Raw genomic sequence first — 54,222 nt, forward strand, 5'->3', positions numbered from 1 at the left:
ACGGGCGGGCAGGTGCACCCTCGCCAGAGGCTCGCCGGTGAAGTCCTGCGACGCCAGGATCACCAGATCCGCCGCGCCACGGTCACGGTCGTGGACGTAGACCAGGTTGTAGCCGTCGTCCTCCGCGGCCGCACGGGCTGACGGCACGAACACGGTCTCCCCCGCGCTCGCGTCGCGGCCGAATTCGTGGGCTTCGGTGACGCCGGTCAGGAGGTCATGCTTCAGCAAGGCGCTGCTGAAACCCTCGTCGGGGCGGTCCGGTTCCGTGGCGCTCGGGGTGGCGTACAGCTCGGCCGCCGCCGAATAGCCGTAGCGGTAAGGCTTTCCGCCGAACCGGCCGTTGAGGCGCGGGAAGTCCTGCGGACGGTCGTGCAGCAGCGAGCGGGTGGCCCGGCCGGCCGCGAGATCCACTGTCCAGCGTTCGAGCACGGGCTTCGAGGCGCCGACGTCGGCGAAGTCGATCGGCCGGGGATGCACGACCACGTCCACCACCACGGTTCCGTTGTCCTCGAAGGCGTTCAGGGTGTGACCGACCATGACGGGCGCGGTCTCGAACCACCGCACCGTCCCGCCCGCCCTCGGCAGCAGCCCCAGCCGTGACGGCAGTTCCCGGTTCCAGAGGAACGGCACGCCCGTCGCCAGGCGCTCGGGCACGAAGACCATCGGGGACTCGTAGAACACCACGTAGTGCTCGGTGAGCGCGAAGTCGTGCATGTACGGCAACGTGGGCGCCTTGATGTCGGTGACGCTCCGGTTGCGCCCGTCGGGGCCGATCACGATGTGCTGCACGAAATCCGCGCCGTACCGGAAGGCCAGCGAGTGCAGTTCGCCGGTCGCGTGGTCGTACTTGCTGTGCGCGTTGGCGGAGAAACCCTGTTCAGTCGCACCGAGGGCGGCCGGCCCGACGGTGTCGAGTTCGTCGGTCAGCTCGTACGGCGCCAGACCTCCTTCGATGAGCGCGTAGAGGCGGCCGCCGTGCTCCGCGACCTGCACGTTCGGCGCGAAGTCCAGGCGCTCGTCGGCGACCTGCCCGCGCCGCGGTTCCCCGAGCCGGTCGGCCACGGAGGCCGACCGGACCCAGCGGTTGCGGTACCACTCGGCGCGGCCGTCGCGCAGGCGCACGCCGTGGACCATGCCCTCCCCGAGGGTCCAGGTGTGCGCCGACGCGTCTTCGAGGCCGAGCGGGTTCGGACCGATACGCAGGTAGCGGCCGTCGAGGTCGTCCGGGATCTTCCCGGTGACGGGCAGGTCGAAGGCGGTGATCTCTTCGGTGACCGGGGCGAAGTTGCCCAGGACATAGCGATTCATCGTCGGGTTCCTTGCTGCGAGACGTCTTGAACATTTGTATAATACATTTGTATAAGACACTTGTCACAGCCCGGCGCTAGGATCGCCGTATGGGACAACGAGAGGACCTCCTCGACGGGGCCAAGCGCTGCCTGATCGAACGCGGCTACGCGCATACCACCGCGCGGGACATCACCGCGGCCTCGGGAGCGAACCTCGGCTCCATCGGGTACCACTTCGGTTCCAAAGAGGCCCTCATGAACGAGGCCATGATCGAGCTGTCCACCGAAGTGGTCGAGCGCCTGCGCGAGCCGGAGGACGCTTCGCTCACCACCACTTGGCAGGGCCTTGTCGATTCCTTCGGCGAGCAGCGCGACCTGTGGACCGCCGTCCTGGAGAGCGCCACCCAGGCCATCCGCTTCCCGGAACTGCGCGAACGGCTCGCCGACGCCCAGGACGAGGCCCGCAAGGTCCTCGGCGAGCGGCTGTCCGCCACCGACGCCGACGCGGCGGGCGCCGTCCAGTTCGCCCTCATCGCGGGCGTGATGATGCAGCACCTCGTCGCCCCGGACCGGGCCCCCAGCGCGGAAACGATCGTCCGCGGCCTGGAGGCCCTCGCCGGCGGCAAGGCCTGACTCAGCTCTTCCGCTCCTCGAACAGGTTCAGCACCTGCTCGGGGATGTTCTCGCCGAAGATGCTTTCGAGCAGGAAGTCCTCCTCGATCGGCGTTTCGCAGCGCGCGAACATGGCGCGTTCGTACTCCGCGAGAGCGGCCTCGACGTCGCCGGGACGCGCGGCGAGCGCCTTGCCGAGTTCGGCGCCGTCGAGCATCGCCAGGTTGGCGCCTTCCCCGTTCGCCAGCGCGAGATGCGCGGCGTCGCCGAGCAAGGTCACCCCGGGCACGCGTTCCCAGCGCAGCCCGAACGGCAGGGTGAAAGCGGGGCGGTGGATCGGCGCGATGTCGCTTTCGGTGATGAGCGCGGTGAGCTCCGGCGACCAGTCTCCGAACTCCGCCGCGATCCCCGCCTTGGCGGCTTCGGCGTCGGAGAAGTCGATGGCGTCGAACCACTCCAACGGCTTGCCGAGCTCCACGTAGGCGTGCAAGGTGTCGCCGCTTTCGCGATGCGCGTTGATGCCGATGCCCTCCGTGGTCCCGTTCCCGAACATCGACCCGCCGCCGACCGTCTTCGCCACGGCGGCGTGCCGGGTGTCCGCGTCGTACAGGTAGGTCTCGATGATCGACGTGCCGGAGTACTCGGGAACGGCGTCGGTGAGCAGCGGCCGGATCCGCGACCAGGCCCCGTCGGCACCTACCAGGAGATCCGTGACGACGGTGGTGCCGTCGTCGAAGGTCACCTCGTGGCGGCCGTCGCCGAGCGTCCGGGCGCCGGCGGCCTTGCGTCCCCAGCGCACGGTGCCTTCGGGGAGCGAGTCGAGCAGCATGCGCCGCAGATCCCCGCGCTGCGCCTCGGGGCGGCCACCCGTGCCGTCGTCGCCCCGTTCGAACAGGACGGTCCCGTCCCTGTCGAGCACCCGCAGCGCCTGACGGCCCTCCAGGACGATGCCGCGGAACTCGTCCATCAGCCCGGCGGCTTCGAGCGCGAGCTGGCCGTTGTAGTCGTGGATGTCGAGCATCCCGCCCTGCAGGCGCGACGTCGGGGAGGCTTCGGCTTCGTAGACCTCGGAAGGGATGCCGTGGACGTGCAGGACCCTGGCCAGGGTGAGCCCGCCGAGACCGGCGCCGATGATCGTGACAGGTGTGTTCATGGTGACCCCTCGGTCGGTTCTGGAATGACATTCCAGAGCGTGTCGCGGGCCGCTGGCAGACGCCGCATACGACACTGGCACCGGCCTGGCAGGCGCTGTCAGCCGAAGAACGCGACGGCGTCTCCTCTCCAGCCGGGATCACCCGTCCTCGCGAACGCGACCCACGCTCCGTGCACCCGGGCCGCCAGCCCGTCCGGGACGGGATCGGGGCCGAGCAGACCGGTGTCCCCGTGCAGCCACGGCTCGTCGGCGACGTCGAAGACGAACGGCAACTCGACGGTGTGGGCAGCGCCGAGCCGTCCGTTCGACGCCGTCGAGCGATAGCCGAACGAGTATCGGTGGGTGTGCCCCTCCGAGATCCGCGCGTGCGCCCGCGCCAGCCGCTCGGTGCCGTCGCCGAACAACGTTTGTCCGAGATCCTTTTCGCCGTAAAGGTTTCCTTCCTCGGTGTTGGTACCGATGAGCAGCGCGACGTCTCCGTCGAGCGGACCGTCCGCGGGCTGAACCGGCAGGACGAGGCTGAACGGGCTCAGCCCGGCCAAGGGGTCCGCGGCGGTTTCGGTCCGCAGATCGAGCCCGGCCAGCACGGGCAGGATCGCCAGGAACCGCTCGTCCGGGATCTCTCCGAACGCCCGCGCGGTGGGCTCGGCTCCCAGCGCCGATGCGGCGGCCGCGGTGACCCTGGCTGCTTGCTCCGGGGTGAAGGCGCCGGTTCCGCTGCCGCTCTGGACGATCGCCCGGCGGAACAGTCCCTTGGCCTCCGGTGTCGCGAGCAGTGCGCCGGTGAGCGTCGCCCCCGCGGACTGCCCGAACACCGTGACGTTGCCCGGATCTCCGCCGAACACCGCGACCGTGTCCCGCACCCAGCGGAGCGCGGCGAGCACGTCGAGCAGGCCCCGGTTGGGCGGAACGCCTTCCAGATCGAGGAAACCGGGGACGCCGAGGCGGTAGTTCACCGTCACCAGGACGACGCCGTCGCGCGCGAACGCCCTCCCGTCGTAGAGCGCGGCGCGGGCGGAGCCGGTGACGAAACCGCCGCCGTGCACGAAGACCATGACCGGACGCCGTCCGTCGTCCGCCGCCGGTGTCCGGACGTCGACGGTGAGGTACTCGTCGCCGCGCACCCAGCCGGGTCCGAAGTACGGCGTCATGTCGAGCTTGCCGAAGTCGCGCACCGGCTGGGGTGCCGTCGGCCCTGGCCGCGTCCCGTCCCGGACGCCGGACCAGCCCGGATGCGGCGCCGGCGGGAGGAAACGGCCGGGGCCGATCGGCGCCGCCGCGTACGGGATGGCGCGATAGAGCTCACCGAAGGAATCACGGCTGCCGCGTACGACACCGGCCGGGGTTTCTGCTCGCACGTACACGAAAACTCCTCAGGAGAGCGGCGAGAACGCGGCCCAGCGCGCGATCGCGAACTTCGATCCTCGGCGCTCGACCCGCACGGCGCCCTGGGCACCGAAATGCGCCGGGAAGAGGAGCGCGTGACCGTCGGCGGCCTGACCGAGCAGCTTGTGCCGGGTGGCCCGTGATCCCGCCGGATCTTCGCAATAGGGCGAATTGGTGTCCGGTTCCACGATCTGCAGCGCGGTGTGCACGAGATCGCCCACGAACAACGCCCGCTCGCCGCCTGATTCCAGGGTGAGCACGGACGAACCCGGCGTGTGACCGGGCGCGGGATCCAGCCGCAGATTCCGGTCGATCCGGTACGTGCCGTCCCACAGACGGGTCAGCCCCGCCTCGTGGACCGGCACGACGCTGTCCTCGAAGACGTTCTGATTTCCGCGTCCCAGCACGGAATCGTGTGCTTCGGCCGGGTTCCAGAAGTCGAAATCGGGCCGGGGCATCAGATAGGTGGCGTTCGGGAAGGTCGGCACCCAGGTGCGGCCGTCGAGCCGGGTGTTCCAGCCGACGTGGTCGATGTGCAGATGGGTGTTCACCACGACGTCGACGTCCTCGGGCCGCACCCCGGCGGCCGCGAGGTTGTCGAGGTACGCGGTGTCGAGGCGGTTCCACACCGCCGCGTACGGCCGGTCCTTGTGGTTGCCGACGCCGGTGTCGACGAGGATCGTGCGGCCTTCGCTGCGGATCAGCCAGGATTGGAGCGCCGCGTGGCACTCGTTCGTCTCGGGGTTCCAGAAATCGGGCGCCAGCCAGCCGCGGTGTTCGTCCCACGCGCCGTCGGGGCTGTCCGGCAGGAACTCGGCCGGGGTCATGCCGAGCGAACCGTAGAACTCCTTGACGCGGGTGACCGTGACGTCTCCGATGGTGATCTCGTCCATGTCCCCGAGCCTGGAGACCCGGCCGGACGCGGACCACGCCCCGCTGGTCCTCCCACTGGGAGGGTGTGGCTGACGGGGACCGTGCCCCGGATACTCGGGCCCATGGACGGACCTGGCCCGCTCGGCGACTTCCTGCAGGCACGACGGGCGCGGCTGCGGCCGGAAGACGTCGGCCTGCGCGACTTCGGGTCGCGCCGCCGGGTGGCCGGCCTGCGGCGCGAGGAACTGGCCCAGCTCGCGGGGGTCAGCGTCTCCTACTACGCACGGCTGGAACAGGGCATGTCCCGCGGCGCCTCGGCCGAGGTGCTGGACGCCATCGCCCGCGCCCTCCGGCTCGACGACCACGAACGCGGACACCTCGACCGGCTCGCCGGCGCCGCCCGCCGCACCCCGCGGGCGCGCCGCCCGAGGCCCGAGAAGCTCCACGACGAGACGCGGGACCTCCTGAGCACCGTCGACGCTCCCGCGCTGGTGCTCGGCCGCCGCTCCGACGTCCTGGCGTGGAACGCGCTCGGCCACGCCCTGCTCGGCGGGCATCTCGACTTCCACGCACCGGAAGACCCGGCACGACGGCCGAACACGAGCCGGATACTGTTCCTGGACCCGCACTGCCAGGAGCTGTACGCCGACCGGAAGCGGAAGATCCGCGCCGTGGTCGGCAGCCTGCGGATCGCCGTCGGCCGGTATCCCGACGACCCGCTGCTCGCGGAACTGATCGGCGAGCTGACGATGAAGAGCCCCGAATTCGTCGCGCTGTGGAGCGACCATCGCGTGCGGCCCTGTGACGCCGAGTCCTACGAACTGCGCCATCCGGTCGTCGGTTCGGTCCGGGTGACCCAGCAGACGTTGTCGATCGCCCGTGCGCCGGACCAGTCGCTGATCGTGTGCACGACCCGGGCGGGCTCGTCGGACGAGCAGGCCCTCGCGCTGCTCCGCCGGGCCGCGGATATGTCATGATGCTGACATGACGGTCGGACCACTGGACCAATCGGCGGGATACCTGTTGAAGCGGGCGGCGACGGCGCTCCGGACGGCGATGGAGACCGCGTTGCGCCCCCTGGATCTCACCGTGCCGCAGTACTCCTGCCTCGAAGTGCTCTCGCAGCGACCGGGGCTGTCCAACGCGGAACTGGCCAGGGCCGTGTTCGTCACCCGGCAGTCGATGAACCTGGTCCTGCGCGGTTTGGAGGACCGCGGTCTGGTCACCCGCCCGACGACGGCGCCGCAAGGCCGGGCCCTGCCCAGCACGCTCACCCCCGCCGGACGCGCTCAGCTCCGCGCCGCGAGCGGCGTCGTGCGCGACGTCCAGGACCGCATGCTCGCCCCGTTTTCGGAAGCCGGCAGGCAACGGCTGGTGCACGACCTCGCCGTCTGCGCCGACGCGCTCACGCCCGAGGAATGAGTCAGGACCTCGTGCTCACCAATGTCTCCGGCTTGAACGCGTACACGTCGGCGCCTTGGACCAGCACGTGCCATTCGCCGCAGACCTTGTCGGTCCTGGCCTCCTGACCCTGCGGCCACCACTGGGCGGCGAGTGTGGCCGCCTGCGTCGCGGCCGGCCCCGGTACGCAAAGGGCGGGCAGTGTCCCGCCGGTGAACTTCAGGATCCGCTCCGAACCCGTCGTCCGGATGACCTCCGTGACCGACGCCGCTCCGTCCGGTACCCACTCCGGCAGCCGGGCGTCCTCGTTTCGCTTGCCCTCCGCGCCGGTCGCGTAGCCGACCGTCTTGACGTGTCCGTTCGCCTTCTCGGTCAAACCTTCCTTGAGCCCGCAGCCGGACAGGGCGACCGTGGCCGTCGCGGCGGCGAGTACCGCCGCAGTGATCTTCGTGTTCATACGATCGAGTCAACCTCGCGGAAACACTCCCGGGATCGGACTTTCGGCCCGGCCGCGCCGCCATCCGGCCGATCTCCACGACGGATAACCGCCGGTGATCGGCCGAGCCGGGCACCACAGTGGTCGTCGTGACAACGACAACAGACGCTCTGTCCGTGCTCAAAGGCATGTACGCGGCGGAGGCCGAGTACTTCGCCATGGAGCGGTTCTTCGTCGCCATGAGCGACACCTGGGCCGTCTTCGACATGGTGGACACCAGAGCTTCCTGAGCGAGACCGATCCGCTGGTGGTCCTGACCCACGTGCACGTCCGGGCCAGGTCGACCGGCCGCGAGCTGGATTTCCCGATCCTGCAGACGATCACCGTCGGGGACGGGCGCATCACCGAGGTGCGGCCGTTCTACTGGGACACCGCGGCGATCGCCGCGGCCTGCACGAACTACCATTCCGCTGATGACCGCCTACCACGATCTTGAGCTGTTCGAGGAAGCCGCTTCCCTGCCGGAGCGGCAGCAGAAGATCCTGCTGACCATCCGCGAATGGGTGGTGGAGTACGGCTACTCGCCGAGCACTCGCGAGATCGGTGAAGCGGTCGGGCTGCGCTCGACGTCCTCGGTGTCGAAGCATCTGGCGGCCTTGGAGGAGAAGGGTTTCCTCCGCCGCAGCAGCTCGATCTCGCGCCCCATCGACGTGCGCGCCTTCCTGCACGGCACCGCGTCGAAGGAGTCCACAGAGGACTCCGTGCCGGTCCCCGTCGTCGGTGACATCGCCGCGGGAACACCGATCTCCGCCGTCGAGCACGTCGACGACGTGATGACCCTTCCGCGTGAACTCACCGGTCGGGGCAACGTCTTCGGCCTGCGGGTGCGCGGTGACTCGATGATCGACGCGGCGATCTGCGACGGCGACATCGTCGTGGTGAAGCAGCAGCAGGAGGCGCACTCCGGCCAGATCGTCGCCGCGATGATCGACGAGGAGGCCACGGTCAAGGTGTACCGCCGCCGCGACGGCCACGTGTACCTCGAACCGCGCAACCCCGCCTACGAGGTCATAGACGGGGACCGCGCGAGCGTGCTCGGCGTCGTGGTTTCGGTCCTGCGCAGCGTCTGACGCTTTTTGTCGGTGGGCCGGAGTAGCTTCGGCGCCCATGTACGAAATCGACTTCGTCGAGTTCCCGTCGAGTTCGGCGGCAGGCTCGAGCGCGTTCTTCGAAAAGGCCTTCGGGTGGACGGCGACGTCGTACGGCCCGACGTACACCGACGTCCAGAGCGGCGGCGCGGTCTCGTTCGGCTTCCAGCAGGACACCGGGGAGCAGACGGCCGCGCCGCTGGTGACGATCCGCACCGGCGACCTCGTACGGGCGAGGGCTTCCGTCGAGGCCGCGGGCGGAGTCGTCACGGTCGAGCCGTTCTCGTTCCCCGGCGGGCGCCGGTTCCACTTCCGCGAGCCCGGCGGCGCCGAACTCGCGGTGTGGTCCCCGGACTCCTGACATCAGGCCGCGAAACCCAGCACCAGTGAAGCGGCGACAGGCGCCATGTACATCAGCGGGAACGCGACGTGCGACGCCCAGTGCGCGCGGAGCACGGTGATCACGGCACCGGTGAAGTAGAGCACCAGGCCGATCCCGGCCGCGACGCCGAGCGCGGGCACCCACAGTCCGGCGATCAGGCCGAGGGCGCCCGCCGCCTTGGCGACCCCGAGCGGAGTCCACCAGGCGCGGGGAACGCCGTAGTCCGCCAGCGGCTGCACGACCCACTTGGCGCGAAAGAAGATCGAGGCGGCCGAGAACGCGGCCATGAACGCTCCGACGACGGTGACGATCACATAGGCGGTGGTCATTTCGGTTTCTCCTTGGCTTCTCGGTGGTTCGCCGGGTTGACCCCGGCCACCGGCCCGACGTGACAGCACGCCGGGTGAAGCACGTCACAATCCACCTGCCGCAGTTTTAGAGCAAGCGCTCTGTTACCCTCGCCGCATGCCCCGCCCCCGCGTGCACGACCTGGACAGGCTGCTCGACGCGGCCGAGCGCCTCGTCGTCGAAGTCGGCGCCCGGGGCGTCACCGTCCGGTCCCTCGCGGCCGCCGCGGGAGTGTCCAACGGGACGATCTACCACGCTTTCGGCTCGCTCGGCGCACTGCTGGCCCGTGTCTGGCTCCGCGCGGCGAGCGCCTTTCTCGACCTCCAGACCGAGCTGGCCGCGCAGGCGAAAGACCCGGCCGAGGCGGTCGCGGCGGCGGCCGACGCGCCGGCGGAATTCGCCTGCCGCCGACCGGAAGCGGCTCGCCTGCTCATCACCGTCAAGAAGGAGCATCTGCTCGGCCCGCAGGTCCCCGAGGACCTCGCAGGCGATCTCCTCGCGCTCGACAAACGCCTGGTCAAGCTCCTTGTCACGCTCGCCGAACGGCTCTGGAACAGGCGGGACGCTCAGGCCGTCGAAGTGCTGACGACCTGCGTCGTCGACCTGCCGACGGCCCTGTTCCGCCGCGCGTTCACCGCGGGCGAGCCGATCTCCGAAGACTCCCGGGCCCGGCTGTCCGCCGCGGTCCACGCCATACTCCTGCTCCCACCCTCACGGAAGGACTGACATGCCCACTCTGCGCCACGACGCCCCGGTGTTCCTGCTGGACCTCGGGGACGATGAGAACCGGTTCTCGCCGTCCTGGCTGGAAACCGTCCATTCCCAGCTGGACACCGTCGTCGCCTATCCGGATCCGGCGGTGCTGGTCACCGTCGGATCCGGGAAGTTCTACTCCAACGGCCTCGACCTCGAGTGGCTCACCGGCAACCCCGCCAAGGCCGCGCAGTACGTCGCCGACGTCCACGAACTGCTGGCCCGTGTGCTCACCCTCGGCGTGCACACGGTCGCCGCGATCAACGGGCACGCCTTCGGCGCCGGGGCGATGCTGGCGATGGCGCACGACTTCCGGGTGATGCGTGCCGACCGCGGGTTCTTCTGCTTCCCCGAGGCGGATATCAACATCCCGTTCACGCCGGGGATGGCGGCACTGATCCAGGGCAAGCTCACCCCCGCCGCCGCGATCGCGTCGATGACCACCGGACGCCGGTTCGGCGGCACCGACGCGCGGGACCTCGGGCTCGTGGACGCCGTCGCCGAGAAGCCCGCGCTGCTGGAGTACGCGGCCGATCTCGTCCGCCCGCTGGCGGGGAAGGACCGCGGCACGCTGTCCGCGATCAAGACGACGATGTTCACCCCCGCCGTCACCGCGCTTCGCGCCAAGTAGCCGTCGTGCGCACCGACGACGCGGAATTCGATCGTCTGGTCGAGCCGCTGCGCCGCGAGCTGCACGCCCACTGCTATCGCCTGCTCGGCTCGGCCCACGACGCCGACGACGCCCTGCAGGACGCGCTTCTGCGGGCCTGGCGGGGGATGGACCGGTTCGAGGGCAGGAGCTCGATGCGCACCTGGCTCTACAGCATCGCCACCCGCACCTGCCTCGACATCGCGGCGGCACGCGGGAAACGGGCGCTGCCGATGGACCTCGGCCCGTCGAGCGAACGGGTCGTGCTCGAACACGCCCCGCTGACCGAGGTGGCGTGGCTCGGCCCGTACCCCGACGGTCCGGAGACCCGGTACGAGCGGCGCGAGGCGATCGAGCTGGCGTTCGTCGCCGCGCTGCAGCATCTGCCGGGCAACCAGCGGGCCGCGCTGGTGCTCTTCGACGTCCTCGGTTTCTCCGCCGCCGAAATCGCGTCCACAATGGACACTTCGGTCGCGGCGGTGAACAGCGCGCTGCAACGCGCACGGGCGATCGTGGCCGAAAAGGTCGCGCCGCCCGGCGCGCGGCGGACACTCGACGACACCCGGACGCGCGAGATCGCCGCGGGCTTCGCCTCCGCGCTGGAGCGTGGTGACGCCGACGCGCTCGTCGGGTTGCTGGCCGAGGACGTCACCTGGTCCATGCCGCCGCTCGCGCAGTGGTACAGCGGTATCGAGGCGGTCTCCGGTTTCGCCGCCGAGGTCCCGCTCGGCCGGTGCCCGAGCTGGCGCACCGAGGTCGTCACCGCCAACGGGCAGCCCGCCGTCGCCTGCTATCTCGGCGAATCGGCGGACGCCACCCACCACGCCTGGTCGATCACCGTGCTGTCCCTTCGTGACGATCGGATCCGCGACATCACCTCGTTCCTCGACGCGGACCTGTTCGCGAGGTTCGGCCTTCCCCCGGCGAAGCCCTGAGCATGCGCAAGAAGGTGTTGATCGCGCTGGTGGTGGCCGTCACCCTCGTCGGTGTGGTCTTCGGTGGCGCGTTCGCCTTCCAGCGCAAGCTGATCTACCTCCCCGCGGCAGGTCCGCCGCCCGGTGCGGCCGCGGTCCTGCCCGGCGGCAGGGACGTCACGCTCACCACCTCGGACGGGCTGAGCCTGGCGAGCTGGTACTTCCCGGTCGCCGACGCGAAGGCGGCCGTACTGGTCGCGCCGGGCAACGCCGGGAACCGGTCGTTCCGCGCGCCGCTGGCCCGTGCGCTGACCGCGCGCGGGCTCTCGGTGCTGCTCCTGGACTATCGCGGGTACGGCGGCAATCCCGGCGGACCGTCCGAGGAAGGGCTCGCGCTGGACGTCCGCGCCGCACAGGACTTCCTGGTCCGAGAGGCCGGAACGCCGCTGATCTACTTCGGCGAGAGTCTCGGCTCGGCGGTCGCCGCCGAACTGGCCGTCGAACGTCCGCCGTCCGCGCTCGTGTTGCGCTCACCGTTCGTCGACCTCGCGTCGGTCGGACAACGGCACTACCCGTTCCTGCCGGTCCGCTGGCTGCTGCGGGACGAGTTCCCGACGAAGGACGCCGTCGCGCGCGTGAAGGCGCCGGTGACCGTCGTGTTCGGCTCCGCCGACTCGATCGTCCCTGCCCAGCAGAGCCGTGAGGTGGCACAGGCCGCCGGGGCCAGGGCGATCGAAGTCCCCGGCGCGGATCACAACGATCCGGCGTTCTCCGACGGGCCGGAGCTGATCGACGCCATCGCGGGCGCGATCCGCTGACGGGCTCAGGCCCGCTGTGCACGCCCACGCAGCGACAACGAGTGGCCTGGATTGAGTTTGCGGCCGAGCCGGTCGGCCTTCGGCCACCGGACTTCCGTCGCCCAGCCCGCTTTCTCGAACAGCCAGATCAACCGTGCGGAGATGTCGAGCTGGCCGCGGCGGACGCCGTGCCGGGCGCCGGTGGGGTCGGCGTGGTGGGAGTTGTGCCAGGACTCGCCCATCGAGGCGATGGCGAGCGGCCAGAAGTTCGCGGATTTGTCGCGGGCGGCGAACGGGCGGTCGCCGATCAGATGGCACAGCGAGTTCACCGACCAGGTGACGTGGTGCAGCAGCGCCACCCGGACGAGGCTCGCCCAGAAGAACGCGGTGATCGCGCCCCACCACGACAAGGTGATCACGCCGCCGAGGACGGCGGGTGCGAGCAACGTCACGACGGTGAGCAGCGGGAACAGGCGGTCGATGCGGGCGATGTCGCGATCGGTGAGCAGATCCGGGGCGAACCGCCGCGCGTTGGTCTTCTCACGTTCGAACAGCCAGCCCATATGGGCGTGCCAGAAGCCGCGGGCCAGCGCGGCCGGGGTGGTGCCGAACCGCCACGGGGAATGCGGGTCGCCCTCGCGGTCGGCGAAGGCGTGATGCCGCCGGTGGTCGGCCACCCAGCCGATGACCGGGCCCTGCATGGCCATACTGCCCGCGACCGCCAACGCGATCCGCAGGCCGCGGTTGGCCTTGAAGGCGCCATGGGTGAAGTAGCGGTGGAATCCGATGGTCACACCGAGGCCGGTGAGGAAGTAGAACCCGGCGGCGAGGCCGAGGTCCACCCAGCCGAGGCCCCAGCCCCACGCGAAGGGGACGGAGGCGGCCAGTGCCAGCAGGGGCACCACCGCGAACAGCTTGACGAGAAGATTTTCGGTGCGGGACTGCTCCCCCGACAGGAGGGGTTGCGGCGACTGCCGCTCTTCACTGTCCGGAGGTCTGAGAGCTGAGGTCATGTCGTCGTTTCTTGTCGATGGCCGAGGCATGTGCCGGCTGCTGAAGCCTGAGGCACGACGCGGCGCACGAGAGGCATGCCCGCGACGAATTCTGCGCGAGCGTGCTGGGACAACACGACACCCAAAACGTTGGACTTATCAGCTCAACGAATGACGTCGGCCGATGGTTCCGGTGCGGGGTAAGAAGGTTCGCGAAAAAGATCCATGTATCGCTCGCCTTGAGGGGTCGCCGGGTCGTGCCGCTCGACCTGAGTGTCGAGCGGATGGCTGAACAGGGCACTGTCCGTGCTGTGAGTTTTGACGGTGAAACCTTTCGAGGGGGACCGCTGGTTCGCGGTCTTCGGCGAGGCCGGGGATGATTTCCGCCCGCCTCGCGGCGTCACGCCGAGAGCGGCGCCACCACTCACGGTACACGCCCTGGGGCCGAAACCCCAGGGCGTCCACCCCGATCAGCCGGTCATCGTAACGTTGAGCGCCGCCACGACGCTTCGCTCTTCGTAGGCGAAATGCGCTTCGAGCTTCCCCGCGAGGGCGTCGAACTCGTCGCGCAAGCGCGCGGGATCGCTCTCGCCGTGCACGTAACCCTCCACGAGGTCACGGATCCGCTTCTGCGTCGCCGCGACGACGACGTGGTCTTCCCCGAGCTTCGTCAACACCGGCTCCAGCGCGGGGAACCGTTGCCCCAGAACGGGAAACGCGCCCATATCCTCGCCGGTATGATGCTTGGTCAGCGCCTCGCAGAACGAAACACAGTGCGCTTTCAAGGATTTCTCCATGGTGAGCACGTCCGCGCGGCCGGCCACGATCTCTTCCACCCCGGCACGCAGCGTCCGAAGCTCTTCCCGCAGCCACTCGTGGACCTCCACCAGGAAATCGCCCATCCCGCGCACCCGGTCGTCGATCCGGTGCAGGATCACGACAGGCAGCTCGCGCGTCGTTTTCGCCTGGTACTCGGCGAATCCCGGCTCCTCGGCGACGACCTTCGCGAACAGCGCCTCACGCTCCGCCGCGGGCGGGACGGCCGCGATCGCCTCATAAGTCTCGGTCCCTGTCTCGATCATGACGCGATGGTCACGCCGGATGTTGTGGTACCAGCCCGGATGCGCCGACGCTCCCATATTCGAAGCGACGACGACGATCTTGCCGTCGATTTCGAGATACCCCAACGGATTCGTCCGCCGTTCGCCGGTTTTGGCGCCGGTGGTGGTGAGCAGGATCAGCTTCCACCCCTCGAACATGCCGCCGAGTTTTCCCTTGCTCTGCCTGAATTCCTCGATCACTTGGTCGTTGAAGCCGGTCAATGCGTTCCTTTCCCGTCGATGTGTCGACAGGAGGGCGCGGAATCGTCACCGGAGGAGCACACATACGCCCGGTTTTCGGGCACACCGCATGGAGGCGTCATCCCACGACGCGGGGATGAGTGATTATGCGAGACGGCATGTGCCGATCTCCAGTGGCTGAGTAGCCGCTACCTCCATGCGTAGGCCCATACGGGGCTCAGGGACGACGTTAGCACAGGGCCGGGGCGGCGCGCACCTGCCTTGCCCCCTCCCCTGCCGCCGCAGTTAGTCGACTAATTGCGGCTCATTTCCCTGGCGCGATATAGTCTGAATATGCTATAGCACGGGTGTTCGATTCGGCGTAGCGTTGATCTTGTGTCCAGCGACGATGCCTCTCCGAAGACGTCCACCGAGTGGTGGCGCGTCGACACCGCGACGCTGCACGCCCGCAAACAAGAACTCGAAGTCCTGAAACGGCAGTTGGACGCGGAGCAGAACGCGATCCTCGCGGAAATCAATTCCCGCGGGATACGCGGCTGCTCGGGTCATTCGACACTGGCCGGGCTGATTCTCGAGGACTTCCTGGTGTCGGAGAAGGAAGCCGACGCCCGCGCCGACCGTGTTCTGGCCCTGCATCCCGGTCCCTCGATCGGCGGCGACCCCGAACCGCCGCTGGCGCCGTTGACGGCTGACGCGGCGGCGGAGGGTGCGATCGGCGGCGGTCAGATCGACGCGATCATCAAGACTCTTGCCCGGATTCCGTCGAGTGTTCCGGAGGAGGACGTGCGGGCTGGGGAGAAGATCCTGGTCGAGCTGGCCCGGCGTGCGGGGCCACGGCAGATCGCCAGCGCCGGACGCCGCCTGCTCGACAAACTCGACCCCGACGGCAAAGAACCCCGCAACGACGACCCCAAGGAGACCCGACCGGAGCTACGGTTCGTGAAGCACCGCGACGGCACCTTGGGCCTCAAGGCGCGGCTTGATCTGGAAACCTACGCCCGCCTGAAGTCGGATTTGGATCCGATGGCCAAACCCCACAAGGCCATCGACGGGGTCCGCGACCCCCGCACCCAAGACGAACGCTACGGCGATGCCTTCACCGACTATGTGCGGTTGAAGACCACCAGCCGCAACCTCCCCGGACAGGCCGGGGAGGCGACGCACATCCTGGTCACCATGTCGTATGAGGACCTGATCCGCGATATTGGTGAAGCCCACCTGGATCTGGTGGGGCCGATCAGCGCCACCGACGCGAGGATCCTCGCCTGTGACGCCCGCGTGCGGCCCGGGGTTCTCGGGACGGCAGGCGAACCGCTGGACATCGGCCGCTCCAAACGCACCGTCTCCCTGGCCCAGAAATACGCACTCACCATTCGTGACGGTGGCTGCGCGTTCCCGGGCTGCGACATGCCGGTACCCCGGTGTACGGCACACCACATTGTTTTCTGGCGGCATCACGGCGAAACGAAGATAGACAATCTTGTCCTGCTGTGCACCAAACATCATCGGCTGATTCACCGTAGTGAATGGAAAGTCCAGATCGCCCAAGACGGACTCCCGGAATTCACCCCGCCCGCTTACCTCGACCCCACCGGGACTCCGAGGCGCAACACCATGCATCTCAGGACATAGGCCGACCCCGAGCAGCCTCCGAACCGAAACCGGCCGCGAGAACTCCCGGCCGCGATCGGCCCCTGCCCACGGATGGATCCCGGCACTTCTAGTCCAACGCCAGCTCGCCGACCACCTGGTCTCCGCTCATCTCTCCGGTCAACCGGAACCCGAGCCTCAGGTAGAAGCGCTCGGGACCGTCGTCGCCGGGGTGCCAAGTGGCGGTGAGACGGTTTCCGCCCCGGCGTCGGATCTCGGCGGCCACGGCCTCGACCGCGAAACGACCGTAGCCCCGGCCCTGCTCGCCTGCCGCGATGTTGAGCCGCCACAGACCGGAGCGGATGTCGGTGCCCGTGCCGTCGCCCGCGAAGTCGATGTCCAGGAAGGCCATGAGGAAACCGACCAGCCGGTCGCCGTCGAAAATGAGGCGGGGCCAAGCGATGCCGGGATACACGTATGCCTCGGCGAGGGACTTCACGACCGGCGCGACCAGATGCTCTTGTGCCGGGTGGACCTTCAGTTCGATCGCGGAATCGAAGTTGGCGGCCGTGACCTCGGCCAGTCGGAGAGTCATGTCCGCCCTTCTTCCTCCAGCACCGCCCGGATCACGTGCCGCGCGTTGCCGGCCATGGCCTCGTTGGTCGTGCGGTAGTACGGCAGCGCGATCAGCGCCTGCGAGAGCGTCCGTGCGCGGCCGCGGCTCCAGGTCGCGTCGTCCACGCCCAGCGTCTCGCGGAAGACACCCCTCGCGTCGGCGGGCAACAGATTCCACGCCGGGAACAGGTCACAGGCCGGATCGCCCACTCCCATACAGCCGAAGTCGATCACCGCGGACAGCCGGTCGCCCTCCACCAGGAGGTTGCCAGGCATCAGATCGGCGTGCAGCCACACCGGCGCCTCCTCCCACGCCGGGGCTCGTAAAGCCTTCTCCCACAGAGCGAGGACGGCGTCGCAGTCGACGTCCTCTTCCGGAATCGCGCGCAGGCTTTCGATCGCCGACCGCGTCTCCGCGTCCAACGTCGCGAGCGGCCCGCCACGGTGCGCAAGCGCGGGCGCAGGTACCGGCGGGACGCGGCGCATCGCCAGGACGAACTCGGCCAGGTCTTCGGCCAGTGGCACGGGCGAGCCGAGCGCGTCCGGCCGCGGGTTCTCGCCCGGCAGCCAGCGGTACACCGACCACGGCCACGGGTATCCGTCGGCGGGCAGTCCCGCCCCGAGCACCTCAGGGATCGGCGTGGGCAACCCGGACGCGATACGGGGCAGCCACCTTTGTTCCAGCGCAACGTCCTTCGCGCCGCTCTTGGTCAGCGGCAACCGCACGACCATGTCGTCGCCCAGCCGATACATGGCGTTGACCGTGCCACCGGATGGCCATCGTTCGATCGCCCGCCCGGCCCATCGAGGGAACTGTGCCGCGATCAGCTTCCGTACGAGGTTCTCGTCGACCACGACGGATATCCAACCACCGCCGGGGCGTCATCGAAGCATGCCGATCCTCGTGGGGCCGCCGCCTGGCCGGCCGCGCGCGGAATTCACCAATAGCCGCAACGCTTTCCGCCGGCTTCGGCGCGGCTCCAGATCCGGCCTACTATCTGAGCCGCCTCGCGGTGGCGCGGGAGGCGGCCGGAGCCGGGCTCGGGTACCGGATCATCGACTGGGTCGGCGAGAAAGCCGCGGCTCACCGCAAGGCCTTCGTCCGGGTGGCGACCACGAGGGACAACCCGGCCTTGCGCGAGTACTACGAGCGTGCGGGTTTCGAGCACGTGACGGACCCGCCCGGAGCGAAATGGCCCACCAGCCTCTACGAGAAGCGGGCGGCCGAGTCACCGCAAGCCGAGGACCTCCGGCCGTGAAGCGTATTTCCGCCACTGCTTTCCCGGGTCCGGGACGAGGCGCCGCGATTCGAGATCCATCAGCCCGGAGACACTTTCCACCTCGGCCACGACGGCACCGTCCGGCGCCACGAACTCCTGGACGACCCGCGACACCTTGCCCGGCTCCCAGGCGAACCGGGTCAGCACGTCGATCCGCGCGCGGGCGCGAAGCTCGCGGCGGAACCGGATCGTCGTTTCCAGGTTGACCGGACCGAGGTTCCCGGCCTTGAGCGCCAAGGGATCCACCCCTGCGGCCCACACGCATTCCCAGCGCGCGTGATCGGCGTACGCGAGGTAGGCGGGGCCGCGGACGTGACCGTTGATGTCGAGATCGTCCGTACGGATGTCGATGGTGACGCGGAAGGGTTCGAGCACATCCCGATCTTCGCGTCGGTGGGCCGCCTCAGTCTGGAACGTTTCGGCCAGTCCAGGACCGCACGAGCGCGCCGGGTGAAGCGCCCGACAGCCGACGGCACTCCCGCCCGAGATGGGACTGATCCGCGTAGCCCACATCGGCGGCGACGCCGGCGAGCGACGCGTGGTCGCGCGCCACGGCCTCGACCCGCTTGAGGAACCGGTGGAATCGCAGCACCCGCTGCAGCTCCTTGGGACCGACACCGACATCGTGCCGGACATGCCGCCGAAGACCACGCTCACTCACCCCCAGCTCCGCCGCGACCCGATCGGTGCGGGCGCCGGGCGCGCTCAAGGCGCGAGCCGCCGCGATCGACAGCCCGTCCACCTCGACCTCCCGGAGCCTCTCGGCGACCAGCGCTTCCAGCACCGACCGTGCCTCGCCGGGTGTCCCGCACCCGGCCAGCTCGGACTCCGCGCGGCGAGCCCCGGCGGCCCACAGATCGCGCAACGGGGTGGCGCCCGCCGCCAGCTCCGTCATCGGCAGGCCCAGCACCGCGCCGCCGACGCCGCACCGCAGGCGGAGCCCGACGGTCCACACCGCCGACGGCAGCTCGTGCCGCAGCACCCCGTGCACCGTGGTGACCGCGGCGAGCACCGTCCCGTCCCAGACCAGATCGACACAGCCGTCCGGGAACACCCTCAGCGGACGGCGGCAGCCCACCAAACCCGTCCAGACGCTCTCGACCACGCCGGCCACTGGCGCGACCGGCCTGCTTTCGCGGTATACCGAACGACCTGAACGTCGACGCAGCGGAACACCCACGTCCGGCAGTATGCCCCCGGCCACCGACAAGATGCGCGTCACTTGATCATGCTGAAGACTTGCCGTCGTGCTGCTGCCGGTGCTCGACCCGTCTCCCGCCGAGTGGATCTCCTCCAGGCTCGGCGGGGCGTTCGGCGCGGCGGGCCGCACAGTCCCGCGTGGCTACGCCGCATACGCGCGCCTCTGCCATCCCGCCGAACGAGACCGCGGCGGCTGGGCGAGCTGGCGCGAAGCAGCGGCCGAGACGGGACGCCGGGCACATGCCGCCATGCAGTGGCACGCGCTCGTCGGCTCCCCGGATCCGGTGAATCTCACCGGCTCGCTCTGGCGCGGCTCCCCGCCCGACCGAGGCACTCTGCCGTCGCACAGCCTCACCGCGCTGCTGGCCGTGCTCGGCGAGCACACTTCCACGTCCGACGCCTGGTTCTGCCTTTGGGAGGGCTACGGCTGGGCCGACGAGGCGACGCTGTCCCGCGAACACCTCGCCGCCCCGCGCCTGCGCCATCCCGGCCGGGACTACCTGCTGTTCCACGGACCGCTGGCGTCCGCGACCGAACTCGGCTGGCGGCCCCGGCCGAACTGGTTCGAGGCGCAGTCCCCCAACCTGTTCTGGCCGGACGACCGCGCGTGGTGCGTCGCCACCGAGGTCGACTTCGATTCGACCCTTGTCGCGGGTGACGAGGCCCTGATCGACGCGCTACTGGGCACGCCCGGTCTGGAGGCGTGGCGGATCGAGTCCGACACGTCGCTCGCGGCGGACGGGGACCGGATCAATCAGCTCCCGTGAGGGTCAGCGCTCTTCGATCGAGTCGACCTTCGTCGGGTAGAACGCCACGTGGTCCTTGATCTCGGCGACCGCGTCGTGCGGCGCCTCGTAGGTCCAGACGGCGTTCTCGGCCAGGCCGTCGCCGGTGCGGATGCTGTAGTACGACGCGTCGCCCTTGAACGGGCAGTACGTCGAGTGGTCCGTCCGCTCCAGCAGGCCGAAGTCGACGTCGGCACGCGGGATGTACTGCGCGGGCGGGTAGTTCGCCTCCCGCAGGGTGAGCGCGTTCGCGCTGTCCGCCACGACCTTGCCGCCGGCCGTGACGACCACTCGCGCCTCGTTCGGCGCCACCGTGATCGGGTGGTCCGCGCTGGGCTTCAACACCTTTTTGTCAGACATACCGGGCACAGCGACGCCGGACGCGCGGATATTCCCGTCAGGGCAGGTAGTACATCGGATTCGGCAGCTTGACCGGGAACTCCGCGTATCCGCCTTCGAGGTCGCTGAACTGGTCGCCGAAGTTGGCCAGAATGGTCGCGCCGGTCGAGGCGATATGCTTCCGCGTACCCGATTTGTACTGGACGGTGGTGCAGGTCAGCCCGCACGGCAGATAGTCCGGCGCGGTGGTCTTCGGTTTGAAGAACGCCCCCGCCGGCGCCGGGTAGCCCTCGTTCGCGAGATTCTTGAGCGACTGCGGGCCCTGGAACTCGTTGCGCCCGGTCAGGAAGTAGATCTTCACGCCGCGCTGCGCGGCCCAGTTCGCGAGTTCCAGCACCGGCTTGTTCGCGACGAACGTGCCCTTGTCGATCGCTTCCTGCTGCTTCTTCGGGTCGAAGCCGAAGTCGTTGTCCGCTTCCCAGCCGTAGGTGACCTCGGCGGTGTCATCGACGTCGAAGACGACGGCGGGGTTCTTCACGCCGCGATCCAGCCGCCGCGTGAGATAGCGCTTGGCGTCCTCGACCTGGCGCTTGGTGTCGGAAACGAACCGGCTGCCCTCGGAGTACCCGTGTTTGCCGTCGCTGCCGACGACATCGCCGTAGTAGGCCTTCACGTCGAGTTTGACCTGGCCGATGTTCGCGGGCTCGTGACCGCGCCGCCAGGTGGCGTCGTCGGTGTTCGCGACGGCGGTGGCGCCGCCCGCGAGGACGGCTCCGGCGGCCGCGGCGGCGGCCAGTTTCAGCAGACCGGTGAACCGGCTCATGGAAATGCTCCTCACGTCAGCTGTGCGCGGCAAAGGAACGCTACTCCAGAACGACCGATTCTGGTCAGTACCAAAGTAGCTTCTTCACCTCCGCGAGGTTTCAGCTTGCGGCGCAAGGCATCCGGGTCTATGTCGAGACCTCGGACGAGGATCTCCAGCCGACCGATATCGTGTTTTTTCAGCAGTACACGAAGATTCTTCTCGCTGTACGGTCCGTGCTCGAACACCCGGAACGCCCGGATTCCCGGCGGCGGAGTGTCCCCGGTCAGATACGCGATGCGTTCGTCGAGCTGCCACAAGCCGTGCCGTGCCGCGTAATGCCGCACGAGTCCGGCACGGACGACGGCGCCGTCGGGGTCGACGATCCATTCACCCGGCTCGCGCACGGGGATCTCGTCGGGATCGGCGTCGGTGACCGTCCACTGTGCACCGTCCGAACGCAGCACCGTCGCCCGGCGCGACACCGTCGAATCCACGCCGCGCCACAGGCACGCCTCGCGGACCTGACCGTCCAAAGAGACCAGTTCGACCTCGTCCGCCCAGGGCGCGATGGAGAAATCAAGGCCCGGCGCGCATTTCACCGAGAGTTCGCGGCCCGGATACGCCTCTACCAGACCGTCCAGCGGCGGCAGGAAGTCGGCGGGCTTCCACGCCCGGCGCCCGGCGGAGTCACGACGAGCCGGGTCGGCGACGACGACCGAAGACCGGCTGACCGGCCGCAGTGCGTCGGCCCTGAGCAACGCGGGAGAAACCCCGGCCTCGGCGGCGTTGTGCCGCGCCATCGCCAGCCGGACCTCGTCCAGATCCGAACCCAGCGCCTTCGACGCGACGCGGGCGATCTCGACCAGGTCCGCGCCGACGGAGCACGTCACGTCATGGACGTCGCGGCCGGCGAGCCGGGCGGCCCGGTGCCGGGCGACCAGTGTGGCGCTGGCCTGCTGGAGTGCGTCGCCGGTGAACAGCCACGAGCCCGCGGAGTCCAGTTTGGACGACGACTTCCGCCGCAGCACCACCGTTTCCAGCACCGCGGCCGCGTGGTCCGGGGCGATCCGGCGCACGGCGGCGACGTCGGCGATGCGGGTCTTGTCGGTCAGCGGCAGGGACGAGCATTCGGCGAGCGCCGCGCTTCCCGCGCCGGAGCGCAGGAAGGCGACGTCGTCGAGCGTGAACCGATACGACACCTACGGACGCTTGGTACCGGTGATCATCACGTTGTAGAACAGTTCGCGCGGCAGCACCTTGGCGAGCAGCTTCTTGTCCAATGCGGACAGCCGCAGCCACAGCCGGTACGCGAACAGACGCCAGCGCAGGGTCAGCTTCTCCTGCGGCACGGCGGCTTCGAAGGTCCGGATCGGCCAGCCCGCCAGCGCCGCGGCGAACTCCTCGGTGACCGCGCGGACGTCCTGCGCGCCCGCGCCGCGGGCCATCGACTCGAGGTCGGACGGGTCGAAGGTGTGGATGTCGACCACGGCCTCCAGCGCGGCCGCGCGGGAGGACTCGTCGAGTTCCTCCTGCGGACGGCGCCAGCCGTTCAGCACCGGGAGCTTGGTCAGGTTGGTGGTGAGGTACCACGTGATCTGGCCGAGCTTGCGCGCGTAGAAGTCGCCGACCTTCGTCGGCTCGCCCGCGAAGACGAACCGGCCGCCCGGCTTCAGCACCCGCAGCACCTCGGCGAACGCCGCCCGGACGTCCGGGATGTGGTGCAGCACCGCGTGCCCGACGACGAGGTCGAAGCTGTTGTCCTCGTACGGGATCCGCTCCGCGTCGGCGACCCGGCCGTCGACGTCGAGGCCGAGGTTCTCGGCGTTGCGCAGCGCGACCTGCACCATGCCCGGCGAGAGGTCGGTGACCGAACCCTTCTTGATCACCCCGCCCTGCATCAGGTTCAGCAGGAAGAAGCCGGTGCCGCTGCCCAGTTCCATCGCGGTCGGGTACGGCTGGCCGTCTTCACCGGCGACGGCGTTGAACACGTCCGTCGCGTAGGAGATGCAGCGCTCGTCGTAGGAGATGGACCACTTCTCGTCGTAGGTCCCGGCTTCCCAGTCGTGGTAGAGCACGTTGGCGAGCTTTGGGTCGTCGAAGGCGGCCTTGACCTCTTCGGCGGTGGCGTGCGGATTCGGCGCCGGGTCGTTCACCTGGGTCATCGTGCTTACTTCCCCTCGAAGGTGGCCTTGCCAGGGCCGTTTTCGATGAACGACTTCATGCCGTTGCGCTGGTCCTCGGTCGCCCAGAGCGCGGCGAAGAGGTGGGACTCGAGCTTGAGACCGCTCGCGAGGTCGGTGTCGAGACCGCCGTCGATGGCGGCCTTCGCGGCGCGAAGCGCGACAGCCGGGCCGTTCGCGAACTGCGAGGCCCATTTGTGCGCGGCGGCGTAGACGTCGTCCGGCGCCACGACCTCGTCGAGGATGCCCAGCGCGAGGGCCTCTTCGGCCTTCACGAACCGGCCGGTGAACACGAGGTCCTTGGTCTTGCTCGGGCCGATGAGCCGGGCGAGGCGCTGCGTGCCGCCGGCACCGGGGATGACGCCGAGCTGGATCTCGGGCTGCCCGACCTTGACGTTGTCGCCGGCGATCCGGCGGTCGGCGGTCAGCGCGAGTTCGAGGCCGCCGCCCAGCGCGTAGCCGGTGATGGCCGCGACGACCGGCTTCGGGATGTTCGCGATGGTGGCCAGCGACGCCGTCAGCGCGGCACCGAACTTCGCGATCTCGGGGTACGTGCGCTCGGCCATCTCCTTGATGTCCGCGCCACCCGCGAAGGTCTTCTCGCCACCGTAGAGGATCACGGCGCGCACGTCGTCGCGCTCGGAGGCCTCACGGGCCGCCTCGGCCAGCTCGGCCTGCACCTGGTTGTTCAGCGCGTTGACCGGCGGGCGGTCCAGCCGGATCGTGCCGACCCCGCCTTCGACCTCGAGACTTACGAACTCTCCCACGCCGTCCTCCTTAACCGTCCAAGACAGATTGCAGGCTACCGGTCAGTACGACCCGTCAGCGGCGACGGGCGAAGAAGCGATCACCGGACCGTTCGAGCAGGAGGTCCTGATCGAACGTCTTGGACAGGTTGTCGCTGGTCACGACGTCGTCCACGAGCCCGGAGGCGACCGTGCGGCCGTCGCGCAGCAGCAGCGCGTGGGTGAACCCCGGCGGGATCTCTTCCACGTGGTGGGTGACGAGCACCATGGCAGGCGCCTCCGGATCGAGGGCCAGCTCCGAAAGGCGGGCGACGAGGTCTTCGCGGCCGCCGAGGTCGAGTCCCGCGGCGGGCTCGTCGAGCAGCAGCATCTCCGGGTCGGTCATCAGCGAACGCGCGATCAGGGTGCGTTTGCGCTCGCCCTCCGACAGCGTGCCGAAGGTGCGCTCCGCCAGGTGCGCGATCCCCAGCGCGCCCAGGAGCTCCAGTGCGCGGTCGGTGTCGAGGCTGTCGTATTCCTCACGCCAGCGGCCGACGACGGCGTATCCCGCGCTCACCACGACGTCGACGACGCGCTCCTCGCCCGGCACACGCTGGGCGATCGCGGCCGAGGTGAACCCGATCCGCGGGCGCAGCTCGAAGATGTTGACCTTGCCGATCCGGTCGCCGAGCAGGTCGACCGTTCCCGAGGTCGGGTGGAGTTCGGCCGCGGCCAGCCGGAGCAGGGTGGTCTTGCCCGCGCCGTTCGGGCCGAGCACCACCCAGCGCTCGTCCAGTTCCACGGTCCAATCGAGGTCGGCGAGGAGGTCGTTGCCTGTTCGGCGGACCCCGACACCGGTCATCCTCACCACGAGGTCGTCAAGTTCGCTGGGCTGGATCGGCTCGCTCACGCGCCCATTGTGTCCGCACTCGCGCGCGTGTGTGCACCGGGCCGCCGGTCGGTGGAAAGCGGCTGGTCCAGGGAGTGGGACGAAGCGACTCCGGCGGGACACTGTGGCAGCATCGAGCACGTGATCAGGTCCGTGTCCGCCGCCTTCCCCGTCATCGGGGGCTCTTTCTGGCGCCGCCGGGCCATCGACCTGCTCCTCGTCGCCTCGTGCGGGTGTACCACCGCGCGACACGGCTGAGTCCCCGCTCTTCCGACAGGCACCTCCGTGTCGCGCCGCGTTCGGCCCTGCTTCCGAGCCCGCGAAACCTTCACGAGGAGCCTCACCGTGACCACGTCCATCACCCCGCGCCAGGACTTCGAGATCCATCCGCAGCTGGTCGACCCGCTGCTGCCGGAACTGCTGCACCCCGACCGTCTGCTCTGGACGCCCCGGGAACTGGCCGACCTGACCTCGACCGTCGCCACCGAGCTGACTTCGGGCCTGCGCGGCCTGCTGCGTTTCGACGCCGACCACCGCTGGTGGGCACGCCTCGCGCTGACCGACGGCGTCGAGCTGTGGCTGCTGTCCTGGCTGCCCGGCCAGCGGACCAAACCGCACGACCACGGCGGCGCGTCCGGTTCGTTCACGGTGCTGCAGGGCGAACTCGGCGAGGAGTACCGCTACCCCGGCGGCCCGGTCCGGCGCCGCACGCATGTCGCGGGCGAGGGCATCGGCTTCGGCGCGGGCCGCGCGCACCAGGTGACCGGTATCGGCACCGAACCCGCCGCCAGCGTCCACGCCTACTCGCCGCCGCTGGTCGCGACCCGCGAATACGCCACGCTCGCCGACGTTCCCGCCGAGATCCCCTCGCTGGCCCCGATACTGGGCCGATGAGCGCAATCGAAACGTTGCTGGCCGCCGCCCGGGCCGGGCTGGACCGGGCGGAGCCGGAGCAAGCGTTGCGGCTGCAGCGCGACGGCGCCCTGATCGTGGACATCCGCCCGCAGGTCAACCGGCTCGAAGAAGGCGAGATCCCGGACTCGGTGGTCGTCGAGCGGATCCACCTGGAGTGGCGGCTCGCGCCGGACAGCGAGTGGCGGCTGCCGCAGGTGACCCCGGACTCGACGGTGATCGTCGTGTGCAACGAGGGATACGCGTCGAGCCTGGCCGCGGCCGACCTGCGGCGGCTCGGCCTGCCGGGCGCCACCGACCTCCAAGGCGGGTTCCGCGCCTGGCGTTCGGCCGGCCTCCCGATCCGGGAAGGCGGCACCCCCGCCGTTCCCTAGCCGCGGACCACGAGCCGGGCGATCGAGTCCGGGGTGAGCGGGAGCGCGGCGTGGATCCCGGCGCCTCGCGTCGGTCTGGGGTTGACCAGTACCCCGGTCGCCGCGTCGCGCCGGGCGGCGGCGAGCACGACTTCGCGGCCGGTCCGGTGCCGGATCCGGACCCAGCCCGCGCCGGTGACCGCGCGGTACTCGGCCAGCAGACGCTCGTCGGTGAAGACGCAGAACCACTCACCGTGCGCCCCGAGGCGGGCCGGGATCGGCGCGCCCGCCTCGTCCGCCGGACCGCATACCGTGCCGTCGAGGAACATCCGCATGACCGAGGGCACCGGGTCGCGCGGTGTTCCGCCGGTCCGCTCCGGACGGACGTTTTCGGCGATCCACCGCGAAGCGAGCCTGAAATCTTCGCCGGTGAGGTCCTCCTGGAAACCGTCCAGACTGTTCTTGACGCTCCCCAGGAAGTCGTAGAACCGCCTGGTGCAGGTCCGCTCGGACACGGCGACCCGGCCGCGGCCGACCATGGTCCTGATCCGGCCGACCATGCCCGCGCCGCCGTTCACCGGATCCACGCCGAGGTTGTAGGCGGTCCAGACGATCTCGGGCATGAGCGGGTCGGCGAACCGCTCGAGAACGCGGTTCAGCCGCAGAAGGACGATTTCGCGCACTCGGCCGGCCTCGGCGTCCTCGGCGATTCCCCAGATACCCCGCAGCTCCGGTCCCAGCGCGCGGAGCAGCCCGTCCTGCCGGATCCCGGCGCGGGCGTGGACATGGTGCAGCCGGTCCTTGGCCCTGCGCGATGTTTTCGTTTCCTTCGCCGAAGCCACCATTCCTCCGATTCGGGATCGGCCCGGCAAAGTGTATTTCACCGGGCTTTCCCGCATTGTTCGACGAGAATCGAGAATCAGGGGTTTCCTTTGTTCGCCACCGGCTTGACAAGCGGTGGCATCGACCAGAATCGCCACATGGCGTCGCTGAGCCCCTGAAGCCGCCGGTCGAATTCGACCGGATCGGCCAGCAGGAGAGCGGGCGCCAGCCCGGTCCGTTCCGGGGCGGCGCCGGGCGGCGGTGAGGCCGGCTTCGCGATACGCACGGGCCGGGATTCCCGGACCACGCGCCGGTCGACCTCACCGAGCACCGTCTTCAACGCCGCCAGGTCCTTGCCCACTTCGATGAGCGTGGCCGCGGCCCGTGCCGCCGCCTCGGTCCGCTGGGCGGCCAGTCTCCGGATGAGCGACGGATCCGAAGTGTCCCGCGCGGTCCTGGTCAGCTGCTCCAGGACGGCCACGAAATCGTCCAGCGCCCGCGCGGCGCGGCCGTGCTCCTCGGCGACCATCCGGCACCGCGCGGTCAGCTCGGTCCGGCGGCCCAAGTACGCGTCGTGTCCATCGCCGGACCAGCCACGAGGATCGATCTGGCGCACCTCGACGGCTTGGTCCTCCAACGACCGGGAAACCGCTCGCAAGCGTTCCGCCTCGCTTCGGAGCACGCTGACCGTCCCGGCCGTCCAGGGCGCGCCCGGCCCGTCCGGTTCTTCCGGCTTCATCGTCCGTCCTCTTCGCTTCAGCCGAGAACGGCCTGGATGGTGTTGACGTTCCCGGCGTCGAAGGCGACGGCCCGGCGGGGAAGACTCTCGGCGACCTCGATCAGGTTGACCTTCTCGATCGCCGCTTCTTCGCCGTTCCGGTAATCGCGCGCGGCCGTGCCCAGCCGATCACCGAGGCGCCGCACGTCCTCGGCGAGCACGGAGACGCTGTGCGCGGAAGCCTCCTGGAAGCTCTCCAGCGCCGCCACGAGCACGGGATCCCCCGCTTCGCTCGCCGTGGCCTTGAACTTCAGCGCCGGTTGCCTGGTGATCATCTCGGTGATGTCGCGGAGCCGGTCGCCCGCCCGGCTCAGTTCGTCGGGAACGGCCTCGAAATCGATCATGTCCGGTTTCCTCGTCTCGGATCAGCAGTCACGGGCGAGCCGGGCGATCTCCTCCGGCGGGAGGGGCAGCGTGGCGTCGGCACCGGCTCCCATCACCGGACTCGGATCGATCAGGATCCCGGTCGGGAAGATCCGGCCGGCGGCCGTCCGCACGACGTCCCGGCCCGTCCACCGGCCGATCCGGGGCCAACCCGCACCGGTGGACTCGCGATAGGCGGCCAGCAGCCTCTCCCCGGTGAAGACGCACAGCCACTCGCCCCGGGTACCGAGCTTCGCCGCGAGCGGTACACCGTCACCGTCCGCGGGGCCGTGGACAGGACCGTCGAGGAACATCTTCAGCACCGGTTCCATCGGCGCACGCAGCCTTCGGATGGCGGTGGACAGTCCACCCGCCTCCACCGCGGGTTCCGGCGCACCGGGCCGGATGTTCGCGGCCAGCCAGCGCGAAGCCCGGGCGAGGTCCTCGCCCGTGATCGTGCTCTGCCCGGCACTCAAGCTCTTCACGACGGCGGGCAGGAAAATGTCGTTGAACCGACGGCAGCAGGTTCGGACACTGCATTCGACGCCGCCCTGGCCGACCAAGGTTTCGAGCCGCCGGACGACGCCGCTTTCCGCGCCGGGCGAAGCCGCGCCGAGGTTGTAGGCGGTCCAGACGATCACGGGCATTTCGGGTTTCGGGAATTGGTCCAGTACCCGGTTCAAGCGCAGGAGCACGATCTCCCGCACGCGTGACGCCTCGGCGTCTTCCGCGATTCCCCAGCGTTCGAGCAGTTCCGGCCCCATCACCCTGGCGAGCCCGTCCTGCCAGATGCCGTTGCGCTTGTGGATGCCGAGCACGCTGTCCTCGGGCTTTTTTCTTTTCCTCGTCGAAGTCACTATTCCTCCCCTGCGCGACCTCAAGGACGAAGAGCCTAGGCGATCACAATACGCGGCACGAATCACCCCCACTCGCCCGATAAAACAGCCTTCACCTGCGCTTTTGCCATTTATTGGACACCATCCGGGCCCGCGTTCGCCTTTTGTTTGCCACCGACTTGACAACGGACGCGGATGGCGAATCCGTGGCATACGAAAACCGTACGTACGTCTCCTGACCACTTCCTGGCGAAGGTCCCGCAGGGGATGCGCGAAGACGATCACTCCGCTTAGCGTCGAAAAGACAGCCGCTGATCGAGCGGCCAGGAACCAGGAGTACGGAATGGAACTCGTCGTGATCGTCGGGCTGGCGATGCTGGTCGGCGCCGGAGCGGGCTGGCTCGTTTCGGCGCGGTGTCATCAGCGCCGCCGGGCGGAACTCGTTCACTTCGCCCAGGCATGGGAATACGCGCGGTACGCCGGATATGTTTCGGCGCACCGGTACCCGAACGGGACCGGTGCGCCGTTCTTGCGGTGATTCAGGCGTGGACGACGCGGGCCAGTTCCGCCGGCGTGGCCAGCAGACGGTGTTTCGGCAGCACGCGGACGGTATAGCCGATCGAGCCCGGATGCGGCAGTTTCAACCGCGCCGCGAACGCGCCGATCCCGTCGCCCGACATGCCGACGGTGACGGGGTCGGTCAATTCGTCCCCGTCACCCACCTTCCCGACCACCGCCTGAACGTCCACTTCGGACGGTTCGAGACCGGCGAGGTCGATCCGCGCCCGGATGGTCACCTCGGTGCCGGTGACCATCGGCGCGGAGTCCTCGACGAGCAGTTCGGTGTCGAAGATCCGCACCCGTGGCCAGGAGACGTCCAGTTTGGTCCGGTAGTCGGCCAGCGACAACGCGCCGCGATATCCGTCGCCCGTGGCCTCCGCGACCATGCGCGAGGCGGGCAGGTAACCCGATTCGACGTATTCCCGCACCATTCGAGAAGCCTGCACACGCGGCCCGAGGGTCTCCAGCGTGTGCCACACCATCGACAGCCAGCCACCGGGCACTCCGTCGGCGCCGCGGTCGTAGAACAGCGGCGCGATCTGGTGGCCCAGCAGGTCGTAGAGCGCCGCGGCCTCCAGTTCGTCGCGGCGCAGCGGGTCGGTGACGCCGTCCGCGGTCGGGATCGCCCAGCCGTTGCTGCCGTCGTAGCACTCGTCCCACCAGCCGTCGCGGATGGACAGGTTGAGGCCGCCGTTGAGCGCGGATTTCATCCCCGAGGTGCCGCACGCCTCCAGCTGCCGCACCGGTGTGTTCAGCCAGACGTCGCAACCGCGGTAGAGGTAGCGCGCCATGGACATGTCGTAGTCCGGCAGGAAGACGATCCGGCGCCGGACCTCGGGATCGTCGACGAACCGGACGATCTGCTGGATCAGCTGCTTGCCGCCCTCGTCGGCCGGATGCGATTTGCCCGCGACGACGAGCTGGATCGGGCGCCGCTCGTCCAGCAGCAGCGCGCGCAGGCGATCCGGGTCGCGCAGCATCAGCGTGAGCCGTTTGTACGTCGGCACTCGGCGCGCGAAGCCGACGGTCAGCACGTCCGGGTCGAAGACCGTGTCGGTCCACCCGAGTTCGAGCGCGGACGCGCCGCGCTGCATCCACGCGGCCCGCACCCGGCGCCGCACCTCGGCGACCAGCTTCTCGCGCAGCTCCCGCCGCAGCGCCCACAGCTGCTCGTCGGTGACGCCGTCCCGCAGCGGCTTGCCCTGTGCCCCGTCGAGGCCCAGTTCCTCGTGGTTGCGGCCGAGCAGCGCGCTCAGCTCACGCGCCACCCAGGTCGGCCCGTGGACGCCGTTGGTGACCGAGGAGACGGGCACCTCGTCGAAGTCGAACCCGGGCCACAGCCGGGAGAACATCCGCCGCGAGACGCGGCCGTGCAGGGCCGAGACGCCGTTCGCGCGCTGGGCCAGCCGCAACCCCATATGCGCCATGTTGAACAGGCCGGGGTTGTCCTCCGCGCCGAGTGCGAGCACACGGCGCGGGTCGACGTCCGGGACCAGCCTGCCGTCGGTGAAGTACCGCTGGACCAGATCGACGGGGAACCGGTCGATACCGGCGCTGACCGGCGTATGCGTGGTGAACACGGTGCCGGCGCGGACGGCGGGCAGCGCCTCGTCGAACGCCAGCCCGTCGGCCTGGATGATCTCGCGGGCCCGTTCCAGCCCGAGGAATCCGGCGTGGCCCTCGTTGGTGTGGAACACCTTCGGCTGCGGATGCCCGGTCAGCTCGCAGTAGCGCCGCACCGCGCGGAAGCCGCCGATGCCGGACAGGATCTCCTGCCGGATGCGGTGGTCGGCGTCGCCGCCGTACAGCCGGTCGGTGACCGCGCGCAGGTCTTCGTCGTTGGCCTCGGTGTCGGTGTCCAGCAGCAGCAGCGGGATCCGGCCGACGCGGGCCTTCCAGATCTGCGCGTGCAGCGTGCGCCCGGCGGGCATCGCGACCTCGACCAGCACCGGTTCGCCGCCGTCGGTCAGCAGCTCCAGCGGGAAGGCGTTGGGGTCGATCACCGGGTAGTGCTCGACCTGCCAGCCGTCGAGCGACAGCGCCTGCCGGAAGTACCCGGCGCGGTAGAGCAGCCCGACGCCGACCATCGGCACGCCGAGGTCCGACGCCGCCTTGAGGTGGTCCCCGGCCAGCACGCCGAGACCGCCGGAGTAGTTCGGCAGTGCCTCGGTGACGCCGAACTCCATCGAGAAGTACGCGACGGCGGGCGGGAGGTCGGCGTCGTCCTGCTTCTGGTACCAGCGCGGCTCGGCGAGGTAGCGGTCCAGATCGGCGACCGCCTCGCGCGCGTGGGCGAGGAACGCGTCGTCGACGGCGAGTTCGTCGAGCCGGGCCGGGGGCAGGGCGGTGAGCATCCGCAGCGGATCGCGGACGCGGTCGAACAGCTCCGCGTCCATCGACGCGAACAGGTCGCGGGTGGGCGGATGCCAGGTCCAGCGCAGATTCGTGGCGAGGTCACCGAGGCCGGAGAGCGACTCCGGCAGGCTCGCGCGGACGGTGAACCGGCGGACTGCTCTCATGAAGAGCGACCATATCGGCACGGACCCCGCCCCGCTCAAGACCCACTTCGGGGATTACCTGCACGCGGCCCATAAGCGCTGGGTAGGGTCCCTGCTTGCCGGAGTACGCGGCCCGGTCGGGGCCCTGACGACAAGCGAGTGAACATGATCCAAGGGGGAGCGCGGGGCTTTCGCCGCCCGGCTCTGATCGCGGTCGTGACGGTGCTGGCCCTCGGGCTGAGCGCCTGCAGCGACAAGGGAGCCTCGACCGGTCAGCAAGGCAGCCAGCCGGGTGCCGGTGACATCGCCGGTCTGCCGGTCACGCATTTCGAGAGCGGGCTCAAGCCGAACGCGCCGAAGCCGGACCTGCAGGTCCGCAACGAGGACGGTTCCGAAGACGACCAGCTCGCCATCGCCGCGATCGCCGACGCCCAGGCCTACTGGACCGAGGTCATGCCGCGTGACTTCGGCCAGCCGTACGAGCCGCTGAAGTCGCTGCTGTCCTACAGCGCGAAGACCGACGACGAAGAGACCGAATGCGGGAGCGTCAAGAAGCTCGTCAACGCGTTCTACTGCCCGCCGGGTGACCTGGTGGCGTGGGACCGCGGCGTGCTGCTGCCCATGCTGCGCGAACGGTTCGGGAAGATGGCCGGCGCCGTCGTGCTGTCGCACGAACTCGGGCACGCCGTGCAGTACCGGCTCGCCGAGAAGGCGGGCATCAAGAAGAACACCCCGTCGATCGTCAAGGAGCAGCAGGCCGACTGCTTCGCAGGCGGTTACTTCCGTTGGGTCGCCGAGGACAAGAGCAAGTACTACCGGGTCTCGACGTCCGAAGGCCTCAACCAGGTCATGGCGTCGCTGTTCCTGATCCGCGACCAGGCGGGCACCAGCGCGACCAAACAGGGCGCGCACGGCACGGCGTTCGACCGCACGTACGCGTTCCAGGTCGGGTTCGAGAAGGGCCCGAAGGAATGCGCGGCGATGAACGAGGACAACATCAAGGCGCGGATCACCGAGCGCCCGTTCGACAAGGGTGACAAGGGCAAGGGCGACGAGAAGCTCGACGCCGAGATCATCGGGATCCTGAAGAAGAGCCTCGACAAGGCCTTCGAGGGTGCGGGCGTCCCCGGTCCGGAGATCACCGAGGACGGCAACGGCAGCTGCCCCGGCGGCCCCAGCACCCCGCCCGCGTCGTACTGCCCGTCGAACAACACCGTCAGCATCGACATGGCCAAGCTGCGGGAACTCGCGCAGCCGGTCGACCAGCAGGCGGAATGGGAAAGCGGGCACAGCGAGGGCAAGGGCGACTTCGCCGCGTTCTCGGAGATCGCGTCCCGGTACGCGATGGGCATCCAGAAGGGTGTCGGCGCGTCGATCGACAACGCGAACGCGGGACTTCGCACCGCCTGTCTGGTCGGCGCGTGGGCGAAGGCCAGCACCGTGCCCGGCGCGACGCTGCGGCTTTCGGCCGGTGACCTCGACGAGGCCATCTCGGACCTGCTGAGCCCGGAGAGCCTGGTCTCGGCCGACGTCAACGGCAAGCGCGTGGACAACGGTTTCGAGCGGCTCGAGGCACTGCGGAAGGGCTACCTGGAGACCTCGTCGGTCTGCTCGACCCAGTACGGCTGATCGGTCTGACCGGTCCGGTCACTGCTCCCTGAAGTGCTATGAACGGTCCGTTCCTTGCAAAATTTGCAAGGAACGGACCGTTCATAGCGTTCGGGGGTACCGAAAGAAACCTCAGTAGAGCGCGCTCGCCAGATCCCGGCGCGCCTTCATGACGCGCTCGTCCGCCGAGTCGAACAGTTCGAACAGCGCCACCAGGTGCTCCCGCACCTTGTTGCGCTCGTCGCCCGCGGTACGCCGCACGGCGGCGATCAGCCGCGCGAAGCCGGCTTCGGGCTGCTGCCCCGCGACTTCGAGGTCGGCGGCGGCGAGCTGGGCGTCGAGGTCGGCCGGGTCGGCGTCGGCCTTCGCGATCGCGTCCGGGCCGGCGGCCTCGGCGCGGGCGGTGAACTTGACCTGCGCGAGCGCGGTCTTGGCCTCCTCGTTCGCCGGTTCGACGTCCAGGATGCGCTCGTAGGCCGCCTGCGCCGCGGCGAAGTCACCGCGTTCGAAGGCCTCCTCGGCCTCGGTGAACCGCGGATCCTCCGGCACCTCGACACCGCCGCCGTTCTGCTCGGCGGCCTTGATCCCGGGCAGCCGGTCACGCAGCGCGTCGAGCAGCGAACCGAGCCACTTGCGGATCTCGGGTTCGGGCAGGGCGCCGGAGAACGCGTCGACCGGCTGGCCGCCGCCGATGGCGATGACCGTCGGGATCGACTGCGCGCCGAAGAGCTGCGCGATGCGCGGGTTGGCGTCGACGTCCACCTTCGCGAGCACCCAGGCGCCACCGGACTCGGCGGCGAGGCGTTCCAGCACGGGGCTGAGCTGCTTGCACGGGCCGCACCATTCGGCCCAGAGGTCGACGACCACCAGCTGCTGCAAGGAACGTTCGACGACCTCGGCCTGGAACGTCGCCTCGGTGACGTCGATCACGGCGCCCGCCGTGGCGGGGGCGCCGGGCGGGGCGTCGTCCGCGGGCCGCGGCGGGGCGGGGGGCTGTTTCTGGGGCGCCTCGGCACGCGCCTTGAGCGCGGAAAGGTCGACCGCGCCGGAAAGCGCGGCGGAGAGGGCCGCCGTCTTCGATGCTGATCCGCGTGGGTGTGTCACGGGCTCCATCCTGGCACGCATCCCCGAGCGTTTCACCGCATGCCCCCGGCTGCCCGCTTGGCAGGACGTCGGTGTTCCGGCAGGCTCGCCACGAGGGGGTGATCGACATTCCGACACGCAGGACGGCCACCGTGGTCGTCGCGATCGCCATCGCCATCACCTGGGTGAGCGTCATCACGGTCCTGATCGCCCATCAACCCGAACCCGGTGTCGCCAGTCCCGCGCAGCTGAAGGAAGGCCTCACCGCCGCGCTCAACGAACACGACGTCGAGGCCCTCTCCGAACTCATCGACTACCCGCCCGCGTCGGCCGGCGACTTCGCGAAGTCCTACGTCGACGCGCTGGCGACCCGCGGCGCCCACGACGTCACCGTGAAGTTCGCGCCGGACGATCTCGCGCCGACCTCGGCGACCGTCAGCGGGAAGCTCGGCGACGGCAGCTCCTTCGGCTATCCGGTGGCCATCGCGGTCAAGGACAAGCTGTGGCTGGTCTCGTTCACCCCGCCGCTCCCCTGACCGGTCACCAGAAGCAGCTGATCGTCAAGTCGTCGAGCCGCGCCCACTGGTCCCGGTTGTTCCCCGGCAGGTAGATGGCCAGATCGAGGGTGTGTGCCCCGCTGTTGATGAACTGAAAGCCGACGGCGCTGTAGCCGGCGCCACTGATGTCCAAGGTCGGGTTCTGCACCGTCTGACCGTCGCTGCTGAGGATGAACATCAGCTTCCGGGTGTCCGGGTTCAGCGCGAAGGCGTAAATCTCCACGACGCAGTGCGCGCCCGCGGGCGTGTTCACGGGCACCTTGATGTCCATCGCGGCGAACATGGCCGGCGGGCCGGCGTTCAGCCAGCCGTTGCTCGAGCCGCCCCGGCCGAAGCCCGTGTCGAAGCCCGCCCGGCCGCCGCCCCAGTCGATGATCTGCCAGTTCCGCTGCGGGTTGTTCTCGAAACCGTCCCAGACATCCATCCGGACGGCGTGCGCGGGAGCGGCCAGCAGGACCGGTACCGACACCGTCGCCACCACGAGCGCGATGAGTCTCTTGAGGATTTTCATACCGTCCAGGACACCGACGGCGTCCTGGACCGGCAACGACCTTCCGGGCAGCCCGCGAGGCGGACTACTCGCCGCTCAGATGCTTCTCGATTCGCTCCACCTTCGCGGTCAGCTGACCTTCGTAACCCGGCCGGATGTCGGCCTTGAGCACCAGCCCGACCCGTGACGAACCCTCGCCCGCGGCCTCGACGGCCCGCTTGACGACGTCCATCACCTCGTCCCAGCTGTCACCCTCGATGTTCGTGAACATCGCGTTGGTCGAATTGGGCAGGCCGGACTCGCGTACCACTTTCACCGCGCGGGCAACGGCCTCGCTGACCCCGCCGTCCTCTTCGGCCGCGGACGGGCTGACACTGAAGGCCACGATCATCTTCTGCTCCTCGTTCAGACGCTTTTCCCACGCATAACACCCGGTGGTGCGGCGTGGCACGGGTACCCGCTGGTAACTTCGAACGCCATGAGCCGTCCGTTGCCGTTCGACCCGATCGCCCGCGCGGCGCAGCTGTGGGAGGCCCGTATCGGGCCGTCCGAAACCATGGCCGCGGTGACCGGGATCATGCGCGTGCAACAGATCATCCAGTCGGCGGTGGACGGCGCGCTCAAACCGCACGGGCTGACCTTCGCCCGATACGAGGCGCTGGTCCTGCTGACCTTCGCCCGCGCGTCCCATCTGCCGATGCGCGTGATGGGCGAGCGGCTGCAGCTGCATCCGACGAGCGTCACCAACATCGTCGACAGGCTGGAGAAGGACGGCTTGGTCAAGCGCGTACCGCATCCGACCGACCGCCGGACCACACTGGTCGAGATCACCGACGAAGGCCGCGCACGCCGCGAAGAGGCCACGAAGGCGGTCACCGAAATCGACTTCGGGCTGACCGGGCTCACCGGCAAGCAGACCGAGCAGCTGACCGACCTGCTCACCAAGGTCCGCAAGGCCACCGGCGACTTCACCTGATAAGCGCGTGAAGGCCCCCTTCCCTCGGCTGAGCCGAGGGAAGGGGGCCTTCACGCGCTAAAAGATCAGACGGCGGCGGGCTCCGCGGACTTGGCCGCGAACAGGCCGACACCACCGTGCGACAGCCGCTGCGGGCCGTCGAGCTTGCCGTTGCGCAGCGCCCAGGCCTCGAACAGCCAGGTGAACAGCGGCGGGATGCTGGAGAGCAGCGCGAGGATCAGGGTCTTCGGGCGCCAGCCGAGCGGCTTCGCCACGGACAGGGAGACCAGCACGTAGAGGACGAACACGACGCCGTGCACCATGCCGAGGACGGGAACGCCGCCCTCGCCGAGCTTGACGGCGTACTTGAGGAACATCCCGACCAGCAGCCCGGCCCACGAGAGGGCTTCGGCTACCGCGGCCACGCGGAATACTAGAGCGGCCTTGCTGGACACTTTCTCCTCCTGTGGGGTCTCACCACTGTGTGTGTCTACATGACTACGTCCGACGAGCACTGTCCAAGGCGGACTCGCCAAGGACGTCAACAGCGCTGTCGGACGTGGTAATACCAGTGTGAGGCGTGACGGCGCTCACCGGAACACCGGGGGCCGTGATGCTTCTCACGACCCCCGGTGCGAACCGGTCTAAACCACTCGGATCACCCGGCGCAGGGCGATTTCGGCGCGCCTTCCGGGCCGGTCGCCCAGGTGGCGTTCGCCGCGTCGTCGGTGAGCTTGAAGTCCAAAGTGGTCCCTCGCGTCAACTGTTCAAACCCGACATACGCCCGCTGCGAACCGGATCCCAGTCCCTGGACGTACTGGAGCTTCGATCCGTCAGCGCCGTCGGCCTTGATCGTGATGTCGCGACCGTTCTCCAGATGCACCACGGACTTCTCGAACCGCGGCGCGTTCAGCAGGAACTGCCCGGTGCCCGGCACCGCCGGATACAGCCCCAGCGCGCTGAAGACGTACCACGCGGACATGGTCCCGAGGTCGTCGTTGCCGGTGACACCGTTGGGCGCGTTGGTGAACAACGTGTGCGCGGCGCGGACGACGGCCGAGGTCTTCCACGGCTGCCCGGTCAGCGTGTACATCCATGGCGAGTGCAGATCCGGCTCGTTGTTCGGGTTGTAGCGGAACTGGTTGTAGTAGTTGTACGGGCCGACGACCCATTCCTCGCGCACCGTCTTCGCCGGGTCCTTGAGCAGATCCCCGTAGGCGAAGAAGTCGTCGAGCCGCTTGCCTGCGTTCTCCTTGCCTCCCATCCGCTCGACGAGGCCGGGAACGTCCTGCTGCGTCAGCCACTGGTACTGCCACGACGTGCCCTCGTGGAACCCGTCCTGGCTCTGCGGGTCGAACGGCTTGCCCGCCGGGCTGAACCACGCTCCGCCTTCGAGTTTGGGCCGGTAGAAACCGGTGAAGCCGCGGTCGGTCACCGATGAATCCCACAGCGTGCGATAGCTGCGTCCCTTGTCCGCCAAGGCCTTCGCGTCGTCCTTCTGGCCGAGACCGGCGGCCATGATGGACAGCGAGCAGTCCGCGAGCGCGTACTCCAAAGTGGCCGAAGCGCCGTGGTTCGGGTCGGTGTCCTGCCCCTTCTTCGGGAAGTCCTTGTCGTACTGGACGAATCCGTCCTTCTGGTAGCTCGTGTTCCCCGAGCGGCCCTGGAACGGCGAGGACGCGGGCGGGATCTCCCGAGAGTTCTGCAGAAGTGCCTGGTACGCCTTGAGTTCCTGCCCGGACAGCGCGCCGAAGCGCCACAGGTCGACGAGGAACGGGGTGACCGGATCGCCGGTCATCGTGTTCGTCTCCTGGTTCGCGTACGCCCAGCGCGGCAGCCAGCCACCCTGGTCGTGGATGGCGAGCACCGACTTCGCGACGTCCTTCGCCCGCGACGGCCGCAGGAGGGCGAGCAGCTGGTTCTGCGTGCGATAGGTGTCCCACAACGAGAAGAACTCGTAGTACGTCCAGCCGAGCGCGCGGTGGATCCTGTCGTCGAACCCGCGGTAGCGGCCGTCGGCGTCGTTGCCGGTCAACGGTTGCAGGAGCGCGTGGTACAGCGAGGTGTAGAACACCGTGCGGTCGTCCTTCGTACCGCCCTTGATGTCCACTGAGGACAGTTCCTTGCGCCAAGCGCGCTGGGCACCGTCGCGGACCGCGTCGAACGAACGCCCCTTCTCCGACGCCAGGTTGAGCTTGGCGCCGGAAGCGTCCACATGGGAGATCGCCGTCGTCGCGGTGACCTGTCCGCCGCCGAAGGTCAGCCACGCGCCGCGCAGCCCTTCACCACCGGCGGACTCCTTCGAGCCCGGGGTACCGCCCGCCGGCGACCAGGTGCCGAAGGATTTGAACGGCTTGTCGAACGTCGTGGTGAACCAGGTCTTGTACGGCTTGCCGCCGCAGAACGCCTGTGACTCCACCATTCCCTCGACCGTGCGGTCACCCACGACGCGGATCTGGCTCGCCGTCACGGGCTCCTTGTCGTTGGCCTGCCCGACGTTGACGAAAACGTTCGCGTCGCCCGATTTCGCGAACGTGTATCGCTCGGCACCGGTCCGCGTGGTCGCGGTGGTCTCCGCGTCGACGCCGCCGTAACCGGTGAGCCGCACCTTGTAGTAGCCGGGTTTCCCGACCTCGCCCTCGTGCGTGTACGGCGAGGCGTACTTCTTGTGGTCGAACGTCTCGGGTTTCGTGGTGTCGAACGCCGCGCCGGGCCCGACCGCGCCGGTGGTGGGCAGGGTCGACACGAGGCCGCCCTGCTCCCAGCAGCCCGCACCGGACAGGAAGAAATGCCCGAAGCCGCGGATCGCGGTGTCGTCGTAGCGGTAGCCGGCGTAATGCGATGAGATCGGGCTGACCTGCGTCATCCCGAACGGGGCCGAAGCGCCGGGGAAGGTGTTCCCGTCGTCCTTGGTGCCGATGAAGGTGTTGACCGCGTCCACGGGGTCGCCACCGGGCGCCGCCGCCGCGACGGGCGTGACCAGCCCGGCGGGAACGACCAGCGCGGTGAGCAACCCGGCGACGCGGGTCGAAGTACGTGCAGGCATGGGAAAGGCCGCCTCCTGACAACGTTGTCGCTGCCCGTCCACCTTCGACAAGAACGGACCACCTGGTCAAGAGGTCCGTCAAACCCTGTCCGATTCAGGACAGCGGCTCGCCGCAATGCGACATACGGACCAGCCGGCCGTAACGGTTCGAACTCGGAAGTCGGTACCGGGGCGAATCGGGCATTGACACGGCGGCGTCGCTGGCGTTCAATTCGCGCCACTATGACAACGTTGTCTTCCAGCGGACCGGACAACGGTCACCGCACCACCAGCCGACGGGCCACGATGAGTGACGTGGCCCGGCTCGCGGGCGTGAGCATCAAAACCGTCTCGCGGGTAGTGAACGACGAGCCCGCCGTCCATCCGGACACCGCGGAGCGCGTCATGGCGGCGATCGAGCAGCTCGGGTTCCGGCGCAACCTCGGCGCGCGGAACCTGCGGCGCGGCTCGACCACCGGGACGATCGGCCTGATCGTCGAAGACGTCGGGAACCCCTTCTACTCCGAGCTCAACCGGGCCGTGGAACGGATCGCGACCTCGTTCGGCCGCCAGGTGCTGACCGGTTCGTCGGAGGAGAACTCGGACCGCGAACGCGAACTCGTCCTGGAGTTCTGCTCCCGCCGGGTGGACGGCATCCTCGTCGTCCCCGCCGGGATGCAGCACGGCTATCTGGTCCCCGAGATGCGCGCCGGCACGCCCGTGGTGTTCCTCGACCGGCCCGCCGGCGACATCATGGCCGACACGGTGCTGGTCGACAACATCGGCGGCACCGTCGAAGCGGTCGCCCACCTCGCGAAACACGGCCACCGCCGGATCGCGTTCCTCGCCGACAGCCCCGACATCTTCACCGCGGGCGAACGCCTGCGCGGTTTCCGGGAAGGCTGCGTGCGCAACGGGATCCCCTTCGACGACGGCCTCGTCGTGATGCGGACGCCGACCGCCGAGAGCGTCGGCGACGCCGTGAAACGGCTGCTCACCGGGGCGAACCCGGCCACCGCCGTGGTCGCGGGCAACAACCGGGTCGCCGTGCACCTGCTGCGCGCGCTGGCCCACGCCGAACGCCGGCCCGCGATGATCAGCTTCGACGACTTCGAACTGGCGGATCTGCTGGATCCGCCGGTCTCCGTGATCGCGCACGACGTGAGCGCGCTGGGCCGGGCGGCCGCGGAACTGCTGTTCGCCCGGGTCCAGGGAGATCAATCCGCACCGAGAAAGGTAGTTCTGCCCGTGCATCTCGTAGCCCGCGGTTCCGGGGAGGTCGCGCCTTCATGAGCGGCCACCTCGAACCGATCCGCCTGCCGGCGAACCAGCCGCCGCAGTTCTACCGCGGCGGCGACGCCATCGCCGCGTTGCGGGGCGCCCCGGCCGAGGCCGAATTCGGACCGGAAGACTGGGTCGGCTCGGCCACCACGATGTTCGGCCAGGAGACCAACGGCCTGACCAAGCTGCCCAGCGGGGTCTGGCTGCGCGACGCCGTCCGTGAGAACCCGGCCGCGTGGCTCGGCGCCAAGCACGTCGAGGCGCTCGGCGATTCGACCGGCCTGCTGGTGAAGCTGCTCGACGCGGGCCAGCGCCTGCCGGTGCACTTCCACCCTTCGGACTCGTTCGCGAAGCGGCACTTCGACTCGCACTTCGGCAAGACCGAGGCGTGGATCGTGGTCGGCACCTACGGTGACGACCCTCGCGTCTACCCCGGCTTCAAGCAGACCGTCGACAAGGCGATGGTCAACGAATGGGCCCGCACGCAGGACGCGCCCGCCATGCTGGATGCGCTGAACAGCGTCGCGGTCGCCCCCGGCGACACGGTCTACATCCCGGCGGGTCTTCCGCATGCGATCGGCGAAGGCGTGTTCGTCGTCGAACTCCAGCAGCCGACCGACTTCTCGCTGACCCTGGAATGGCGGGACTTCCTGGCGAACCCGGAGAAGGCACACCTCGGGATCGGCTTCGAGACCGCCATCGAAACCCTGGACACGTCGGGCTGGGACGAAGAACGGCTCGGCTCGATCGTCAAACGCACCGCCGGCGACGAATCGTCCACTGTGGACCTCCTCGCCGACGGCAGTGACGCGTTCTTCCGCGCCGACCGGCTCCGGCCCGCCGTTTCCGGTAGGTCGACAACGTTGTCACTCGACCCGTCGTTCGCGGTACTGGTGGTCATGGACGGTTCGGGCACGCTCCGCACCGAACACGGCGGCGAGTACGCGCTGCGCAAGGGCGAGACCTACGTGGTCCCGTACGACGCCGGTCAGGCAGACGTGGAGGGCGACCTCACGATCATCCGCTGCCGGCCGCCCGCACCCGAGAAGAGGGAGCGATCGTGAGCGAACTCCTGCTCGACGCACAGAACCTGGTCAAACGCTACGGCTCGGTGGAGGCGCTGCGCGGCGCTTCGTTCCAGGCCCGCGCCGGTGAGGTCACCGCGCTGATCGGCGACAACGGCGCCGGGAAGTCCACTTTGGTCAAATGCCTGTCCGGCGCGGAACAGCCGACGTCGGGCAAGATCCTGCTCGACGGCTCCGAAGTGGTGCTCGATTCCCCCACCACGGCACGGCGGATGGGGATCGAGACGGTGTACCAGGACCTCGCGGTCGCACCGGAACTCGACCCGGCCGCGAACCTGTTCCTCGGCAGGGAGATCCACCGCAAGGGGATCCTCGGCAAGCTCGGGATGCTGGACAAGAAGGAGATGAAACGTCAGGCCGTGGAGGAGTTCCAGCGGCTCGGCGTGACCCTGCAGAGCACCGACGTCCCGATCGGCTCGCTTTCGGGCGGGCAGCGGCAAAGTGTCGCCGTCGCGCGGTCGGTCGTCTGGGCGTCGAAGGTCGTGTTCATGGACGAGCCGACGGCCGCGCTCGGCGTCGTGCAGCGCGAACGCGTGCTCGACGTGATCAAGAAGGTGCGGGACAAGGGCATCGCCGTCGTGCTGATCAGCCACAACATGCCCGAGGTGCTGTCGGTGTCCGACCGGATCGAGGTGCTGCGGCTCGGCAAGCGCGTCGCCCGGTTCACCGGCGACGGCACGAAACTGGAAGACCTGGTCGCCGCGATGACGGGCGCCCTCGTACAAGAGGAGGCGGCGTGACCGTGTCCACTCCGACGAAGAAGGATCCCGGGATCCAGACCTCCGTGGACGGCGGCTTCGGCAAGCGCTCGATCGGGCAGCGGCTGATCGGGGCCAACACGTTCTGGATCGCGTTGGTACTGCTGGCGCTGATCATCGTGTTCACCGCGATCGCGCCCGCCGAGTTCGCGACGCTGTTCACCTTCCAGACCCTGCTCATCGAGACCTCGGTGCTGCTGGTGCTCTCGGTCGGCATGACGTTCGTGATCATCACCTCCGGTATCGATCTCTCGGTCGGTTCGGTGCTGATCTTCGCGGGCATGGTGGCGGGCAAGACGATGGAGGCGCTGAGCCCGGACGGCGACGCGACGAAGGCCGGGTGGGGTGTCATCACCGCCGGGCTCGTGGCCGCCGTCGTCGCGGGCACGATCTGGGGCCTGATCAACGGTTTCCTGATCGCGGTGGCGAACATCCCGCCGCTGATCGTCACGCTCGGCACGATGGGTGCCGCGCTGGGCGCCGCGTACCTGCTGAACAACGGGTCCGACGTGCGCAGCGTGCCGACCGAGCTCAACAAGACGCTCGGCTACGGGACGTCGTTCGGCGGGGTGCCGAACCTGGTGCTGGTGGCCGTGGTGATCACGCTGATCGGCGCCTGGCTGTTGCACACCACCAAATTCGGCCGCTACACCTACGCCGTCGGCTCGAACGCCGAGGGCGCGCGGCGGGCGGGCATCGGGGTGACCGCGCACCTGCTGAAGGTGTACACGCTCACCGGTTTCCTCGCCGGTGTCGCCGGTTTCCTCTCGCTGGCGTACTACGCGTCGACGACGATTTCGGCGCACACCACCGACAACCTCAACGCCATCGCCGCCACGGTGATGGGCGGGACGAGTCTCTTCGGCGGTGTCGGTTCGGTGCTGGGCACGGTGATCGGCGTGTTCATCCCGGCCGTGCTGAAGAAGGGCTTCAACATCACGCAGGTCCAGGACTTCTGGCAGATGATCGCGGTCGGCGCGGTGCTGATCGCCGCGGTCTGGTTCGACCAGCGGCGCCGTCGTCGCCGCAATTCTCGCTGATCCCTACGCACAAAGAGGTGCTATCCCCATGAAGAAAACCCTGCTCGTCGCCGGTGCCGCCGTCTCCGCGGCCCTCCTGCTGACCGCCTGCGGCGGCGGCACCGTCGGCGAGGCGCCGTCGGGCGACTCCGGCGCCAAGACCAACAACAAGAAGCTGTCGCTCATCCCGGGTGTGCAGGCCGAGCCGTTCTACATCTCGATGCAGTGCGGTGCACAGGCCGAAGCCAAGAAGGCGGGCTACGAACTCACCACGCAGGCGCCGCAGAAGTTCGACGCCGCCATGCAGACCCAGCTGGTCAACGCCCTGGGCTCCAACCCGCCCGCCGCGCTGCTCATCGCGCCGACCGACGCCCAGGCGATGCTCGCGCCGATCCAGCAGGTCAAGAACCGCGGCGCGAAGATCATCGAGGTCGACACCGCGCTGAAGGACACCAGCGTGGCCGAGTCGTCTATCTCCTCGGACAACGCCGAGGGCGGCAAGCTCGCCGCGAAGACGATGGCGGAACTGGCCGCGGGCAAGACCGGTTCGGTGCTGGTGCTCGACACCATCGCCGGCACCTCGACCACGAACACCCGCGCGAAGGGCTTCGAGGACGAGCTGAAGAACTACCCGAACCTGAAGTCGGCGGGCGTCCAGTTCACCCAGAACGAGCCCGACCAGGCCGCGTCCAAGGTGACCGCCGCGCTGGCGTCCACCCCGGACCTGATCGGCATCTTCGTCACCAACCTCAACACCGGTGAGGGCGCCGCGACCGGCCTGCGGAACGCGGGCAAGGTCGGCGCGGTCAACCTGATCGGCTTCGACGCCTCGCCGTCGGAGATCGAGGGTCTGAAGAAGGGCGAGTACCAGGGCCTCATCGCGCAGGACCCGGCCGCCATCGGGCAGCAGGGCGTTCAGCAGGCCATCGCGGCACTGGAGGGCAAGCCGGTGACGCGGAACCTGACCGCTTCGCTGCACTCGATCACCAAGGCGAACATGGACGCGAACGCTCAGTACTTCTACAAGCAGAGCTGCTGACGCGCTTTGGTAATGCTATGAACGGTCCGTTCCTTGCAAATTTTGCAAGGAACGGACCGTTCATAGCATCCGGGACCGGCTCACTCCCGCGGCTCGACCAGCTTCCCTCGCGTGAGATGAAGGGGCCTTTCATAGCGAAATTTGCGATAAAAGGCCCCTCATCTCACGCGGTCGAGGGCCGGATGTCATGAAAGGGTCGTTCAGGACGAAAAACGTCCTGAACGACCCTTTCATGACATCCGGGAGGCGCTCACTCCGCGAACTCGACCACCCCAGCGGGCGCGAACAGCGTGAGAGCCGCGTACAGCCGAGCGCCCCCGCCCAGATGCCCCAGCGCGTACGCGTACTCACCGTCCTCAAGCAGCACTTCGGGTCCCGAACCGGTCCACTCGAGGCGGTAATGCCACCAGTGCATCCACCGCCCCACGCGCCGCTTCTCCCGCCACACCCGCAACCGCGTCACCTCGGTCCACCGGACCTCGAACACACCCGGCACCGAGAACCCCGCGCCGGAGAGCATCAACGAGCCCGCCGAGCGCCGGAGCGCGAGCAGGATCAGCCCCGCGAAAGCCACGCTGAGCAGCCCGAAAACCTCGCCGGACCACCCAGGCCTGGCCAGCGACACGACGACGGCCACCACGCCCCCGACGCCGAACACCACGAAACCGACCATCGCGAACCGCCGCATCACGACGTCCAAGCGCACCAGCACCGCATCACCGGGGACCATGTCCGGAGCGTAACCGGCGAAACCACGCACCGACGTTAGGATCTAGGCCCCAACGTCGCGGAGGAGGCCGGATGACCACCCGTCTGCCCTGGCGCCCCGCCGCGAGCGCGGATCCGGTGCCGGTGCTCGCCGCCGCCCAGCGCGTCTCCGACGATCTCATGGACGGCCTCGCCGGGCCCCGCGCCCGCCACGCGGCGCACGGCCTCCGGCGGCTGTTCGACGTCCCAGGCCTCGGGCTGACCGACCTCTCCGGCTCGCTGATCTGGTCGGGCAGACCGGCCGCCGACGACGTCGTGGCCGCGGCGCTCGACGAGGTCCTCCATTCCGAGACGCCGGTGTCCGAGCCCGGGCTGCTGGCGCTGCCCCTGCACGTCCACGACGAACTGGCCGGTGTCCTCCTGGTCTCGGACGGGACGAACGCCGTCGCCCGCCAAGCCGTCGAACTCGTCGTCCACGCGCTCGAACGCGGCAGGCTGGAGGCCTCCGCCGAGCAGGCCGCGGAGGCCGAACTGCGGGCGCTGCGGGCCGAGATCTCGCCGCATTTCGTCTACAACGCGCTCACCGTGATCTCCTCGCTGGTCCGCTCCGATCCGGACCGCGCCCGCGATCTGATGCTCGACTTCGCCGAGTACACGCGCTACAGCCTCGCGAGGCACGGTGAGTACACGATGGTCGCCGAGGAGTTCCGCGCCATCGAGACGTACTTGGCGTTGCAGCGCGCCGTGCTCGGCGAGCGGCTGCGGGTACAGGTACGCGTCGCGCCGGAGGTGCTGGCCGTCGCGGTGCCGTATCTCGTGCTGGAACCGTTGGTGGAGAACGCGATCCGGCACGGGATCGAGCCGCGCGCCGAGGCGGGGTTCATCCAGGTTCAGGGAATGGCGGAAGGGAACGACTGCGTGATCAGCGTCGAGGACGACGGTCTCGGCATGGACCCCGCCCGCGCGGCGGCGATCCTGGCCGGGCGCGGCGACGACGGCGGCGTCGGACTGGCCAATGTGGACAAAAGACTGCGGAGCGTCTACGGGCCTTGGTACGGCCTGACGGTCGAGACCGAGACCGGCGCGGGCACCAGGGTCGTGGTGCGGGTGCCCCGGTTCCAGCCGGGGGTGCTGCCGTGACGAACGGACTGCGGGTGCTCGCGGTCGACGACGTCCCGCCCGCCCTCGACGAGCTGTGCAGCCTGCTGCGCGAGGCCCCGGAAGTCGCCGAGGTGGTCGCCGCCGGAGACGCGGTCGACGCGCTCAAACTGTTGCAGGGCAGTCATTTCGACGCTGTCTTCCTCGACATCTCCATGCCCGGCCTCGACGGGCTCGAACTCGCCTCCCTGCTGGCGCGGCTCAACGAACCACCGGTGATCGTGTTCGTCACCGCGCACGACGGGCACGCCGTGGCCGCGTACGGTATCGGCGCGGTCGACTACCTGCTCAAACCGGTCCGCGCGGAACGACTGTCCGCCGCACTGTCCAAAGTGGTCCGGATGGCGGGCAACCAGGCCGACGAGCCGAAACCCGCGCCGGACGCGATGTCCGCGTTGCCGGTGGAATCCGGTGGGCGCACCCGGTACGTCCGGCGCGACGACGTCCAGTTCGTCGAGGCGCACGGCGATTACGTCCGGCTGCACACGAAATCCGGCGTGCATGTCACGCGGATGCCCATCTCCCGACTCGAAGAGTATTGGGAGGGAACGGGGTTCACCCGCGTCCACCGAGGCTTCCTGCTCGCCGTGGACGCGGTGCTCGAACTGCGCAGCGACACCACCGGTGGGTTGCTGGCCCATACGGAGGCGGGCGACGTGCCGGTGAGCCGCCGCCACGCGCGCGACCTGCGCGACCGGCTGCTCGCCGCCGCGCAACGCGGCGAACTGGGCCGGGGAAGCCGCCCGTGAGCCGCGTCAAACGGGTCGCCGTCACCAGCCCGCAGACCCGGCTCGCGCGGTCGCGGCGCCGGGCACGCGGCCGCTGGCGGGTCCCCCGGCTGGCGGCGAGCGACGCCGAACGCGCGGACCTGCTGTACCGGGCCCAGCGCCGTCGCGGGCTCCCCGCGCTGGCCGGGATGTTCGGACTGGTCTTCGGGCTCCCGCTGGTGTTCGCGCTGTTCCCGGGGCTGGATTCGGTACGGCCGGCGGGAATCCCGCTGTCCTGGCTGATGATCGCGATCCTCCCGTACCCGGCCATGGCATTGCTGTCGTGGTGGCAGTTGCACCGGGCGGAAAAGATCGAGGACGACTAGTGGTCGCGGCGCTCTCGGTGGCCCCGGTCGTGCTGGTCACCCTGCTGATCGGGTTGCGCGGGGTCGCGGCCATGCGCACGACGTCGGATTTCCTCGTCGCCTCGCGCCGGATCTCGCCGCTGGTCAACTCCGCCGCGGTCTCCGGCGAATACCTGTCCGCGGCGTCGTTCCTCGGTGTGGCCGGGCTGGTGGTGAAGGACGGCATCGGCGCGCTCTGGTATCCGGTCGGGTTCACCGCCGGGTACATCGCGATGCTGGTGCTCGTCGCGGCGCCGATGCGGCGCTCCGGCGCGCTCACCGTCCCGGACTTCGCCGAAGCGCGGCTCGCCTCCCCCGCCCTGCGCCGTCTCGCCGCCGTCGTCGTCCTCGTGATCGGAACCCTTTACCTGGTCCCGCAATTCCGGACCGCGGGGCTCGTGCTGACCGCGGTCGGCGGAACGCCGTACTGGGTCGGCGTCGTCATCGCGGGCACCGCCGTCAGCGCGACACTGGCGCTCGGCGGGATGCGCGCGGCGACCTACGTCCAGGCCTTCCAGTTCGTGCTGAAGCTGCTGCTGTTCATCGTCCCCGCGATCTGGCTGGTCTCCCAGGTGTCCCCGGAGCAGCGATCGGCTTCGGTGCATCCGGTGGAATTCACCCACTTCGCCCGGGACACCCAGCTGTCCTTCGAGATCGACGTGACGTTGACCCTGCGCGAGCCGACCACCCTGCTCACCCCGGAAAAGCATGTCGTTCCGCCGGGTGAACTGGTGGCCAGGAGCGGGGAGACACTGCGCTTCGCCGAGGGGACCCCGGTTCCCTCGGTCCGGGGCGGCGCCCCGCTGGGCGGACCGGACTGGCAACGGCCGCTGCTCGACCTCGGCGATCACGGCTATCCGCTGCTCGGCACGTGGGCGATCCTGATCGCCACCATGCTCGGCACGATGGGCCTGCCGCATGTCCTGATGCGCTTCCACACCAGCCCGGACGGCCGGGCCGCCCGCCGGACCGCGGCGATCACCGTCGCCCTGCTCGGCGTGTTCTACCTGTTCCCCGGGGTTTACGGAGTTTTCGGCCGGGTGCTGGTGCCCGAGCTGTACGTCTCCGGCGCGACGGACACGGTCGTCGTCGCGTTGCCGGCGCAGATCGACGACGGCTGGGCGGGATCGCTGTTCACCGGTTTGCTGACGGCCGGCGCGTTCGCCGCGTTCCTGGCGACGTCGCTCGGGCTGCTGCTGGTGATCTCCGGCGCGGTCGCGCACGACCTGGCGCCCGGCGGCCTGCGGAGGCTGCGGTGGTCGGTGCTCGGCGCGGCGGCGGTGATGGTCCTGCTCGCGCTGCCGTCGGCCAGATTGGACGCGGGCGTCCTCGTCACCTGGGGATTCACCGTGGCCGCGTCGACGTTCTGCCCGTTGCTGGTGCTGGGCATCTGGTGGAACCGGCTCACCGCCGCGGGCGCGATCAGCGGCGTCCTCGCCGGGCTCGTCGCGTCTTCGGGCTCGATCCTCGTGGCCTTGTTCGTCCCGAGTTTGAGCGGCCTGCCCGCGATCCTCGTGTCGCAGCCCGCGCCTTGGTCGGTTCCGCTGGCATTCGGAGTAATGATCGTGGTTTCCTTGCGTGGCAGGCCTCCCGCCTGGTCGACGGCCGCCATGCTGCGGCTGCATCTGGACGATCGGACAGCCGAGGCCCCTTCGTCGTGGTCCGACCACCGTTCGTCGACCGTTCGTCGTCTCGGCAGACGTTTGAACCGCTGAAGGTTCCGGTCTCCTTGACCTCTCCTTAACGTGTCGCGGAACACATTCGCGGTGCGAGGAGAGCACGATGAGTACCGAAACGAACGCTCCCAGTCCGCCGGAAACGGACTGGGACAAAGCCCATGACAGCGCGGAGTTCAAGGAACTGCGGGCTCGGCTGCGCCGGTTCGTGTTCCCCGTCTCGGCGTTGTTCCTCCTCTGGTACCTGCTCTACGTGCTGCTCGCCGACTACGCGCACGGCTTCATGAGCACGAAGCTGGTCGGCAACATCACCGTCGGCCTGGTCTTCGGTCTGCTGCAGTTCGTTTCGACCTTCGTGATCACGGGGCTCTACGTCCGTTACGCGAACAAGAAACTCGACCCCATCGCGGAGAAGATCCGCACGGATATCGAGAGTGAGACCAAATGACCCTCGCCGCCGGAGTCGAGGGCAGCAGCCCCGTACTCAACATCACCATCTTCGGACTGTTCGTGGTGGTCACGCTGTTCGTCGTGTTCCGGGCGAGCCGCAACACGAAGACGGCGTCGGACTACTACGCCGCGGGCCGCGCGTTCACCGGCCCGCAGAACGGCGTCGCCATCGCGGGCGACTACCTGTCCGCCGCGTCGTTCCTCGGGATCGCGGGCGCGATCGCCGTCTACGGCTACGACGGTTTCCTGTACTCCATCGGCTTCCTGGTGGCGTGGCTGGTGGCGTTGCTGCTGGTCGCGGAACTGCTGCGCAACACCGGCAAGTTCACCATGGGCGACGTGCTGGCGTTCCGGATGAAGCAGCGCCCGGTGCGGGCCGCGGCGGCGACGTCCACCCTGGCCGTCTCGTTCTTCTACCTGCTGGCGCAGATGGCGGGTGCCGGTGGCCTCGTCGCGCTGCTGCTCGGGATCGAGAGCAAGGCCGGGCAGGCCGCGATCATCGTGATCGTCGGCATCATCATGATCGCCTACGTGCTCATCGGCGGGATGAAGGGCACCACCTGGGTCCAGATCATCAAGGCGGCGCTGCTCATCGTCGGCGCGCTGGCGATGACGCTGTGGGTGCTGGGTATGTACGGCTTCAACCTCTCCGCGTTGCTGCAGGGCGCCGTGGACAAGGCGGGCAAGGCCGGTGAGGCGCTGCTCGGGCCGGGCAACCAGTACGGCAAGACCGGCACGACGAAACTCGACTTCCTGTCGCTGGGTATCGCGCTGGTGCTCGGGACCGCGGGCCTGCCGCACGTCCTGATGCGCTTCTACACCGTGCCGACGGCGAAGGAAGCCCGCCGTTCCGTGGTGTGGGCGATCGGCCTGATCGGTGTCTTCTACCTGTTCACCCTGGTGCTCGGCTACGGCGCCGGCGCGCTGGTCGGCGCGGACAAGATCAAGGCCGCGCCCGGTGGCGTGAACTCGGCGGCTCCGCTGCTGGCGCTGGAACTCGGCGGCCCGATCCTGCTCGGCCTGATCGCGGCGATCGCCTTCGCGACGATCCTCGCCGTGGTCGCGGGGCTCACGATCACCGCGTCGGCGTCGTTCGCGCACGACGTCTACGCCAACGTGATCAAGAAGGGCAAGGCGACCCCCGCTTCAGAGGTGAAGGTCGCCCGGATCACCGCGCTGGTGATCGGCGCGGTCGCGATCCTCGGCGGCATCCTCGCCAACGGGCAGAACATCGCGTTCCTCGTGGCGCTCGCGTTCGCGGTGGCGGCGTCGGCGAACCTGCCGACCATCCTGTACTCGCTGTTCTGGAAGCGGTTCAACACCCAAGGCGCGTTGTGGAGCATCTACGGCGGCCTCGCGGTCTGCATCGTGCTGATCGTGTTCTCGCCGGCGGTCTCGGGTAAACCGGTCGACGCCAAGACCGGCAAGAGCGCCTCGATGATCCAGGGAGTCGACTTCCACTGGTTCCCGCTGGACAACCCCGGCATCATTTCGATCCCCGTGGCGTTCTTCCTCGGCTGGCTCGGCACCGTGCTGTCCAAGGAGCACAACCAGAAGAAGTACGCCGAGATGGAGGTCCGGTCCCTCACCGGGGCGGGCGCCGAAAAGGCGGTCGCTCACTGATCGCCGGGACGGTGCGGCCGGCATCCAACGCCCCCGGCCGCACCGTCCCGGTTCCCATTCCCCTCAGTACGGCAGCTTTCCCGCCGTCAGCCCGGTCAGCTTCGCGCGGAGGTCCGCACGGACCGACTTCCACAGCCCGGTGCCCAGCGAGATCCGCGCCACCCCCAGTTCGGCGAGCGCGGAGAGATCGGGGCCCGAAGGCATCGGAGCGGCGTTGACCGCCCCAGGTGCCACCGCTTTCACGAACTCGCCCAGTACTTCCGGCGACTTCACCAGGATCGGGTAGACGCAGTCCGCACCGGCCTCCAGATACGCCTTGGCCCGCAAGATCGCGTCGTCCAGGACGGCCCGCTCGTCGGACGCGCCGAGGAAGACGTCGACGCGGGCGTTGATCACCAGCGCGTCCCCGGCGGCCTCCCGCAACCGGCCGACCCGTTCCGCCTGTGCCTCCACCGGGTGGACGCCGCCCGAAGCATGGTCGGTGTCCTCGTAGTTGCAGCCGACGGCGCCCGCCTCGGCCAGCCTCGCCGCGAGTTCTCCCGCTTCGAGCCCGTACCCGCCTTCCACGTCGACGGTCACCGGCACCGAGACCGCCCGCGCGATCCTCGCGGCCGCCGCGAACATCTCGTCGGCGGGCGCGGCCTCCCCGTCCTCGTAGCCGAGGACCTTGGCCACGGCGAAGGAACTCGTCGCCACGACGGGGAACCCGGCGGCCTCCACGAGACGCGCGCTGTCCGCGTCCCACGCGTTCGGCAGGAGGAGCGGTTCACCCGCGACGTGCAGCTCTCGCAGTCGCGCCGCGGTCATTCGGCGCGCTCGGGCAGCGGCGCGTGGCTGGTCACGCACATCCGGTTCCAGCTGTTGATCGCGATGGCCTCCCAGACGATGGCGCGGTACTGCTCCTCGGTGAACACGCGGGTGGCCTCTTCGTAGACGTCGTCCGGGACGTCGTGCAGGGTCGCGACGTTCGTGATCGCCTCGGTGAGCGCGAGCGCGGCGCGCTCCTGCTCGGTGAACAGTTCGGTCTCCCGCCAGCCCTGCAGCACGAACAGCCGCCGAGGTGACTCGCCCATCTGCAGCGCGTCGTGGGAATGCATGTCCAGGCAGAACGCGCAGTGGTTGATCTGCGACGACCGCATCTTCACCAGTTCGAGGATCTTCTGGTCGACACCGGCGTTGGCGGCGGCCTTCTCGACTTCGGCCTGCAGTTTCGCCATGGCCTGGTAGATCTCGGGCACTCGTTTGCCCACGTGGATTCGCTCGGTCATGACTGCGAATCTAGCGGCGACTGGCCCACGAGTATGGTCCAGTCGTATGGCGGAATCATGGTCCAGTTCGGGAATAGACGTCCACCTGGACTGGCGTCCCGAAAGCGGCCGGGCCGGACTCGCGACGGCGATCCGCGCGGCCATCCGGGAAGGACGCTGGCAAGCGGGCGCCGCGGTGCCCTCGACCAGGGCACTGGCGCGGGACCTCGGCGTCGCCAGGGGAACGGTCACCCGCGTCTACGCCGATCTCGCCGCCGAGGGGTACCTGCGGACGGCGCAGGGCGCCCCGACCCGCGTCGCGACGGCGGGCGCGCTGCCCGCGTCACCGCCGAGGCCCGTCCCCCGCGACCCGGCGCCGCGCTGGGACCTGCGCCCCGGCAGGCCGAACCTGTCCGCTTTCCCGCGGTCGGCCTGGCTCGCGGCCACCCGCCGGGCCTTGCACCGGGCGCCGATGACAGCGTTCGACTACACGGCCGAATCCGGCGCGGCGGAACTGCGGGAGACGCTCGCCGCGTACCTCGCCCGCAGCCGCGGCGTGCTCGCCGATCCCGCGAGGATCCTGGTGTGTTCCGGGTTCTCGCACGCGATCGCGATACTGGCGCGGGTCCTGCACGCGCGCGGCGCGGACGAGATCGCGTTCGAGAACCCGTCGCTGCGGATCTACCGGAACATCGTCGCCGCCAACGGTCCTCGCGTGGTCGGTGTCCCCGTCGACGACCACGGGATCACGGTGTCCTCTTTGGACAGCCCGGCGGTGGTGGTCACCCCGGCGCACCAGTACCCGCTGGGCGTCACGCTCGCCCCGGGGCGACGGGCGGAACTCACCCGCTGGGCGGAGGAAACCGGCGCCGTCGTCATCGAGGACGACTACGACGGCGAGTTCCGGTTCGACCACCAGCAGGTCGGGGCGTTGCAGGCGCTGGCACCGGAACGGGTCGTGTACGTGGGCACGACGAGCAAAACGCTCGCGCCGTCGCTACGCCTGGGGTGGATGGTGCTGCCGCGGTTCCTGGTCGAACCGGCGCGCGCGGCGCTGGCCGCGAGCGGGGCCCGGCCCGCGCTGCTGGACCAGCTGGCACTGGCCGAACTGATCGAATCGGGCGCCTACGACCAGCACATCCGCCGCTGCCGGATCGAGTACCGCTCCAGGCGGGACAGACTGCTCGCCGCCTTACCGGATTCCGTGCTGCCGCAAGGAATCTCCGCCGGGCTGCATCTGGTGCTCCAGTTCCCCGGCGAGGTCCCGAAGGAGATGGAGGTGCTGGCCGCCTGCCGCCGTCGCGCGATCGGGCTCGAAGGGCTCAGCGGCCACTGGATCGGCGAGCCACAACGCGAAGGGCTCATCATCGGGTACGGCGCCGCC

General features: G+C 69.2%; 63 protein-coding genes (2 of these 63 running past the window's edge). 32 read left to right on the forward strand and 31 right to left on the reverse strand.

The window, feature by feature from the left end; all coding sequences use genetic code 11:
* Nucleotides 1-1,308, reverse strand: the 5' portion of a protein-coding gene (locus ACIBTM_RS00820; protein WP_395874237.1) for a carotenoid oxygenase family protein. 42 nt of this gene lie to the left of the window's left edge; only the first 1,308 of its 1,350 coding nucleotides appear in the window; the start codon lies at nt 1,306-1,308; its stop codon lies beyond the left edge, outside the window.
* 89 nt (nt 1,309-1,397) lie between these two features.
* On the opposite strand from ACIBTM_RS00820, the gene ACIBTM_RS00825 reads away from it, so the two are divergent.
* Nucleotides 1,398-1,922, forward strand: a complete 525-nt coding sequence (locus ACIBTM_RS00825) for a TetR/AcrR family transcriptional regulator (protein WP_395874239.1) — start codon at nt 1,398-1,400, stop codon at nt 1,920-1,922.
* Between the two features lies 1 nt (nt 1,923).
* Here ACIBTM_RS00825 and ACIBTM_RS00830 read toward each other — a convergent pair whose 3' ends face one another.
* From ACIBTM_RS00830 to ACIBTM_RS00840, 3 genes are all read right to left on the reverse strand, one after another.
* Nucleotides 1,924-3,054: an FAD-dependent oxidoreductase gene (locus ACIBTM_RS00830; RefSeq protein ID WP_395874241.1), complete on the reverse strand. Its 1,131-nt coding sequence runs from the start codon at nt 3,052-3,054 to the stop codon at nt 1,924-1,926.
* A gap of 98 nt (nt 3,055-3,152) precedes the next feature.
* On the reverse strand, nt 3,153-4,418 hold the full coding sequence (locus ACIBTM_RS00835; RefSeq protein WP_395874243.1) for a carboxylesterase/lipase family protein: 1,266 nt from the start codon (nt 4,416-4,418) through the stop codon (nt 3,153-3,155).
* 9 nt (nt 4,419-4,427) lie between these two features.
* A complete protein-coding gene (locus tag ACIBTM_RS00840; RefSeq protein ID WP_395874245.1) occupies nt 4,428-5,333 on the reverse strand; it encodes an MBL fold metallo-hydrolase in 906 nt (301 codons plus the stop codon).
* 102 nt (nt 5,334-5,435) lie between these two features.
* On the opposite strand from ACIBTM_RS00840, the gene ACIBTM_RS00845 reads away from it, so the two are divergent.
* Together ACIBTM_RS00845 and ACIBTM_RS00850 are read left to right on the forward strand one after the other, a co-directional pair.
* Nucleotides 5,436-6,290: a helix-turn-helix domain-containing protein gene (locus ACIBTM_RS00845; RefSeq protein ID WP_395874247.1), complete on the forward strand. Its 855-nt coding sequence runs from the start codon at nt 5,436-5,438 to the stop codon at nt 6,288-6,290.
* Between the two features lie 7 nt (nt 6,291-6,297).
* Nucleotides 6,298-6,735, forward strand: coding sequence for a MarR family winged helix-turn-helix transcriptional regulator (locus tag ACIBTM_RS00850; protein WP_395874249.1), 438 nt, complete (start codon nt 6,298-6,300; stop codon nt 6,733-6,735).
* 1 nt (nt 6,736) lies between these two features.
* On the opposite strand, the gene ACIBTM_RS00855 is transcribed toward ACIBTM_RS00850, so the two are convergent.
* Entirely contained in the window at nt 6,737-7,171 is a 435-nt protein-coding gene (locus ACIBTM_RS00855) for a hypothetical protein (RefSeq protein ID WP_395874251.1), read from the reverse strand.
* A gap of 128 nt (nt 7,172-7,299) precedes the next feature.
* Here ACIBTM_RS00855 and ACIBTM_RS00860 point away from each other — a divergent pair, with 128 nt between their 5' ends.
* Genes ACIBTM_RS00860 through ACIBTM_RS00875 form a run of 4 tightly spaced genes read left to right on the forward strand, consistent with a single transcriptional unit; the run spans nt 7,300 to nt 8,659 of the window.
* The gene (locus ACIBTM_RS00860; RefSeq protein WP_395874253.1) at nt 7,300-7,440 is read left to right on the forward strand and encodes a hypothetical protein; all 141 of its coding nucleotides are present in this window, start codon (nt 7,300-7,302) and stop codon (nt 7,438-7,440) included.
* A gap of 17 nt (nt 7,441-7,457) precedes the next feature.
* Nucleotides 7,458-7,646, forward strand: coding sequence for a hypothetical protein (locus ACIBTM_RS00865; protein ID WP_395874255.1), 189 nt, complete (start codon nt 7,458-7,460; stop codon nt 7,644-7,646).
* Nucleotides 7,624-8,280 (forward strand): transcriptional repressor LexA, encoded by a 657-nt coding sequence (gene lexA / locus ACIBTM_RS00870; protein WP_016336599.1) that lies wholly within the window; start codon nt 7,624-7,626, stop codon nt 8,278-8,280. Before ACIBTM_RS00865 ends, lexA begins: the two co-directional genes overlap by 23 nt.
* Before the next feature lie 37 nt (nt 8,281-8,317).
* The gene (locus ACIBTM_RS00875) at nt 8,318-8,659 is read left to right on the forward strand and encodes a VOC family protein (protein WP_395874257.1); all 342 of its coding nucleotides are present in this window, start codon (nt 8,318-8,320) and stop codon (nt 8,657-8,659) included.
* Between the two features lie 2 nt (nt 8,660-8,661).
* On the opposite strand, the gene ACIBTM_RS00880 is transcribed toward ACIBTM_RS00875, so the two are convergent.
* Nucleotides 8,662-9,009 (reverse strand): DoxX family protein, encoded by a 348-nt coding sequence (locus tag ACIBTM_RS00880; protein ID WP_395874259.1) that lies wholly within the window; start codon nt 9,007-9,009, stop codon nt 8,662-8,664.
* 136 nt (nt 9,010-9,145) lie between these two features.
* On the opposite strand from ACIBTM_RS00880, the gene ACIBTM_RS00885 reads away from it, so the two are divergent.
* The 4 genes from ACIBTM_RS00885 to ACIBTM_RS00900 are packed head-to-tail and all read left to right on the forward strand — an operon-like array spanning nt 9,146 to nt 12,162.
* Entirely contained in the window at nt 9,146-9,754 is a 609-nt protein-coding gene (locus tag ACIBTM_RS00885) for a TetR/AcrR family transcriptional regulator (RefSeq protein WP_395874261.1), read from the forward strand.
* Between the two features lies 1 nt (nt 9,755).
* Entirely contained in the window at nt 9,756-10,412 is a 657-nt protein-coding gene (locus tag ACIBTM_RS00890; protein ID WP_395874263.1) for an enoyl-CoA hydratase-related protein, read from the forward strand.
* A 5-nt stretch (nt 10,413-10,417) separates the two neighbouring features.
* Nucleotides 10,418-11,365 (forward strand): sigma-70 family RNA polymerase sigma factor, encoded by a 948-nt coding sequence (locus ACIBTM_RS00895; protein ID WP_395874265.1) that lies wholly within the window; start codon nt 10,418-10,420, stop codon nt 11,363-11,365.
* 2 nt (nt 11,366-11,367) lie between these two features.
* Complete coding sequence (locus ACIBTM_RS00900; RefSeq protein ID WP_395874267.1) at nt 11,368-12,162, forward strand: alpha/beta hydrolase; 795 nt, start codon at nt 11,368-11,370, stop codon at nt 12,160-12,162.
* Nucleotides 12,163-12,167: 5 nt separating this feature from the next.
* On the opposite strand, the gene ACIBTM_RS00905 is transcribed toward ACIBTM_RS00900, so the two are convergent.
* Together ACIBTM_RS00905 and ACIBTM_RS00910 are read right to left on the reverse strand one after the other, a co-directional pair.
* Entirely contained in the window at nt 12,168-13,154 is a 987-nt protein-coding gene (locus tag ACIBTM_RS00905; RefSeq protein WP_395874269.1) for an acyl-CoA desaturase, read from the reverse strand.
* Nucleotides 13,155-13,603: 449 nt separating this feature from the next.
* Entirely contained in the window at nt 13,604-14,455 is an 852-nt protein-coding gene (locus ACIBTM_RS00910) for a nitroreductase/quinone reductase family protein (RefSeq protein ID WP_395874271.1), read from the reverse strand.
* A gap of 354 nt (nt 14,456-14,809) precedes the next feature.
* On the opposite strand from ACIBTM_RS00910, the gene ACIBTM_RS00915 reads away from it, so the two are divergent.
* Nucleotides 14,810-16,066, forward strand: coding sequence for a DUF222 domain-containing protein (locus tag ACIBTM_RS00915; RefSeq protein WP_395874273.1), 1,257 nt, complete (start codon nt 14,810-14,812; stop codon nt 16,064-16,066).
* A gap of 88 nt (nt 16,067-16,154) precedes the next feature.
* On the opposite strand, the gene ACIBTM_RS00920 is transcribed toward ACIBTM_RS00915, so the two are convergent.
* Entirely contained in the window at nt 16,155-16,619 is a 465-nt protein-coding gene (locus ACIBTM_RS00920) for a GNAT family N-acetyltransferase (RefSeq protein ID WP_395874275.1), read from the reverse strand.
* Entirely contained in the window at nt 16,616-17,503 is an 888-nt protein-coding gene (locus ACIBTM_RS00925) for an aminoglycoside phosphotransferase family protein (RefSeq protein WP_395875761.1), read from the reverse strand. The genes ACIBTM_RS00920 and ACIBTM_RS00925 overlap by 4 nt, the downstream gene beginning before the upstream one ends.
* On the opposite strand from ACIBTM_RS00925, the gene ACIBTM_RS00930 reads away from it, so the two are divergent.
* The gene (locus tag ACIBTM_RS00930) at nt 17,413-17,898 is read left to right on the forward strand and encodes a GNAT family N-acetyltransferase (RefSeq protein WP_395874277.1); all 486 of its coding nucleotides are present in this window, start codon (nt 17,413-17,415) and stop codon (nt 17,896-17,898) included. The genes ACIBTM_RS00925 and ACIBTM_RS00930 overlap by 91 nt on opposite strands.
* Here ACIBTM_RS00930 and ACIBTM_RS00935 read toward each other — a convergent pair.
* Nucleotides 17,869-18,294, reverse strand: coding sequence for an acyl-CoA thioesterase (locus ACIBTM_RS00935; RefSeq protein WP_395874279.1), 426 nt, complete (start codon nt 18,292-18,294; stop codon nt 17,869-17,871). The genes ACIBTM_RS00930 and ACIBTM_RS00935 overlap by 30 nt on opposite strands.
* A 28-nt stretch (nt 18,295-18,322) precedes the next feature.
* Nucleotides 18,323-19,033, reverse strand: coding sequence for a helix-turn-helix domain-containing protein (locus ACIBTM_RS00940; RefSeq protein ID WP_395874281.1), 711 nt, complete (start codon nt 19,031-19,033; stop codon nt 18,323-18,325).
* Between the two features lie 133 nt (nt 19,034-19,166).
* On the opposite strand from ACIBTM_RS00940, the gene ACIBTM_RS00945 reads away from it, so the two are divergent.
* Nucleotides 19,167-19,886 carry a hypothetical protein gene (locus ACIBTM_RS00945; protein WP_395874283.1) on the forward strand — a complete coding sequence of 240 codons (720 nt, stop codon included), beginning with the start codon at nt 19,167-19,169 and terminating at the stop codon, nt 19,884-19,886.
* Nucleotides 19,887-19,889: 3 nt separating this feature from the next.
* Here ACIBTM_RS00945 and ACIBTM_RS00950 read toward each other — a convergent pair whose 3' ends face one another.
* The 6 genes from ACIBTM_RS00950 to ACIBTM_RS00975 are packed head-to-tail and all read right to left on the reverse strand — an operon-like array spanning nt 19,890 to nt 24,863.
* Entirely contained in the window at nt 19,890-20,264 is a 375-nt protein-coding gene (locus ACIBTM_RS00950) for a DUF427 domain-containing protein (RefSeq protein ID WP_395874285.1), read from the reverse strand.
* Nucleotides 20,265-20,301: 37 nt separating this feature from the next.
* Nucleotides 20,302-21,066, reverse strand: a complete 765-nt coding sequence (locus tag ACIBTM_RS00955) for an HAD family acid phosphatase (protein ID WP_395874287.1) — start codon at nt 21,064-21,066, stop codon at nt 20,302-20,304.
* A gap of 11 nt (nt 21,067-21,077) precedes the next feature.
* Nucleotides 21,078-22,247 carry a class I SAM-dependent methyltransferase gene (locus ACIBTM_RS00960; protein ID WP_395874289.1) on the reverse strand — a complete coding sequence of 390 codons (1,170 nt, stop codon included), beginning with the start codon at nt 22,245-22,247 and terminating at the stop codon, nt 21,078-21,080.
* Entirely contained in the window at nt 22,248-23,210 is a 963-nt protein-coding gene (locus ACIBTM_RS00965) for a class I SAM-dependent methyltransferase (protein WP_191254916.1), read from the reverse strand.
* Between the two features lie 5 nt (nt 23,211-23,215).
* On the reverse strand, nt 23,216-23,995 hold the full coding sequence (locus ACIBTM_RS00970) for an enoyl-CoA hydratase/isomerase family protein (protein WP_005167845.1): 780 nt from the start codon (nt 23,993-23,995) through the stop codon (nt 23,216-23,218).
* A 55-nt stretch (nt 23,996-24,050) separates the two neighbouring features.
* A complete protein-coding gene (locus tag ACIBTM_RS00975; RefSeq protein ID WP_395874292.1) occupies nt 24,051-24,863 on the reverse strand; it encodes an ABC transporter ATP-binding protein in 813 nt (270 codons plus the stop codon).
* A 324-nt stretch (nt 24,864-25,187) separates the two neighbouring features.
* On the opposite strand from ACIBTM_RS00975, the gene ACIBTM_RS00980 reads away from it, so the two are divergent.
* Nucleotides 25,188-25,736, forward strand: a complete 549-nt coding sequence (locus ACIBTM_RS00980; protein WP_395874294.1) for a cysteine dioxygenase — start codon at nt 25,188-25,190, stop codon at nt 25,734-25,736.
* Nucleotides 25,733-26,128 (forward strand): rhodanese-like domain-containing protein, encoded by a 396-nt coding sequence (locus ACIBTM_RS00985; protein ID WP_395874296.1) that lies wholly within the window; start codon nt 25,733-25,735, stop codon nt 26,126-26,128. Before ACIBTM_RS00980 ends, ACIBTM_RS00985 begins: the two co-directional genes overlap by 4 nt.
* Here the strand turns inward: ACIBTM_RS00985 and ACIBTM_RS00990 are convergent.
* From ACIBTM_RS00990 to ACIBTM_RS01005, 4 genes are all read right to left on the reverse strand, one after another.
* On the reverse strand, nt 26,125-26,952 hold the full coding sequence (locus tag ACIBTM_RS00990; RefSeq protein ID WP_395874298.1) for a hypothetical protein: 828 nt from the start codon (nt 26,950-26,952) through the stop codon (nt 26,125-26,127). The two genes, ACIBTM_RS00985 and ACIBTM_RS00990, sit on opposite strands and share 4 nt — an antisense overlap.
* A 74-nt stretch (nt 26,953-27,026) precedes the next feature.
* Nucleotides 27,027-27,668, reverse strand: a complete 642-nt coding sequence (locus tag ACIBTM_RS00995) for a hypothetical protein (RefSeq protein ID WP_395874300.1) — start codon at nt 27,666-27,668, stop codon at nt 27,027-27,029.
* Nucleotides 27,669-27,685: 17 nt separating this feature from the next.
* Entirely contained in the window at nt 27,686-28,051 is a 366-nt protein-coding gene (locus ACIBTM_RS01000) for a hypothetical protein (protein ID WP_395874302.1), read from the reverse strand.
* Between the two features lie 21 nt (nt 28,052-28,072).
* Entirely contained in the window at nt 28,073-28,930 is an 858-nt protein-coding gene (locus ACIBTM_RS01005) for a hypothetical protein (RefSeq protein WP_395875762.1), read from the reverse strand.
* A 319-nt stretch (nt 28,931-29,249) separates the two neighbouring features.
* Between ACIBTM_RS01005 and ACIBTM_RS01010 the strand changes: the two genes are divergently transcribed.
* Nucleotides 29,250-29,444 (forward strand): hypothetical protein, encoded by a 195-nt coding sequence (locus ACIBTM_RS01010; RefSeq protein WP_395874304.1) that lies wholly within the window; start codon nt 29,250-29,252, stop codon nt 29,442-29,444.
* Nucleotide 29,445: 1 nt separating this feature from the next.
* On the opposite strand, the gene glgP is transcribed toward ACIBTM_RS01010, so the two are convergent.
* The gene (gene glgP / locus ACIBTM_RS01015) at nt 29,446-31,986 is read right to left on the reverse strand and encodes an alpha-glucan family phosphorylase (protein ID WP_395874306.1); all 2,541 of its coding nucleotides are present in this window, start codon (nt 31,984-31,986) and stop codon (nt 29,446-29,448) included.
* A 138-nt stretch (nt 31,987-32,124) separates the two neighbouring features.
* Here glgP and ACIBTM_RS01020 point away from each other — a divergent pair, with 138 nt between their 5' ends.
* Nucleotides 32,125-33,594, forward strand: coding sequence for a neutral zinc metallopeptidase (locus ACIBTM_RS01020; protein ID WP_395874308.1), 1,470 nt, complete (start codon nt 32,125-32,127; stop codon nt 33,592-33,594).
* A gap of 111 nt (nt 33,595-33,705) precedes the next feature.
* Here the strand turns inward: ACIBTM_RS01020 and ACIBTM_RS01025 are convergent, their stop codons facing one another.
* A complete protein-coding gene (locus tag ACIBTM_RS01025) occupies nt 33,706-34,677 on the reverse strand; it encodes a tetratricopeptide repeat protein (protein ID WP_395874310.1) in 972 nt (323 codons plus the stop codon).
* A gap of 98 nt (nt 34,678-34,775) precedes the next feature.
* On the opposite strand from ACIBTM_RS01025, the gene ACIBTM_RS01030 reads away from it, so the two are divergent.
* The gene (locus ACIBTM_RS01030) at nt 34,776-35,192 is read left to right on the forward strand and encodes a hypothetical protein (RefSeq protein WP_395875763.1); all 417 of its coding nucleotides are present in this window, start codon (nt 34,776-34,778) and stop codon (nt 35,190-35,192) included.
* A 4-nt stretch (nt 35,193-35,196) separates the two neighbouring features.
* Here the strand turns inward: ACIBTM_RS01030 and ACIBTM_RS01035 are convergent, their stop codons facing one another.
* Together ACIBTM_RS01035 and ACIBTM_RS01040 are read right to left on the reverse strand one after the other, a co-directional pair.
* Nucleotides 35,197-35,724, reverse strand: coding sequence for a hypothetical protein (locus tag ACIBTM_RS01035; protein ID WP_395874312.1), 528 nt, complete (start codon nt 35,722-35,724; stop codon nt 35,197-35,199).
* A gap of 64 nt (nt 35,725-35,788) precedes the next feature.
* Entirely contained in the window at nt 35,789-36,094 is a 306-nt protein-coding gene (locus tag ACIBTM_RS01040; RefSeq protein ID WP_395874314.1) for an MTH1187 family thiamine-binding protein, read from the reverse strand.
* Nucleotides 36,095-36,181: 87 nt separating this feature from the next.
* Here ACIBTM_RS01040 and ACIBTM_RS01045 point away from each other — a divergent pair, with 87 nt between their 5' ends.
* Nucleotides 36,182-36,679: a MarR family winged helix-turn-helix transcriptional regulator gene (locus tag ACIBTM_RS01045; protein WP_395874316.1), complete on the forward strand. Its 498-nt coding sequence runs from the start codon at nt 36,182-36,184 to the stop codon at nt 36,677-36,679.
* Between the two features lie 65 nt (nt 36,680-36,744).
* Here ACIBTM_RS01045 and ACIBTM_RS01050 read toward each other — a convergent pair whose 3' ends face one another.
* The gene (locus ACIBTM_RS01050; RefSeq protein WP_125689534.1) at nt 36,745-37,113 is read right to left on the reverse strand and encodes a DUF3817 domain-containing protein; all 369 of its coding nucleotides are present in this window, start codon (nt 37,111-37,113) and stop codon (nt 36,745-36,747) included.
* 203 nt (nt 37,114-37,316) lie between these two features.
* A complete protein-coding gene (locus ACIBTM_RS01055; RefSeq protein WP_395874319.1) occupies nt 37,317-39,704 on the reverse strand; it encodes a GH92 family glycosyl hydrolase in 2,388 nt (795 codons plus the stop codon).
* A gap of 285 nt (nt 39,705-39,989) precedes the next feature.
* On the opposite strand from ACIBTM_RS01055, the gene ACIBTM_RS01060 reads away from it, so the two are divergent.
* Genes ACIBTM_RS01060 through ACIBTM_RS01080 form a run of 5 tightly spaced genes read left to right on the forward strand, consistent with a single transcriptional unit; the run spans nt 39,990 to nt 44,865 of the window.
* Nucleotides 39,990-40,976, forward strand: coding sequence for a LacI family DNA-binding transcriptional regulator (locus tag ACIBTM_RS01060; protein ID WP_240600424.1), 987 nt, complete (start codon nt 39,990-39,992; stop codon nt 40,974-40,976).
* Nucleotides 40,973-42,028, forward strand: coding sequence for a class I mannose-6-phosphate isomerase (locus tag ACIBTM_RS01065; protein ID WP_395874322.1), 1,056 nt, complete (start codon nt 40,973-40,975; stop codon nt 42,026-42,028). Before ACIBTM_RS01060 ends, ACIBTM_RS01065 begins: the two co-directional genes overlap by 4 nt.
* On the forward strand, nt 42,025-42,789 hold the full coding sequence (locus tag ACIBTM_RS01070) for an ATP-binding cassette domain-containing protein (protein ID WP_395874324.1): 765 nt from the start codon (nt 42,025-42,027) through the stop codon (nt 42,787-42,789). The genes ACIBTM_RS01065 and ACIBTM_RS01070 overlap by 4 nt, the downstream gene beginning before the upstream one ends.
* Nucleotides 42,786-43,847, forward strand: a complete 1,062-nt coding sequence (locus ACIBTM_RS01075; protein WP_395874326.1) for an ABC transporter permease — start codon at nt 42,786-42,788, stop codon at nt 43,845-43,847. Before ACIBTM_RS01070 ends, ACIBTM_RS01075 begins: the two co-directional genes overlap by 4 nt.
* A gap of 28 nt (nt 43,848-43,875) precedes the next feature.
* Complete coding sequence (locus ACIBTM_RS01080; protein ID WP_395874328.1) at nt 43,876-44,865, forward strand: ABC transporter substrate-binding protein; 990 nt, start codon at nt 43,876-43,878, stop codon at nt 44,863-44,865.
* A gap of 250 nt (nt 44,866-45,115) precedes the next feature.
* On the opposite strand, the gene ACIBTM_RS01085 is transcribed toward ACIBTM_RS01080, so the two are convergent.
* Nucleotides 45,116-45,595 carry a hypothetical protein gene (locus ACIBTM_RS01085; protein WP_395874330.1) on the reverse strand — a complete coding sequence of 160 codons (480 nt, stop codon included), beginning with the start codon at nt 45,593-45,595 and terminating at the stop codon, nt 45,116-45,118.
* A 71-nt stretch (nt 45,596-45,666) separates the two neighbouring features.
* Here ACIBTM_RS01085 and ACIBTM_RS01090 point away from each other — a divergent pair, with 71 nt between their 5' ends.
* The 6 genes from ACIBTM_RS01090 (at nt 45,667) to ACIBTM_RS01115 (ending at nt 51,591) form a co-directional block, all read left to right on the forward strand.
* Nucleotides 45,667-46,713: a sensor histidine kinase gene (locus tag ACIBTM_RS01090; RefSeq protein ID WP_395874332.1), complete on the forward strand. Its 1,047-nt coding sequence runs from the start codon at nt 45,667-45,669 to the stop codon at nt 46,711-46,713.
* Nucleotides 46,710-47,480, forward strand: a complete 771-nt coding sequence (locus ACIBTM_RS01095; RefSeq protein ID WP_240600409.1) for a LytTR family DNA-binding domain-containing protein — start codon at nt 46,710-46,712, stop codon at nt 47,478-47,480. Before ACIBTM_RS01090 ends, ACIBTM_RS01095 begins: the two co-directional genes overlap by 4 nt.
* Entirely contained in the window at nt 47,477-47,824 is a 348-nt protein-coding gene (locus tag ACIBTM_RS01100; RefSeq protein WP_395874334.1) for a hypothetical protein, read from the forward strand. Before ACIBTM_RS01095 ends, ACIBTM_RS01100 begins: the two co-directional genes overlap by 4 nt.
* Nucleotides 47,824-49,557 carry a cation acetate symporter gene (locus tag ACIBTM_RS01105; RefSeq protein WP_395874336.1) on the forward strand — a complete coding sequence of 578 codons (1,734 nt, stop codon included), beginning with the start codon at nt 47,824-47,826 and terminating at the stop codon, nt 49,555-49,557. The genes ACIBTM_RS01100 and ACIBTM_RS01105 overlap by 1 nt, the downstream gene beginning before the upstream one ends.
* 67 nt (nt 49,558-49,624) lie before the next feature.
* Nucleotides 49,625-49,966, forward strand: a complete 342-nt coding sequence (locus ACIBTM_RS01110) for a DUF485 domain-containing protein (protein ID WP_007031706.1) — start codon at nt 49,625-49,627, stop codon at nt 49,964-49,966.
* Nucleotides 49,963-51,591, forward strand: coding sequence for a cation acetate symporter (locus tag ACIBTM_RS01115; RefSeq protein WP_395874338.1), 1,629 nt, complete (start codon nt 49,963-49,965; stop codon nt 51,589-51,591). The genes ACIBTM_RS01110 and ACIBTM_RS01115 overlap by 4 nt, the downstream gene beginning before the upstream one ends.
* A 63-nt stretch (nt 51,592-51,654) precedes the next feature.
* On the opposite strand, the gene ACIBTM_RS01120 is transcribed toward ACIBTM_RS01115, so the two are convergent.
* Both ACIBTM_RS01120 and ACIBTM_RS01125 read right to left on the reverse strand, forming a co-directional pair.
* On the reverse strand, nt 51,655-52,398 hold the full coding sequence (locus ACIBTM_RS01120; protein ID WP_395874340.1) for an isocitrate lyase/phosphoenolpyruvate mutase family protein: 744 nt from the start codon (nt 52,396-52,398) through the stop codon (nt 51,655-51,657).
* The gene (locus ACIBTM_RS01125) at nt 52,395-52,859 is read right to left on the reverse strand and encodes a carboxymuconolactone decarboxylase family protein (RefSeq protein ID WP_016336647.1); all 465 of its coding nucleotides are present in this window, start codon (nt 52,857-52,859) and stop codon (nt 52,395-52,397) included. Before ACIBTM_RS01125 ends, ACIBTM_RS01120 begins: the two co-directional genes overlap by 4 nt.
* A 46-nt stretch (nt 52,860-52,905) precedes the next feature.
* Here ACIBTM_RS01125 and ACIBTM_RS01130 point away from each other — a divergent pair, with 46 nt between their 5' ends.
* Nucleotides 52,906-54,222, forward strand: the 5' portion of a protein-coding gene (locus tag ACIBTM_RS01130; protein ID WP_395874342.1) for a PLP-dependent aminotransferase family protein. 63 nt of this gene lie beyond the right edge of the window; the window shows 1,317 of its 1,380 coding nt (coding positions 1-1,317); it begins with the start codon at nt 52,906-52,908; the stop codon falls past the right edge of the window.

The organism is Amycolatopsis sp. NPDC049868 (assembly GCF_044461365.1).
Classification (GTDB): Bacteria; Actinomycetota; Actinomycetes; order Mycobacteriales; family Pseudonocardiaceae; genus Amycolatopsis.

Coding starts and splice junctions, on each gene's coding strand:
- ACIBTM_RS00950 (WP_395874285.1), bottom strand. CDS start 20,264: ATGTCTGACAAAAAGGTGTTGAAGCCCAGCGCGGACCACCCGATCACG.
- ACIBTM_RS00830 (WP_395874241.1), bottom strand. CDS start 3,054: ATGAACACACCTGTCACGATCATCGGCGCCGGTCTCGGCGGGCTCACC.
- ACIBTM_RS00845 (WP_395874247.1), top strand. CDS start 5,436: ATGGACGGACCTGGCCCGCTCGGCGACTTCCTGCAGGCACGACGGGCG.
- ACIBTM_RS00990 (WP_395874298.1), bottom strand. CDS start 26,952: ATGGTGGCTTCGGCGAAGGAAACGAAAACATCGCGCAGGGCCAAGGAC.
- ACIBTM_RS00920 (WP_395874275.1), bottom strand. CDS start 16,619: ATGACTCTCCGACTGGCCGAGGTCACGGCCGCCAACTTCGATTCCGCG.
- ACIBTM_RS00985 (WP_395874296.1), top strand. CDS start 25,733: ATGAGCGCAATCGAAACGTTGCTGGCCGCCGCCCGGGCCGGGCTGGAC.
- ACIBTM_RS01080 (WP_395874328.1), top strand. CDS start 43,876: ATGAAGAAAACCCTGCTCGTCGCCGGTGCCGCCGTCTCCGCGGCCCTC.
- ACIBTM_RS01110 (WP_007031706.1), top strand. CDS start 49,625: ATGAGTACCGAAACGAACGCTCCCAGTCCGCCGGAAACGGACTGGGAC.
- ACIBTM_RS01125 (WP_016336647.1), bottom strand. CDS start 52,859: ATGACCGAGCGAATCCACGTGGGCAAACGAGTGCCCGAGATCTACCAG.
- glgP (WP_395874306.1), bottom strand. CDS start 31,986: ATGAGAGCAGTCCGCCGGTTCACCGTCCGCGCGAGCCTGCCGGAGTCG.
- ACIBTM_RS00955 (WP_395874287.1), bottom strand. CDS start 21,066: ATGAGCCGGTTCACCGGTCTGCTGAAACTGGCCGCCGCCGCGGCCGCC.
- ACIBTM_RS01055 (WP_395874319.1), bottom strand. CDS start 39,704: ATGCCTGCACGTACTTCGACCCGCGTCGCCGGGTTGCTCACCGCGCTG.
- ACIBTM_RS01010 (WP_395874304.1), top strand. CDS start 29,250: ATGGAACTCGTCGTGATCGTCGGGCTGGCGATGCTGGTCGGCGCCGGA.
- ACIBTM_RS01115 (WP_395874338.1), top strand. CDS start 49,963: ATGACCCTCGCCGCCGGAGTCGAGGGCAGCAGCCCCGTACTCAACATC.
- ACIBTM_RS01065 (WP_395874322.1), top strand. CDS start 40,973: ATGAGCGGCCACCTCGAACCGATCCGCCTGCCGGCGAACCAGCCGCCG.
- ACIBTM_RS00885 (WP_395874261.1), top strand. CDS start 9,146: ATGCCCCGCCCCCGCGTGCACGACCTGGACAGGCTGCTCGACGCGGCC.
- ACIBTM_RS01060 (WP_240600424.1), top strand. CDS start 39,990: ATGAGTGACGTGGCCCGGCTCGCGGGCGTGAGCATCAAAACCGTCTCG.
- ACIBTM_RS01085 (WP_395874330.1), bottom strand. CDS start 45,595: ATGGTCCCCGGTGATGCGGTGCTGGTGCGCTTGGACGTCGTGATGCGG.
- ACIBTM_RS00850 (WP_395874249.1), top strand. CDS start 6,298: ATGACGGTCGGACCACTGGACCAATCGGCGGGATACCTGTTGAAGCGG.
- ACIBTM_RS01090 (WP_395874332.1), top strand. CDS start 45,667: ATGACCACCCGTCTGCCCTGGCGCCCCGCCGCGAGCGCGGATCCGGTG.
- ACIBTM_RS00905 (WP_395874269.1), bottom strand. CDS start 13,154: ATGACCTCAGCTCTCAGACCTCCGGACAGTGAAGAGCGGCAGTCGCCG.
- ACIBTM_RS00875 (WP_395874257.1), top strand. CDS start 8,318: ATGTACGAAATCGACTTCGTCGAGTTCCCGTCGAGTTCGGCGGCAGGC.
- ACIBTM_RS00930 (WP_395874277.1), top strand. CDS start 17,413: ATGGCCATCGTTCGATCGCCCGCCCGGCCCATCGAGGGAACTGTGCCG.
- ACIBTM_RS00840 (WP_395874245.1), bottom strand. CDS start 5,333: ATGGACGAGATCACCATCGGAGACGTCACGGTCACCCGCGTCAAGGAG.
- ACIBTM_RS00900 (WP_395874267.1), top strand. CDS start 11,368: ATGCGCAAGAAGGTGTTGATCGCGCTGGTGGTGGCCGTCACCCTCGTC.
- ACIBTM_RS00825 (WP_395874239.1), top strand. CDS start 1,398: ATGGGACAACGAGAGGACCTCCTCGACGGGGCCAAGCGCTGCCTGATC.
- ACIBTM_RS00880 (WP_395874259.1), bottom strand. CDS start 9,009: ATGACCACCGCCTATGTGATCGTCACCGTCGTCGGAGCGTTCATGGCC.
- ACIBTM_RS01045 (WP_395874316.1), top strand. CDS start 36,182: ATGAGCCGTCCGTTGCCGTTCGACCCGATCGCCCGCGCGGCGCAGCTG.
- ACIBTM_RS00855 (WP_395874251.1), bottom strand. CDS start 7,171: ATGAACACGAAGATCACTGCGGCGGTACTCGCCGCCGCGACGGCCACG.
- ACIBTM_RS01035 (WP_395874312.1), bottom strand. CDS start 35,724: ATGAAAATCCTCAAGAGACTCATCGCGCTCGTGGTGGCGACGGTGTCG.
- ACIBTM_RS01000 (WP_395874302.1), bottom strand. CDS start 28,051: ATGATCGATTTCGAGGCCGTTCCCGACGAACTGAGCCGGGCGGGCGAC.
- ACIBTM_RS00995 (WP_395874300.1), bottom strand. CDS start 27,668: ATGAAGCCGGAAGAACCGGACGGGCCGGGCGCGCCCTGGACGGCCGGG.
- ACIBTM_RS01120 (WP_395874340.1), bottom strand. CDS start 52,398: ATGACCGCGGCGCGACTGCGAGAGCTGCACGTCGCGGGTGAACCGCTC.
- ACIBTM_RS00890 (WP_395874263.1), top strand. CDS start 9,756: ATGCCCACTCTGCGCCACGACGCCCCGGTGTTCCTGCTGGACCTCGGG.
- ACIBTM_RS01040 (WP_395874314.1), bottom strand. CDS start 36,094: ATGATCGTGGCCTTCAGTGTCAGCCCGTCCGCGGCCGAAGAGGACGGC.
- ACIBTM_RS00965 (WP_191254916.1), bottom strand. CDS start 23,210: ATGACCCAGGTGAACGACCCGGCGCCGAATCCGCACGCCACCGCCGAA.
- lexA (WP_016336599.1), top strand. CDS start 7,624: ATGACCGCCTACCACGATCTTGAGCTGTTCGAGGAAGCCGCTTCCCTG.